The organism is Streptomyces sp. NPDC026659, assembly GCF_040638245.1.
Taxonomy (GTDB): Bacteria; Actinomycetota; Actinomycetes; order Streptomycetales; family Streptomycetaceae; genus Streptomyces.
Map to the genome: position 1 here is coordinate 1 of NZ_JBEZXY010000001.1, position 55,231 is coordinate 55,231.

At 72.2% G+C, this 55,231-nt stretch carries 57 protein-coding genes (1 of these 57 cut by a window edge); 30 read left to right on the forward strand and 27 right to left on the reverse strand.

Going from position 1 to position 55,231, the window contains the following annotated elements; genetic code table 11:
* Positions 1-453: 453 nt before the first annotated feature.
* Positions 454-1,182: a helix-turn-helix domain-containing protein gene (locus AB0E91_RS00005; protein ID WP_361772669.1), complete on the reverse strand. Its 729-nt coding sequence runs from the start codon at positions 1,180-1,182 to the stop codon at positions 454-456.
* 106 nt (positions 1,183-1,288) lie between these two features.
* Between AB0E91_RS00005 and AB0E91_RS00010 the strand changes: the two genes are divergently transcribed.
* From AB0E91_RS00010 to AB0E91_RS00030, 5 genes are all read left to right on the forward strand, one after another.
* Positions 1,289-1,852: an NAD(P)H-dependent oxidoreductase gene (locus AB0E91_RS00010; protein WP_161183641.1), complete on the forward strand. Its 564-nt coding sequence runs from the start codon at positions 1,289-1,291 to the stop codon at positions 1,850-1,852.
* A gap of 207 nt (positions 1,853-2,059) precedes the next feature.
* Positions 2,060-3,031: an alpha/beta hydrolase gene (locus AB0E91_RS00015; protein ID WP_361772672.1), complete on the forward strand. Its 972-nt coding sequence runs from the start codon at positions 2,060-2,062 to the stop codon at positions 3,029-3,031.
* A gap of 67 nt (positions 3,032-3,098) precedes the next feature.
* Complete coding sequence (locus AB0E91_RS00020) at positions 3,099-3,317, forward strand: hypothetical protein (protein WP_361772675.1); 219 nt, start codon at positions 3,099-3,101, stop codon at positions 3,315-3,317.
* 140 nt (positions 3,318-3,457) lie between these two features.
* A complete protein-coding gene (locus AB0E91_RS00025; RefSeq protein WP_361772678.1) occupies positions 3,458-4,939 on the forward strand; it encodes an SPFH domain-containing protein in 1,482 nt (493 codons plus the stop codon).
* An 83-nt stretch (positions 4,940-5,022) separates the two neighbouring features.
* The gene (locus tag AB0E91_RS00030) at positions 5,023-5,469 is read left to right on the forward strand and encodes a type II toxin-antitoxin system PemK/MazF family toxin (protein ID WP_361772681.1); all 447 of its coding nucleotides are present in this window, start codon (positions 5,023-5,025) and stop codon (positions 5,467-5,469) included.
* Here the strand turns inward: AB0E91_RS00030 and AB0E91_RS00035 are convergent.
* The gene (locus AB0E91_RS00035; protein WP_361772684.1) at positions 5,454-6,320 is read right to left on the reverse strand and encodes a TIGR02452 family protein; all 867 of its coding nucleotides are present in this window, start codon (positions 6,318-6,320) and stop codon (positions 5,454-5,456) included. The genes AB0E91_RS00030 and AB0E91_RS00035 overlap by 16 nt on opposite strands.
* A 290-nt stretch (positions 6,321-6,610) precedes the next feature.
* Here AB0E91_RS00035 and egtA point away from each other — a divergent pair, with 290 nt between their 5' ends.
* The 5 genes from egtA to AB0E91_RS00060 all read left to right on the forward strand — a co-directional run bounded on the left by egtA (position 6,611) and on the right by AB0E91_RS00060 (position 11,418).
* Positions 6,611-7,924: an ergothioneine biosynthesis glutamate--cysteine ligase EgtA gene (gene egtA, locus AB0E91_RS00040; RefSeq protein WP_361772687.1), complete on the forward strand. Its 1,314-nt coding sequence runs from the start codon at positions 6,611-6,613 to the stop codon at positions 7,922-7,924.
* A complete protein-coding gene (egtB, locus tag AB0E91_RS00045) occupies positions 7,921-9,255 on the forward strand; it encodes an ergothioneine biosynthesis protein EgtB (RefSeq protein ID WP_361772690.1) in 1,335 nt (444 codons plus the stop codon). The genes egtA and egtB overlap by 4 nt, the downstream gene beginning before the upstream one ends.
* Complete coding sequence (egtC, locus tag AB0E91_RS00050; RefSeq protein WP_361772693.1) at positions 9,255-10,073, forward strand: ergothioneine biosynthesis protein EgtC; 819 nt, start codon at positions 9,255-9,257, stop codon at positions 10,071-10,073. The genes egtB and egtC overlap by 1 nt, the downstream gene beginning before the upstream one ends.
* Entirely contained in the window at positions 10,070-11,029 is a 960-nt protein-coding gene (gene egtD, locus AB0E91_RS00055) for an L-histidine N(alpha)-methyltransferase (RefSeq protein ID WP_361772696.1), read from the forward strand. Before egtC ends, egtD begins: the two co-directional genes overlap by 4 nt.
* 173 nt (positions 11,030-11,202) lie before the next feature.
* The gene (locus AB0E91_RS00060; RefSeq protein ID WP_161178689.1) at positions 11,203-11,418 is read left to right on the forward strand and encodes a dodecin; all 216 of its coding nucleotides are present in this window, start codon (positions 11,203-11,205) and stop codon (positions 11,416-11,418) included.
* 48 nt (positions 11,419-11,466) lie between these two features.
* On the opposite strand, the gene AB0E91_RS00065 is transcribed toward AB0E91_RS00060, so the two are convergent.
* Positions 11,467-11,961, reverse strand: a complete 495-nt coding sequence (locus tag AB0E91_RS00065) for a hypothetical protein (RefSeq protein ID WP_361772700.1) — start codon at positions 11,959-11,961, stop codon at positions 11,467-11,469.
* 105 nt (positions 11,962-12,066) lie between these two features.
* Between AB0E91_RS00065 and AB0E91_RS00070 the strand changes: the two genes are divergently transcribed.
* From AB0E91_RS00070 to AB0E91_RS00080, 3 genes are all read left to right on the forward strand, one after another.
* The gene (locus tag AB0E91_RS00070) at positions 12,067-12,258 is read left to right on the forward strand and encodes an antitoxin (protein WP_361772703.1); all 192 of its coding nucleotides are present in this window, start codon (positions 12,067-12,069) and stop codon (positions 12,256-12,258) included.
* 127 nt (positions 12,259-12,385) lie between these two features.
* Positions 12,386-15,031: an excinuclease ABC subunit UvrA gene (locus AB0E91_RS00075; protein ID WP_361772706.1), complete on the forward strand. Its 2,646-nt coding sequence runs from the start codon at positions 12,386-12,388 to the stop codon at positions 15,029-15,031.
* Positions 15,032-15,158: 127 nt separating this feature from the next.
* The gene (locus AB0E91_RS00080) at positions 15,159-15,404 is read left to right on the forward strand and encodes a hypothetical protein (RefSeq protein WP_161178686.1); all 246 of its coding nucleotides are present in this window, start codon (positions 15,159-15,161) and stop codon (positions 15,402-15,404) included.
* A gap of 88 nt (positions 15,405-15,492) precedes the next feature.
* Here the strand turns inward: AB0E91_RS00080 and AB0E91_RS00085 are convergent, their stop codons facing one another.
* From AB0E91_RS00085 to AB0E91_RS00095, 3 genes are read right to left on the reverse strand one after another with little or no spacing between them, the layout of a single operon-like run.
* The gene (locus AB0E91_RS00085) at positions 15,493-16,239 is read right to left on the reverse strand and encodes a succinate dehydrogenase/fumarate reductase iron-sulfur subunit (RefSeq protein WP_361772710.1); all 747 of its coding nucleotides are present in this window, start codon (positions 16,237-16,239) and stop codon (positions 15,493-15,495) included.
* Positions 16,236-18,182, reverse strand: coding sequence for a fumarate reductase/succinate dehydrogenase flavoprotein subunit (locus AB0E91_RS00090; RefSeq protein ID WP_361772713.1), 1,947 nt, complete (start codon positions 18,180-18,182; stop codon positions 16,236-16,238). The genes AB0E91_RS00085 and AB0E91_RS00090 overlap by 4 nt, the downstream gene beginning before the upstream one ends.
* Before the next feature lie 2 nt (positions 18,183-18,184).
* Positions 18,185-18,856, reverse strand: a complete 672-nt coding sequence (locus tag AB0E91_RS00095) for a succinate dehydrogenase (RefSeq protein ID WP_361775041.1) — start codon at positions 18,854-18,856, stop codon at positions 18,185-18,187.
* A gap of 119 nt (positions 18,857-18,975) precedes the next feature.
* On the opposite strand from AB0E91_RS00095, the gene AB0E91_RS00100 reads away from it, so the two are divergent.
* A complete protein-coding gene (locus AB0E91_RS00100) occupies positions 18,976-19,860 on the forward strand; it encodes a LysR substrate-binding domain-containing protein (RefSeq protein ID WP_361775044.1) in 885 nt (294 codons plus the stop codon).
* Positions 19,861-20,000: 140 nt separating this feature from the next.
* Here AB0E91_RS00100 and AB0E91_RS00105 read toward each other — a convergent pair whose 3' ends face one another.
* The 4 genes from AB0E91_RS00105 to AB0E91_RS00120 form a co-directional block, all read right to left on the reverse strand.
* Positions 20,001-22,139 carry an EAL domain-containing protein gene (locus tag AB0E91_RS00105; RefSeq protein ID WP_361772716.1) on the reverse strand — a complete coding sequence of 713 codons (2,139 nt, stop codon included), beginning with the start codon at positions 22,137-22,139 and terminating at the stop codon, positions 20,001-20,003.
* Entirely contained in the window at positions 22,136-22,948 is an 813-nt protein-coding gene (locus AB0E91_RS00110) for an SAM-dependent methyltransferase (RefSeq protein ID WP_361772719.1), read from the reverse strand. Before AB0E91_RS00110 ends, AB0E91_RS00105 begins: the two co-directional genes overlap by 4 nt.
* A 250-nt stretch (positions 22,949-23,198) precedes the next feature.
* Complete coding sequence (locus AB0E91_RS00115) at positions 23,199-24,155, reverse strand: SCO0930 family lipoprotein (RefSeq protein WP_361772722.1); 957 nt, start codon at positions 24,153-24,155, stop codon at positions 23,199-23,201.
* A 414-nt stretch (positions 24,156-24,569) separates the two neighbouring features.
* Positions 24,570-24,953: a hypothetical protein gene (locus tag AB0E91_RS00120; RefSeq protein WP_361772725.1), complete on the reverse strand. Its 384-nt coding sequence runs from the start codon at positions 24,951-24,953 to the stop codon at positions 24,570-24,572.
* Positions 24,954-24,963: 10 nt separating this feature from the next.
* Between AB0E91_RS00120 and AB0E91_RS00125 the strand changes: the two genes are divergently transcribed.
* Both AB0E91_RS00125 and AB0E91_RS00130 read left to right on the forward strand, forming a co-directional pair.
* On the forward strand, positions 24,964-25,092 hold the full coding sequence (locus tag AB0E91_RS00125; RefSeq protein WP_272919015.1) for a hypothetical protein: 129 nt from the start codon (positions 24,964-24,966) through the stop codon (positions 25,090-25,092).
* Between the two features lie 31 nt (positions 25,093-25,123).
* The gene (locus AB0E91_RS00130) at positions 25,124-25,888 is read left to right on the forward strand and encodes a DUF4239 domain-containing protein (protein WP_361772728.1); all 765 of its coding nucleotides are present in this window, start codon (positions 25,124-25,126) and stop codon (positions 25,886-25,888) included.
* A 92-nt stretch (positions 25,889-25,980) separates the two neighbouring features.
* Here the strand turns inward: AB0E91_RS00130 and AB0E91_RS00135 are convergent, their stop codons facing one another.
* Entirely contained in the window at positions 25,981-26,799 is an 819-nt protein-coding gene (locus AB0E91_RS00135; protein ID WP_361772731.1) for a hypothetical protein, read from the reverse strand.
* A 335-nt stretch (positions 26,800-27,134) separates the two neighbouring features.
* On the opposite strand from AB0E91_RS00135, the gene AB0E91_RS00140 reads away from it, so the two are divergent.
* A complete protein-coding gene (locus AB0E91_RS00140; protein WP_361772734.1) occupies positions 27,135-27,830 on the forward strand; it encodes a class F sortase in 696 nt (231 codons plus the stop codon).
* A gap of 31 nt (positions 27,831-27,861) precedes the next feature.
* Here the strand turns inward: AB0E91_RS00140 and AB0E91_RS00145 are convergent, their stop codons facing one another.
* Complete coding sequence (locus AB0E91_RS00145) at positions 27,862-28,695, reverse strand: polysaccharide deacetylase family protein (protein ID WP_361772737.1); 834 nt, start codon at positions 28,693-28,695, stop codon at positions 27,862-27,864.
* A 173-nt stretch (positions 28,696-28,868) separates the two neighbouring features.
* On the opposite strand from AB0E91_RS00145, the gene AB0E91_RS00150 reads away from it, so the two are divergent.
* Both AB0E91_RS00150 and AB0E91_RS00155 read left to right on the forward strand, forming a co-directional pair.
* Positions 28,869-29,339, forward strand: a complete 471-nt coding sequence (locus AB0E91_RS00150) for a universal stress protein (protein WP_361772740.1) — start codon at positions 28,869-28,871, stop codon at positions 29,337-29,339.
* Between the two features lie 139 nt (positions 29,340-29,478).
* Positions 29,479-30,912 (forward strand): amino acid permease, encoded by a 1,434-nt coding sequence (locus tag AB0E91_RS00155; protein WP_361772743.1) that lies wholly within the window; start codon positions 29,479-29,481, stop codon positions 30,910-30,912.
* 46 nt (positions 30,913-30,958) lie between these two features.
* On the opposite strand, the gene AB0E91_RS00160 is transcribed toward AB0E91_RS00155, so the two are convergent.
* Positions 30,959-32,131 carry a CapA family protein gene (locus AB0E91_RS00160; protein ID WP_361772746.1) on the reverse strand — a complete coding sequence of 391 codons (1,173 nt, stop codon included), beginning with the start codon at positions 32,129-32,131 and terminating at the stop codon, positions 30,959-30,961.
* Between the two features lie 236 nt (positions 32,132-32,367).
* Between AB0E91_RS00160 and AB0E91_RS00165 the strand changes: the two genes are divergently transcribed.
* The 4 genes from AB0E91_RS00165 to AB0E91_RS00180 all read left to right on the forward strand — a co-directional run bounded on the left by AB0E91_RS00165 (position 32,368) and on the right by AB0E91_RS00180 (position 34,284).
* Positions 32,368-32,916, forward strand: coding sequence for a sigma-70 family RNA polymerase sigma factor (locus AB0E91_RS00165; protein ID WP_361109733.1), 549 nt, complete (start codon positions 32,368-32,370; stop codon positions 32,914-32,916).
* A 138-nt stretch (positions 32,917-33,054) separates the two neighbouring features.
* Complete coding sequence (locus tag AB0E91_RS00170) at positions 33,055-33,561, forward strand: hypothetical protein (RefSeq protein WP_361772749.1); 507 nt, start codon at positions 33,055-33,057, stop codon at positions 33,559-33,561.
* An 81-nt stretch (positions 33,562-33,642) separates the two neighbouring features.
* Positions 33,643-33,924 carry a hypothetical protein gene (locus tag AB0E91_RS00175; RefSeq protein WP_361772752.1) on the forward strand — a complete coding sequence of 94 codons (282 nt, stop codon included), beginning with the start codon at positions 33,643-33,645 and terminating at the stop codon, positions 33,922-33,924.
* Positions 33,925-33,951: 27 nt separating this feature from the next.
* Complete coding sequence (locus AB0E91_RS00180) at positions 33,952-34,284, forward strand: hypothetical protein (protein ID WP_361772755.1); 333 nt, start codon at positions 33,952-33,954, stop codon at positions 34,282-34,284.
* A 530-nt stretch (positions 34,285-34,814) separates the two neighbouring features.
* Here the strand turns inward: AB0E91_RS00180 and AB0E91_RS00185 are convergent.
* The 5 genes from AB0E91_RS00185 to AB0E91_RS00205 all read right to left on the reverse strand — a co-directional run bounded on the left by AB0E91_RS00185 (position 34,815) and on the right by AB0E91_RS00205 (position 37,656).
* On the reverse strand, positions 34,815-35,369 hold the full coding sequence (locus AB0E91_RS00185; RefSeq protein ID WP_361772758.1) for a hypothetical protein: 555 nt from the start codon (positions 35,367-35,369) through the stop codon (positions 34,815-34,817).
* A gap of 185 nt (positions 35,370-35,554) precedes the next feature.
* Positions 35,555-35,746: a hypothetical protein gene (locus tag AB0E91_RS00190; RefSeq protein WP_361772761.1), complete on the reverse strand. Its 192-nt coding sequence runs from the start codon at positions 35,744-35,746 to the stop codon at positions 35,555-35,557.
* 70 nt (positions 35,747-35,816) lie between these two features.
* Positions 35,817-36,521, reverse strand: coding sequence for a 2'-5' RNA ligase family protein (locus AB0E91_RS00195; protein WP_361772764.1), 705 nt, complete (start codon positions 36,519-36,521; stop codon positions 35,817-35,819).
* A gap of 61 nt (positions 36,522-36,582) precedes the next feature.
* Positions 36,583-37,017: a hypothetical protein gene (locus AB0E91_RS00200; RefSeq protein ID WP_361772767.1), complete on the reverse strand. Its 435-nt coding sequence runs from the start codon at positions 37,015-37,017 to the stop codon at positions 36,583-36,585.
* A 42-nt stretch (positions 37,018-37,059) separates the two neighbouring features.
* On the reverse strand, positions 37,060-37,656 hold the full coding sequence (locus AB0E91_RS00205) for a TetR/AcrR family transcriptional regulator (RefSeq protein WP_361772770.1): 597 nt from the start codon (positions 37,654-37,656) through the stop codon (positions 37,060-37,062).
* 130 nt (positions 37,657-37,786) lie between these two features.
* On the opposite strand from AB0E91_RS00205, the gene AB0E91_RS00210 reads away from it, so the two are divergent.
* Entirely contained in the window at positions 37,787-38,746 is a 960-nt protein-coding gene (locus AB0E91_RS00210; RefSeq protein WP_361772773.1) for a chlorophyllase, read from the forward strand.
* Positions 38,747-38,856: 110 nt separating this feature from the next.
* Here the strand turns inward: AB0E91_RS00210 and AB0E91_RS00215 are convergent, their stop codons facing one another.
* Complete coding sequence (locus AB0E91_RS00215; RefSeq protein WP_361772776.1) at positions 38,857-39,567, reverse strand: hypothetical protein; 711 nt, start codon at positions 39,565-39,567, stop codon at positions 38,857-38,859.
* A gap of 115 nt (positions 39,568-39,682) precedes the next feature.
* Positions 39,683-40,621 carry a helix-turn-helix domain-containing protein gene (locus tag AB0E91_RS00220; protein WP_361772779.1) on the reverse strand — a complete coding sequence of 313 codons (939 nt, stop codon included), beginning with the start codon at positions 40,619-40,621 and terminating at the stop codon, positions 39,683-39,685.
* Positions 40,622-40,817: 196 nt separating this feature from the next.
* On the opposite strand from AB0E91_RS00220, the gene AB0E91_RS00225 reads away from it, so the two are divergent.
* The 4 genes from AB0E91_RS00225 (at position 40,818) to AB0E91_RS00240 (ending at position 43,234) form a co-directional block, all read left to right on the forward strand.
* Entirely contained in the window at positions 40,818-41,507 is a 690-nt protein-coding gene (locus AB0E91_RS00225) for a DJ-1/PfpI family protein (RefSeq protein WP_361772782.1), read from the forward strand.
* A gap of 83 nt (positions 41,508-41,590) precedes the next feature.
* Entirely contained in the window at positions 41,591-41,908 is a 318-nt protein-coding gene (locus AB0E91_RS00230) for a hypothetical protein (RefSeq protein ID WP_361772785.1), read from the forward strand.
* The gene (locus tag AB0E91_RS00235) at positions 41,905-42,375 is read left to right on the forward strand and encodes a hypothetical protein (protein WP_361772788.1); all 471 of its coding nucleotides are present in this window, start codon (positions 41,905-41,907) and stop codon (positions 42,373-42,375) included. The genes AB0E91_RS00230 and AB0E91_RS00235 overlap by 4 nt, the downstream gene beginning before the upstream one ends.
* A gap of 202 nt (positions 42,376-42,577) precedes the next feature.
* Positions 42,578-43,234, forward strand: coding sequence for a zf-HC2 domain-containing protein (locus tag AB0E91_RS00240; RefSeq protein ID WP_361772791.1), 657 nt, complete (start codon positions 42,578-42,580; stop codon positions 43,232-43,234).
* A 23-nt stretch (positions 43,235-43,257) separates the two neighbouring features.
* Here the strand turns inward: AB0E91_RS00240 and AB0E91_RS00245 are convergent, their stop codons facing one another.
* Both AB0E91_RS00245 and AB0E91_RS00250 read right to left on the reverse strand, forming a co-directional pair.
* On the reverse strand, positions 43,258-44,121 hold the full coding sequence (locus tag AB0E91_RS00245) for a DNA-formamidopyrimidine glycosylase family protein (RefSeq protein WP_361772794.1): 864 nt from the start codon (positions 44,119-44,121) through the stop codon (positions 43,258-43,260).
* Positions 44,122-44,191: 70 nt separating this feature from the next.
* Entirely contained in the window at positions 44,192-46,282 is a 2,091-nt protein-coding gene (locus AB0E91_RS00250; RefSeq protein WP_361772797.1) for a SpoIIE family protein phosphatase, read from the reverse strand.
* A 250-nt stretch (positions 46,283-46,532) separates the two neighbouring features.
* Between AB0E91_RS00250 and AB0E91_RS00255 the strand changes: the two genes are divergently transcribed.
* Together AB0E91_RS00255 and AB0E91_RS00260 are read left to right on the forward strand one after the other, a co-directional pair.
* Positions 46,533-47,945: a lipase maturation factor family protein gene (locus AB0E91_RS00255; RefSeq protein ID WP_361772800.1), complete on the forward strand. Its 1,413-nt coding sequence runs from the start codon at positions 46,533-46,535 to the stop codon at positions 47,943-47,945.
* 107 nt (positions 47,946-48,052) lie between these two features.
* Positions 48,053-49,399 carry an amidase family protein gene (locus AB0E91_RS00260; RefSeq protein ID WP_361772803.1) on the forward strand — a complete coding sequence of 449 codons (1,347 nt, stop codon included), beginning with the start codon at positions 48,053-48,055 and terminating at the stop codon, positions 49,397-49,399.
* 22 nt (positions 49,400-49,421) lie between these two features.
* Here AB0E91_RS00260 and AB0E91_RS00265 read toward each other — a convergent pair whose 3' ends face one another.
* From AB0E91_RS00265 to AB0E91_RS00285, 5 genes are all read right to left on the reverse strand, one after another.
* A complete protein-coding gene (locus AB0E91_RS00265) occupies positions 49,422-49,904 on the reverse strand; it encodes a GNAT family N-acetyltransferase (protein ID WP_361772806.1) in 483 nt (160 codons plus the stop codon).
* 52 nt (positions 49,905-49,956) lie between these two features.
* Positions 49,957-50,130, reverse strand: coding sequence for a hypothetical protein (locus AB0E91_RS00270; protein ID WP_018549338.1), 174 nt, complete (start codon positions 50,128-50,130; stop codon positions 49,957-49,959).
* Between the two features lie 218 nt (positions 50,131-50,348).
* The gene (locus AB0E91_RS00275; RefSeq protein WP_361772810.1) at positions 50,349-51,866 is read right to left on the reverse strand and encodes an SDR family NAD(P)-dependent oxidoreductase; all 1,518 of its coding nucleotides are present in this window, start codon (positions 51,864-51,866) and stop codon (positions 50,349-50,351) included.
* A 158-nt stretch (positions 51,867-52,024) separates the two neighbouring features.
* A complete protein-coding gene (locus AB0E91_RS00280; RefSeq protein WP_361772813.1) occupies positions 52,025-53,359 on the reverse strand; it encodes a wax ester/triacylglycerol synthase family O-acyltransferase in 1,335 nt (444 codons plus the stop codon).
* A 145-nt stretch (positions 53,360-53,504) separates the two neighbouring features.
* Positions 53,505-55,231, reverse strand: the 3' portion of a protein-coding gene (locus tag AB0E91_RS00285) for a GH92 family glycosyl hydrolase (protein WP_361772816.1). 655 nt of this gene lie beyond the right edge of the window; 1,727 of the gene's 2,382 nt are visible here — the last part of the coding sequence; its start codon lies beyond the right edge, outside the window; it ends in the stop codon at positions 53,505-53,507.

Consider the following 55,231-nt stretch of genomic DNA (forward strand, 5'->3'; position numbering starts at 1 on the left):
GGGAACCCCCCGCCCCGGGCCCCGCCCCCCCCCCCCCCCCTGCGCCGCCCCCGGCCCCGGCGCCGCCGACGGACCCGGCGGGCGCGCGGTGCCGGCGTCGGCGGCCGGGGGCAGCGGCCCGACCGGCGGCACCCCAGGGGACGGCGGCCGACCGGCGGCCGACCGGGAGCAGCAGCGGCCCCCGGACGGCGGCAGCCCCGCACGGCGGCCGGACCAGCGGCGAACCGGGGACAGCGGCCCGGCCGGCGGCGGCCCAGGGCAGCGACCCGACCAGCGGCGGCCCAGGGCAGCGACCCGACCAGCGGCGGCCCAGGGCAGCGGCCCGCCCGGTGGCAGCCCGAGCCGGCGGCCGACCAGCGGCGGCGCGGGACGGCGGCCGACGGCGGTGCCGTGAGGCAGCGGTCGGACGGTGTGCCGCCCGCGTCGACCAGGACCCCGCGTACGGTCCGGCAGTCAGGGCCGCCGTTCGCCCCGGCCGTCCGGACCCGCGCCGAGACCGCCGGAGGCAGAGGCACCCGTCAGCCGGTCCACCAGGTCCAGCCAGCCCGTCTCCAGCCGTTCCATCGGCATCCCGCACTGGCGGGTCAGATGGTGGATCAGGGCGGGGTCGAGGTAGGCGAGGAGCGGCTGGGCGAGCAGCTCGCAGTCGGCGTCGGGGACGAGCCGTCGCAGCAGCATCGTGACATGGGTGCGCAGCGCCTGCACGGAGGGGTGTTTGTAGCGGCGGCCCGGGTCCGGCTGGGCCGCCAGTTGCAGGTCCAGCTGCTCCGCCGAGCGGTGGAGGACGGCCACACCGAAGGCGCGCAGCCGTTCCAGGGGCGGTGCGCCGGGGCCGAGCGGGGGCGGACCGGCGAGGAAGTCCTCCTGGAGCGTGCGCGCGGAGTGGTCGAGCAGCGCGGTCAGCAGTCCGGTGCGGTCGCCGAAGCGGCGGAACACGGTGCCCTTGCCGACCTGGGCAGCGGCCGCCACCGCCTCCATGGTCACCCCCGCCGCCCCGTGCTCCGCTATCAGCCGGGAGGCCGCTTCCAGCAGCCGCGCCCGGTTGCGGGCCGCGTCGGCGCGCAGGCACGGCTCATAGGCGGCCGGGGCGGGACCCACCTCCAGCAACTGGGGCTCGTCGACGGGCTCCTCGGGTTGCGGACAGGGCGGCAGAGCGCTGGACATGAAGACAGCGTAAAGCATGGGGAACAAAACTGGACCCTGGTCCGGTTAGGGTGGTAGAAACTTAAACGGACCCCGGTCCGGATCGTTTCAAGCGTGTTTCAGCCACCCCCCTTGGAGTACTCCCATGTCCGTACGCATCCTCGCGCTCGTCGGCAGCCTCCGCGCCGGTTCGCACAACCGCCAGCTCGCCGAGGCGGCCGCCAAGCTCGCCCCCGAGGGCGCCGAGGTCGAGATCTTCGAGGGCCTCGCCGACGTCCCGTTCTACAACGAGGACCTGGACGTCGAGGGTCAGGTCCCGGCCGCCGCCGTCAAGCTGCGCGAGGCCGCCCAGGCCGCCGACGCGTTCCTGCTCTTCGCCCCCGAGTACAACGGCACCATCCCGGCCGTCCTGAAGAACGCCATCGACTGGCTGTCCCGCCCGTACGGCGCCGGCGCCTTCACCGGCAAGCCCGTCGCCGTCATCGGCACCGCCTTCGGCCAGTACGGCGGCGTGTGGGCCCAGGACGACGCCCGCAAGGCCGTGGGCATCGCCGGCGGCAAGGTCATCGAGGACATCAAGCTCTCGATCCCCGGCTCCGTGACCCGCTTCGCCGAGACCCACCCGGTCGACGACGCCGAGGTCGCCGCCCAGCTGTCCGAGGTCGTCACGCGCCTGCACGGCAGCGCGGGTGAGATCCTGGCCGCCTGAGCCGCGGCAGCCCCGTAGAGGGGGCCGGAGCCACGACGGCTCCGGCCCCCTTTCGCACTGTCCCGGGGCCGTACGCGCCACCCCTCCCCAGGCCGCACCCGGGCCGCCCCCGACGTCCGCGCCGTCCCGGAGTCGTCCGGCATGCGCGAAACGGCGGACCATGGGCAGACGGAGCCACATCCCGTCGCCCGAGCCCGAGGAGACCCCATGCGTCCGGAGCCGCCCCCGTTCGACCCGGAACTCGCCCCCGTGCTCGAGCCGTTCAAGGACGCCCCGCCCCTCACCCCGGACGGGATCGCCGCCGCGCGGCAGACCGCCGAGGCCGTACCCCCGGACCTGCTGGACGTCACGCTCGGCGGCGCCTTCGTCGCGGAGGACCGCACGGTGCCCGGACCCGAGGGGGCGCCGGACATCTCCCTGCTGATCTGCCGCCCCGCCGACGCCGCCCCCGGCGCCCGGCTGCCGGTGATCTACCACGTCCACGGCGGCGGCATGGTCCTCGGCACCAACCGGGCCGGGGTGGACGCCCCGCTGCACTGGGCCCGCGACCTCGGCGGTGCGGTGGTCGTCTCCGTGGAGTACCGGCTCGCACCCGAACACCCCTACCCGGCACCGGTGGAGGACGTGTACGCCGGGTTCCTGTGGACCGCGCGGAACTGCGAGGACCTCGGCGGCGACCCGGACCGGATCGTCCTCGCGGGCGCCAGCGCGGGCGGCGGTCTCACGGCGGCGCTCGCGCTGCTGCTCCGCGACCGTCAAGGCCCGACCGTGCTGGGCCAGTTGCTGATGTACCCGATGCTGGACGACCGCAACGACACCGGCTCCAGCCACCAGATGGCCGGGGTCGACGTGTGGGACCGCTCCGCCAACGAGACCGGCTGGTCGGCACTGCTCGGCGAGCGCCGGGGCGGCCCCGACGTCCCGCCGTACGCGGCACCGGCCCGCGCGACCGACCTCACCCGACTGCCCCCGGCCTTCCTGGACGTGGGCTCGGCGGAGACCTTCCGCGACGAGGTGGTGGCCTACGCCTCCCGCATCTGGGGCTGCGGCGGAGTGGCCGAACTCCACGTCTGGCCGGGCGGGTTCCACGGCTTCGACGGCCTCGCGCCGAAGACCGCGCTGTCCTGCGCGGCCCGCGCGGCCCGATTCGACTGGCTGCGGCGCCTGTTGAACCGGTAGGGACGAGCCGGGAGTTGGACCGGCAGGCACGGGCCGGACCGCGTCTTTCCGCGCTTACCCTGTGCGCATGGGCGATGCGTCGATGGTCGGGCTGATGGGACGGGTGACGGGAACGGTCGGCCCGGGGCTGGTCGGCGAGGTGATCGTCCGGGTGCGCGGCGGCGCCGAGCACTTCCTCGCGTACGCGGCCGACAGCGGCACCCGGATCGAGCCCGGCACCGTGGTCATGGTGGTGGAACACCTGCCGCCGCGCACGGTCTACGTCACGCCCGCGTACGACGGTTGAGCGCACCCCGCCCCAGGTGAGAGCCCTGTTCGTCAAGATTGTGACAAGGCTCGGCCGGGGCCTTCTCCCCGTACCCGCGCAGGTGCACACTCCCTTCGTCCGGTGCCGTCAAGGGCACCATGTCAAGGGGGCGTTTGCCGATGATCGTCGGCGTCGTTGCGGGGGCGGCGATTGCCGCCGTCCTCGTACTGATCGGTGTGTTCAAGATGATGTGGCGGGTCGCGGAACCCAACGAGGCCCTCATCATCTCGGGGTCCAGACACCGCACCGAGGGTGTCGAGGAGGGCATGGGCTTCCGCATCGTCACGGGGCGCGGCACGCTCGTGCTGCCCGGTGTGCAAGCGGTGCGCAAGCTCTCGCTGGACCTGAACGAGACCGAGCTGCACGTGGACTGCGTGACCCAGCAGGGAATTCCGCTGAAGGTGCGGGGCGTGGTCATCTTCAAGGTGGGCGACGACTATGTGTCGGTCGCCAACGCGGCCCGGCGTTTCCTGGACCAGCAGAAGCTGATGTCGGAGCGGGTGCACAACGTCTTCGCCGGTCATCTCCGTTCCATCGTGGGCGGGTTGACGGTCGAGGAGATGATCCGCGACCGGGAGAAGCTGACCGGCCAGACGCGGGCCGCCTGCGGTACGGAGATGGAGAAGCTGGGTCTGATCGTGGACTCGCTCCAGATCCACGAGATCGAGGACCCGACGGGGTACATCCAGAACCTGGCGATGCCGCACGCCGCCGCCGTACAGCGGGACGCGCGCATCGCCCAGGCCGAGGCCAACCGGCTCGCCACCGAGGCCGAGCAGCAGTCGTACGCGCGGATGGCCGAGGCCACCCGGGACAGCGAGATCCTCCAGGCCGGTTACCAGGCCGAGCGGGACAAGGCGGCGGCGAAGTCCCGGCAGGCCGGGCCGCTCGCGGACGCGGCCGCGCGGCAGGAGGTCGTGGTCCAGGAGACCCGGGTCGCGGAGCTGGAGGCCAACCGCCGCGAGCAGCAGCTCCAGGCGGACGTGCGCAAGCCGGCCGACGCCAAGGCGTACGAGAAGCGGACGCTGGCCGAGGCCGAGCGTGACGCGCGGATCTCGGCCGCCCAGGCCAAGGCGAAGGAGACGGAACTGGCGGCCGCCGCCGAGGCGACCCGGGTCAAGACCGCCGCCGGAGCCGAGGCCGAGGCCACCAAGAGCCGGGGTGCCGCCACCGCGTCGGCCACCCGCGCGACCGGTGAGGCGGAAGCCGCCGCCGCGCAGGCGAAGGGTCTCGCGGAGGCCGAGGCCGCCCGGGCCAAGGGTCTCGCGGAGGCGGAGGCCATCAAGGCGCGGGCCGCCGCCCTGGCCGAGAACCAGGAGGCGGTCGTCGCCCAGCAACTCGCCGAGAACTGGCCGGAGATCGTGCGGGCGGGCGCGGACGCGTTCGGCAACGTCGACAACATGGTGTTGCTCAACGGTGCCGACGGCATGGGCGAGTTGTTCGCCAAGGCGCTCACCATGGGCGGCACGGGGCTGGGACTCGCCCGTCAGCTGCTCTCCACGATGGACCACAAGAACCAGCAGCCGGGCGCCGGTTCACCCTCGGTCAACGGGGTGACGGCGACGCGGGTTCCGGTGGACGGAGACAAGGGGGACAACTGACCGACGGGCGGCGGCCGTAGTCCCGGGAACGGGCGAACGGCCGTCGCCCTTCGCGTTGTTGCAGTTCGGCTAGGGTGCGTGGCGTGAGCACGTTCAACGATGACAACGTTCCCGGCCGTCACGGCCCCCACGCCACCACCGAGGCCGACCCGCGCGAGATCGGCCGGGTGCGTACCGAGTACTCCCCCGCCCACGACGGCGACCCCGATCCCGGCGAGATCGTCTGGACCTGGGTGCCGTTCGAGGAGAACGACGGCCGGGGCAAGGACCGCCCCGTGCTGGTCGTCGCCCGGGAGGTGGCCGGCACCTTCCTCGCCGTGCAGCTCTCCAGCAAGCGGCACGACAGCCACCGCGACTGGGTGGCGATAGGCCAGGGCCCCTGGGACCGCACGGAACGCGACTCCTGGGTGGCCGTCGACCGGGTGCTGCGGCTGCACGAGAACGGGATGCGCCGCGAGGCGTGCGCGCTGGACCGGATGCGCTTCAACCTGGTCCGACAGCGGCTGTACGAGCGCTACGGCTGGACCTGAGCAACCGCCGGTGACGGTCCGGGGCGCACCTCGGCGGCGAAGACCCGCGCGAAGGCGCTCCGCACCGTCGCCCCGGCCGTGCGGTCCAGGACGCCGAAGACCACGTGGTCGAAGGTCCCGGCGAACCGGCCGCCGGACACGAGCAGGGTCCGGAAGGCGTTCGCCACCTGTTCCGGGTCGTTCTGGAAGACCCCGCAGCCCCACGCGCCGAGCACCAGGTACCGGTAGTCGTGGGCGGCGGCGGTCTCCAGGACCCGCTCGGCCCGCAGCGCCAGGGCGCCCGGGATCTCGCCGGTCCGCTCGGGGACCCGGCGGCGGATCACGCCCGCGTTCGGGGCGGGCGAGGTGAGGAAACCGGCCGTGTACGGCTCGGCCAGCAGCCGCGCCCGGTCGTCGCGGAAGACCGGCACCCCCGGGCTGTGGATCACCCGGTCGGAGTAGAAGGGGTCACGGTCCGCCCGGTGGTGGTCGTAGTAGCCGGGTGCCCGGAGCAGACAGGTGTACAGCGCGGAGGCGCGGCACAGGGCCTCCTCCTGGGCCTGGGCGCCGTTGAGATAGCCGCCGCCGGGATTGCGGGCGGAGGCGAAGTTGAGGACGGCCACCGGGGCTCCCGCACCGGTCAGCCGTCGGGCCGCCTCCAGGCTGCTCTCGCCCGTGACCTCGAAGAACGTGTCGGTCCGCGCCGCCCGTGACGGCACCTCGACCGGCTCCGGGCCGTGCAGCCGCGTACCGGCGCGGGCGGCCTCGATCAGGTCCGCGAGCGGCACCGTCCGGCCGTCCGGCAGTGTGTACTCCCCCTCGGCGACGATCCGCTCGGTCGCCGTCGCCACTCCGCGCAGGCGTGCGCTCACGGCGCCACCCCCGTAAGCGCCCTGAACGCCGCCCGCGCGGCCTCCCCCGTCGTGCTCATGCGGTCATCCTGGGCGATGCTGTTCTCGCGGCGCAACGGAGTTTCCGGGGCCCCGCGGCCCGAGAACCGGACGGGAGGAAACGCGCGAGGAACCGGAGATGACCGATCCCGAACGTCCCGAGGGGCACCCTTGTGCGATGCGGTCCGAGGGTCTTGGGTGGGACGAGGCCCGCCCGGCACACCGGAGGCCGGGCAGGCGACATGGTGGAATCCCAACAGGAGCATCCCGACATGTCTGACTCGCTGAGCGACTGCGGTGACTGTACGGATCACCGCACCGCGATAACCGAAGCCGAGGTCGACGCCCTGATCCGGGGCATCTGCTTCAAGACCGGTCCGCCCCGCACGCTCGGGGTGGAGGTGGAGTGGCTGGTCATGGACCCGCGCCGCCCCCGCCACCCGGTCCCGTCCGAACGTCTCGCGGCCCTCTACGCGACCTTGCGTCCCGTCCCCCTGCGCTCGGCGCTCACCGTCGAGCCCGGCGGCCAGCTGGAGCTGAGTTCGCCGCCCGCCGGCTCACTCATGGAGTGTGTCGGCACCGTGTCCGCCGATCTCGACACCGTCCGCGCGGTCCTCGCCGACGACGGTCTCGCCCTGGTCGGCATGGGCCATCACCCCTGGCACACCCCGTCCCGTTTCCTGCGCGAGGCGCGCTACGACGCCATGGAGGCGTGCCTGGACCGCACCGGCCCCGCCGGGCGGCACATGATGCGCGCCTCGGCGTCCGTGCAGGTCTGCGTGGACGCCGGGTACGAGGAGCCCGGCCCGCTGGGCCACGAGCAGCGCTGGTGGCTGGCGCACCGGCTCGGCCCGGTGCTGGTCGCCGCGTTCGCCAACTCCCCGCTGGTCGACGGGCGTCCGTCCGGCCGCCGGTCCGTCCGGCAGTCGTACTGGGCGCAGATCGGGCCCGGCCGCGCCGGTGCCCCGGCGACCGACGGCGAGCCGCGCGCCGACTGGGCCCGGCACGTACTGGACTCCCCCGTCATGTGCGTCCGCCGGGACGACGGGCCCTGGGAGGTGCCCGAGGAGCTGACCTTCCGCGAGTGGACCCGCTCGCGAACACCGCGTCCGCCCACCCGGGCAGACCTCGACTACCACCTGACCACCCTGTTCCCGCCGGTCAGACCGCGCGGTCATCTGGAGCTGCGCATGATCGACGCGCAGCCCGGGGACGACGGCTGGATCGTGCCGCTCGCGGTCACGGCGGCGCTCTTCGACGACCCGGAGGCCGCCGAGGCGGCGCACCGGGCCGTGAAGCCGCTGACCGAACGCGCCCACGACCTGCCCGCGCCGCACAACCCGCTGTGGGCGGACGCGGCCCGGCTGGGCATGGCCGATCCCGGGCTGTGCGAGGCGGCCGTCGCCTGCTTCACGGCGGCGCTGCGGGCGCTGCCCCGGCTCGGCGCCGAGCCGGAGGTCGTGGCCGCCGTCGCCGGGTACCTGGACCGCTATGTCGCCCGGGGCCGCTGCCCCGCCGACGACCTGCTGGACGGCTCGGACGGCATCGACCGCCCGGCCCGCGGGAGGAAGGACACGCGCACATGACCGCCCAGGAGACCGGGACGCCCGAGGCGGGACCGGAGACGCTGCGGGCCCGCGCGCTCGCCTCGCTGGTCACCGCCCGTACCCGGACCACGCTGCTGACCAGCTGTGTCGAGGACCCCGACCTGACCGCCCAGGTCTCGCCGCTGATGTCCCCGCTGGTGTGGGACCTCGCCCACATCGGCAACCAGGAGGAGCTGTGGCTACTGCGGGCGGTCGGCGGCCGGGAGGCGATGCGACCGGAGATCGACGGCCTGTACGACGCCTTCGAGCATCCGCGCTCCGAGCGTCCCTCGCTGCCGCTGCTGGCACCCGAGGAGGCACGCGCGTACGCGGCCGAGGTGCGCGGCCGGGTCCTCGACCTGCTGGAGGACGCGGACTTCGAGGGCGACCGGCTGACCGAGTCGGGCTTCGCCTTCGGGATGATCGCGCAGCACGAACAGCAGCACGACGAGACCATGCTGATCACCCATCAGCTCCGTACCGGACCCCAGGCCCTGACCGCCCCCGACCCCGACCCGTCGCCGCCCTTCACCGGTCCGGCCGAAGTCCTGGTCCCCGGCGGCCCGTTCACCATGGGGACCTCCACCGAGCCCTGGGCGCTGGACAACGAACGCCCGGCGCACGTACGCGAGGTGGACTCCTTCCGGATCGACACCACTCCGGTGACGAACGCGGCGTACCAGGCGTTCGTCGAGGACGGCGGCTACGACACCGAGCGCTGGTGGAGCCCGGAGGGCTGGGCGCACGTGCGGCAGCACTCGATCACCGCCCCGCTGTACTGGCACCGGGACGGCGGGCAGTGGCTCAGGCGCCGCTTCGGCGTCACCGAGCCGGTGCCGCCGGACGAGCCGGTGCTGCACGTGTCCTGGTACGAGGCGGACGCGTACGCCCGCTGGGCCGGGCGGCGGCTGCCCACCGAGGCCGAGTGGGAGAAGGCGGCCCGGCACGACCCGGCCGCCGGCCGCTCCCGGCGCTTCCCCTGGGGCGACGCCGACCCGACGGCCGCCCACGCCAACCTGGGCCAGCGGCATCTGCGGCCCGCGCCCGCCGGAAGCTACCCGGCCGGTGAATCACCTTACGGCGTACGGCAGTTGATCGGCGACGTGTGGGAGTGGACGTCGAGCGACTTCCTGCCGTACCCGGGCTTCACGGTGTTCCCGTACAAGGAGTACTCGGAGGTGTTCTTCGGCCCCGAGTACAAGGTGCTGCGCGGCGGTTCGTTCGCCGTGGGCCAGGTGGCCTGCCGGGGCACGTTCCGTAACTGGGACTATCCGATCCGCCGGCAGATCTTCTCCGGGTTCCGCACCGCCCGCGACGCGGAGTCCGCCTGATGTGCCGTCATCTTGCCTACCTGGGGCCCGAGTTGTCGCTCGGCGCACTCCTTGTGGAGCCCGCGCACAGTCTGTACCGGCAGGCGTGGGCTCCCCGGCGGCAGCGCAACGGGACGGTGAACGCCGACGGTTTCGGGGTGGGCTGGTACCCGGCGGACGATCCGGTGCCCGCGCGCTACCGGCGAGCCGGGCCCCTCTGGGCGGACCCGTCCTTCGCCGACCTCGCGCGGGTGATCCGCGCGGGGGCGGTACTGGCGGCCGTGCGGGACGCGACCCTCGCGGGCGCGGACGGCGAGGCCGCGGCGGCGCCGTTCGCGTCCGGGCGGTGGCTGTTCAGCCACAACGGCGCGGTGCCGGGCTGGCCCGACTCGGCCGCCCCGCTGGTGCCGACGCTGCCCCCGGTGGACCTGCTGTCGATGGAGGCGCGCACCGACTCGGCGTTCGTCTGGGCGCTGGTGCTGCACCGGCTGCGCGGGGGCGCCGAGCCGGGAGCCGCCCTCGGCGAAACGGTTCGCCAGGTCGCGGAGGCCGCCCCCGCCGCCCGGCTCAACCTGCTGCTGACCGACGGCACCACGATCGCGGCCACCGCGTGGGGCGACAGCCTCTGGTACCGCGCGGGACCCGGCGACTCGGTGACCGTCGCCTCCGAACCGTACGACGACGACCCCCACTGGCGGGAAGTCCCCGACCGCACCGTGCTCACCGCGAGCCGGGCCACCGGAGTGCGACTCGCTCCGGCCGGGAACCCCGCGTCCTCCCCCACCCTCGACTCCGCTCGAGCGGGAGGACCCCCCTCACCGAAGGAGCCCTGTACGTGAGCCTGCACGTCACCCGCACCCTCCCCGAGGACGCCACCGGCGCCGCGCTGCGCGCCGACGTCGTGGACGGCCTGACCCGGACCCCCAAGTCGCTGCCGCCGAAGTGGTTCTACGACACGCGTGGCAGCGAACTCTTCGAGCAGATCACCGACTTGCCGGAGTACTACCCGACGCGGGCCGAGCGGGAGATCCTGCGCGACCGCTCCGGGGAGATCGCGGCCGCGAGCGGCGCGCGGACCCTGGTCGAACTCGGCTCGGGCTCCTCGGAGAAGACCCGGCTCCTGATCGACGCGCTCACCTCCCTGGAGGCGTACGTGCCGGTCGACGTGAGCGAGTCCGCGCTCCTCGGGGCCGGTCGGGCGCTCGCCGCGGAGCGCCCGGACCTCGCGGTGCACGCGCTGCTCGCGGACTTCACCGCCCCGCTGGAGCTGCCGGACACGCCCGGCCCGCGCCTGGTCGCGTTCCTCGGCGGCACGATCGGCAATCTGCTGCCCGAGGAGCGGGCGGAGTTCCTGGCCGCCGTGCGCGGGCTGCTCGCACCCGGCGACGCCCTGCTGCTCGGCACCGACCTGGTCAAGGACGAGCGCGTGCTGCGGCTCGCCTACGACGACGTCGCCGGGATCACGGCGGCGTTCAACAAGAACGTGCTGGCCGTGCTCGACCGGGAGCTGGGCGCCGACTTCGACCTCGACGCCTTCGACCACGTCGCCGTGTGGGACCCGCAGCACGAGTGGATCGAGATGCGGCTGCGCTCGCGCACGGCGCAGACGGTCAAGCTCCCCGGGGTCAACATGGTCGTGGACTTCGCGGCCGGTGAGGACCTGCGCACCGAGGTCTCGGCCAAGTTCCGTCCCGAGGGCGTCACCGCGGAGCTGGCCGCCGCGCGGCTGGAGCTGACCCACTGGTGGACGGACGGCAAGGGCCGCTTCGCGCTGTCGCTCAGCGTGGCCCGCTGACGGACCTTGGGCCGCGACCCCCTGCGGCCCTCCCGTGCCCGGCGGGCGACGCCTCGCGCGCCGGGCACGGATACGGCACGGTGGATACGGCGTGACGGACCGGTCGCGCCGGACGTGAGGCACCGATGTGAGGCGCGCCCCCACGGCCTCATGGCGGAGAGGAGCACCCGCGCATGACGAACCACACCTACCGGGTCACCGAGATCGTCGGCACCTCGCACGAGAGCGTCGACCAGGCCATCCGCAACGGCATCGCCCGCGCCGACCAGACCCTGCGCAACCTCGACTGGTTCGAGGTAACCCAGGTACGCGGCCGGCTGGACAACGGGCGGATCGAGGACTACCAGGTGTGCATGAAGGTCGGCTTCCGCCTGGAGGAGACGACCTGAGCCGACGGGTGGCCGGGGCGCCGGACCGCACCCGGACCGGCGGCGCGCTCAGGTGCGTCCCTCGCGCTCCTGCGCCGCCTCCAGGGTGGCCGAGTGCTCGGCCCAGCGGGCCCGCAGGACGGTGAATCCGGCCCGCTCGGCGTCGTCGCAGACCAGTTCGTCGTCGTCCACGAGGACGCGTACGGTCCTGCTCCGGGCGAGACGGCGCAGGATCTCCAGTTTGGTGACCCGGGCGGGTCTGCGGTCGCCGTCGCGCCGCATGTGCACGGTGCCCTCGGGCAGCCCATGGGCGGCGAGCCAGTCCGCCGTGTCCGCCCGGCAGCGCTCGGGCCGTCCGGTCAGATAGACGATCTCGCAGTCGCGGGCCGACCGCAGCACCAGCGCGACCCCCTCGGCCAGCGGCGGGTCGGCGGGGGCGGCGGCGAAGAAGCCGTCCCAGTCGCGCGGGCTCCGCTCCAGGAAGCGCTGGCGGTGCGCCGTCGCGGCCAGGGTGTTGTCGAGGTCGAACACGGCCACGGGCCGCCCGCTGCTGGTCTCTGCCACGCGTCAACCCTAGCCAAGGAGCATCCGGCACGGTTCTCGAGATGCGAGGGCGGCCCGGGCCGGTGACCCTGGGAGTGGAAGCCTCAAACGACGAGGAGGGCTGCCATGTCCTTCATGGACAAGATCAAGGGAATGCTCAAGGGCCATGAGGACATGGCCGACAAGGGCATCGACAAGGGCGGGGACTACATCGACCAGCGGACCGGCGACAAGCACAAGTCCCAGGTGGACTCCGCGCAGGACCGGCTGAAGGACCAGTACGGCACCCAGCACCGCGACAACCCGCCGCAGCACTGACGGCGCGGCCCGCCACGCGCACCATTCTCCTGGAGGCCCCGCTGCCCGCGCACGGGCGGTGGGGCCTCCTCGCGGCCGTACCACCCGATCACTCCCCACCCCGTGGGGCGGGGCTAGGTTGGTGACCATGGCACCACGGACCCGACAGACGTCCGCAGCGTCGCACGGCGCACCGTCGCACGACGACCCCCCGGACGCCGGTCACGACGGGCTCATCAAGGTCCGGGGCGCGACCGAGCACAATCTGCGCCACGTCAACGTCGACGTGCCCCGCGACCAGGTGGTGGCCTTCACGGGCGTGTCGGGGTCCGGCAAGTCCTCGCTCGCGTTCGCGACGATCTACGCCGAGGCCCAGCAGCGCTACCTCGAGTCCGTCGCGCCGTACGCCCGCAGGCTGATCGACCAGGGCTCGGCGCCCCGGGTCGGCGAGATCACCGGACTGCCGCCCGCCGTCGCGCTCCGCCAGCAGCACAGCGGCGGCAGCACCCGCTCGACGGTGGGCACGGTGAGCCGGGTCTCGAACGTGCTGCGCATGCTGTACTCCCGCGCCGGTACGTACCCGGCCGGGCAGACCCCCGAGGACCTCGCCGGGACGTTCCCCCGGGACGCCGCCCCGCTGGACTCGGACAGCTTCTCGCCGAACACGGCAGTGGGCGCGTGCCGAACCTGTTCCGGCCTGGGGCGCCTGCACACCGTCGACGACGGCAAGCTGGTCGGCGACGACTCCCTGAGCATCCGGGACGGCGCGATCGCCGCGTGGCCGGGCGCCTGGCAGGGCAAGAACTACCGCGACATCCTCGCGGAGCTGGGCATCGACATCGACATACCCTTCCGTACCCTGCCCGCCGCCCGCCGCGAGTGGCTGCTGACCACCAACGAGCAGCCGACCGTCACCGTGCACCCGATCCGTGACGCCCACCGGGTCGCCCGCTCCTACCAGGGCACCTACATGAGCCCCCGCCGGTGGGTGCTGCACACCTTCGCCACCTCCAAGGCGGCGCATCTGCGGGCGAAGGCCGCCTCGTTCATGACCGAGGAGCTCTGCCCGACCTGCCACGGCAAGCGGCTCAACCCGGAGGCGCTGGCGGTGACCGTCGCCGGGCAGGACATCTCGGTCGCCACCGCCATGCCCCTGACCCAGCTCTCCGCCTTCCTGGAGACGGCTCGCGAGCACCCCGACACCCTGGCCCTGCCCGCCGAGCGGCGGCAGGCCGCGCACGCCCTGATCTCCGGCCTCCAGGAGCAGTTGGGCACGCTGATCGACCTGGGCCTGGGCTATCTCGCGACGGCCCGTGCGACCTCCACCCTCTCCAGCGGCGAACTCCAGCGCCTGCACATGGCGACGCAGCTGCGCAGCGGCCTGTTCGGCGTGCTGTACGTCCTGGACGAGCCGTCGGCGGGACTGCACGCCGCCGACACGGAGCTGCTGCTGACCGCCCTGCGACGGCTCAAGGGGGCCGGGAACAGCGTCTTCGTGGTGGAGCACAACGCACAGGTGCTCGCGTCGGCGGACTGGATCGTCGACATGGGCCCGGGCGCGGGCCGCCACGGCGGGCAGGTCCTCTACGACGGTCCGGCCGGGCGGCTCGAGCAGTCGGAGGAGTCGGTGACCGCCCGGTACCTCGCCGCGAGCGCGCCCGCCGTGCCCGGGCCCGAGAAGCCCCGCCAACCGGAGGGCTGGCTGCGCCTGTTCGGGGTCACCGGCCACAACCTCCGTGATCTGGACGCGAGTTTCCCGCTCGGCACGCTGACGGCGGTGACGGGCGTCTCCGGGTCCGGGAAGTCGACCCTCGTACGGCGCGCCCTCGCGGACACGGTGCGCGACCATCTGCACGCCGACGAGACCGCGCAGGGCATCGCCCGCAACCCCGCCTCGGTGGAGACCGCCGACGAGGAGGAGGACGGGGTGCCGCCGTGGGCCCTCACGGAGGACCGTGTGACGGTGCGCTCCGCCGAGGGGCTCGGGAACATCGACCGGCTGGTGGTCGTGGACCAGAAGCCCATCGGACGCACCCCGCGCTCCAACCTCGCGACCTACACGGGCCTGTTCGACAGTGTCCGCAAGCTGTTCGCCGCCCAGCCCGCCGCGAAGGAACTCGGTTACACCGCCAGCCGGTTCTCCTTCAACGTGACGCAGGGGCGCTGTCCGCACTGCCTGGGCGACGGAGTCGTCAGCATCGAACTGCTCTTCCTCCCCACGGAGACCTCACCGTGCCCGGTCTGCGAGGGCGCGCGCTACAACCCCGGGACGCTCATGGTGCGTTACCGCGACAAGACCATCGCCGACGTGCTGGCGATGAGCGTGGAGGAGGCGCTGGAGTTCCTCCACGACGTCCAACCAGCGGCCCGCATCCTCCAGTTGCTCTCCGACATCGGCCTCGGCTATCTGTCGCTGGGCCAGAGCGCCACGACGCTGTCCGGCGGGGAGGCCCAGCGGATCAAGCTGGTGAGCGAGCTGCACCGCGCCCCTCGTGGCCACAGCCTGTACCTCCTGGACGAGCCCACCAGCGGGCTGCACCCCGCCGACATCGATCTCCTCGTCGGGCAGTTGCAGCGTCTGGTGGACGCCGGGAACTCGGTCGTCGTGGTGGAGCACGACCTGCGTACGGTCGCCGCCGCGGACTGGGTCGTCGACCTCGGCCCGGGCGCGGGCGACGACGGCGGCCGCATCGTCGCCGAGGGCCGCCCCGAGGACGTGGCGCGGGAGGGCGGCACCCCGACCGCCGACCACCTGGGCCGGCATCTCACGTTGCGCGAACCCCAAAGCGCCTGATTTGTCGGCATATCGGATGAATCTCGGTAGCATGGAGATGGCCGTATCCCCGTCCCACTCGGAGCGTGTACGGCCGCTGACCGAGGGGTGCGGGCACGACGCTCCCCGACACAGAAGGTGAGCGATCATGACGGGCAAGATGGACGCATCAGAGGCCGCACGCATCATGGCCGACCCGAACGCCACACCGGAAGAGCGCTCCGTGGCCGCCAGTGCCCTGTCCGACGCGGAACGTGGCCACCACACGAGCAAGCGGGTCGCCTCCGAGGCCGGCCAGCTGCTGGACGACAAGAACATCTCGGAGGACGACCGCTCCGTAGCCGGCAGCGACCTGTCCCAGGACCGCAGGCGTGGCCGCAAGGGCGACCACTGAGGGGACGGAAGGAAGCCAGACGGGGCCGGGATGAGCACCTTTCCCGGCCCCGCCCGTTCGCGCTGTCGGCGAACGTGTGTGACGGCGGCTAGCGCCGTGCCTTGCGGGTGGCGCGGAGCCACTCCTTGTTCATGCGGGTGATCGAGAACAGGGGGATGCCCTTGGGGCAGGCGGTGGCGCACTCGCCCGCGAGGGTGCAGCCGCCGAAGCCCTCCTCGTCCATCTGCGTGACCATGTCCAACACCCGGGTCTCGCGCTCGGGGGCGCCCTGCGGGAGCACGTTGAGGTGGTTGACCTTGGCGGAGGTGAAGAGCATCGCCGCGCCGTTGGGGCAGGCGGCCACGCAGGCGCCGCAGCCGATGCACTCGGCGTGCTCGAAGGCGAAGTCGGCGTCCGGCTTGGGCACGGGCGTGGAGTGGGCCTCGGGCGCGGCACCGGTGGGCGCGGTGATGTAGCCGCCGGCCTGGATGATCCGGTCGAAGGCCGAGCGGTCCACCACCAGGTCCTTGATCACCGGGAAGGCGGCGGCCCGCCACGGCTCGACGTCGATGGTGTCGCCGTCGCGGAAGGACCGCATGTGCAGCTGGCAGGTGGTGGTGCGCTCCGGGCCGTGCGCGTCGCCGTTGATGACGAGGCTGCACGCACCGCAGATGCCCTCGCGGCAGTCGTGGTCGAAGGCGACGGGGTCCTCGCCCTCCAGGATGAGCCGCTCGTTGAGCTGGTCCAGCATCTCCAGGAAGGACATGTCGGGCGAGATGCCGTCCACCTCGTAGGTGGACATGGCGCCTTCGGCGGCGGCGTCGCGCTGCCGCCAGACGCGCAGGGTGAGCCTCATGCGTAGCTCCGCTGGGTGGGGTGGACGTACTCGAAGACCAGGTCTTCCTTGTGCAGGACGGGCGCCTCGCCGGTGGCGGTGAACTCCCAGGCGGCCGCGTAGCCGAACTCCTCGTCCCGGCGGGCCGCTTCGCCGTCCGGGGTCTGGGACTCCTCGCGGAAGTGGCCGCCGCAGGACTCGGCGCGGTGCAGCGCGTCCAGGCACATCAGCTCGGCGAGTTCGAGGTAGTCGACGACGCGATTGGCCTTCTCCAGCGACTGGTTGAACTCCTCGCCGGTGCCGGGGACCTTGATCCGGCGCCAGAACTCCTCGCGGATGCGCGGGATTTCCCGAAGCGCCTTGCGCAGCCCGGCGTCCGTGCGGGCCATGCCGCAGAACTCCCACATCAGCTCGCCGAGTTCACGGTGGAAGGAGTCGGGGGTGCGGTCGCCGTCCACGGCGAGGAGCAGGTTGACCCGGTCCTCGGTCTCGGCCAACACCTCCTGGACGGCGGGGTGTTCGTCGGTGACCTCGTCCTGGCGCGGGTTGCGGGCGAGGTAGTCGTTGATGGTGGCGGGCAGGACGAAGTAGCCGTCGGCCAGGCCCTGCATCAGCGCGGAGGCGCCGAGCCGGTTGGCGCCGTGGTCGGAGAAGTTGGCCTCACCGATCGCGAACAGGCCCGGGATCGTGGTCTGGAGGTCGTAGTCGACCCACAGTCCGCCCATCGTGTAGTGCACGGCGGGGTAGATCCGCATCGGCACCTCGTACGGGTCCTCGTCGGTGATCCGCTGGTACATGTCGAAGAGGTTGCCGTACTTGGCCTCGACCGCCTTACGGCCCATGCGCTTGATGGCGTCGGCGAAGTCGAGGTAGACGCCCTGGCCGCCTGGACCGACACCCCGGCCCTCGTCGCAGACGTTCTTCGCGGCGCGGGAGGCGATGTCGCGCGGGACCAGGTTGCCGAAGGAGGGGTAGATGCGCTCCAGGTAGTAGTCGCGCTCGTCCTCGGGGATCTCGTTCGGCGGCCGGGTGTCGCCCTCGGCCTTCGGTACCCAGATCCGGCCGTCGTTGCGCAGCGACTCGCTCATCAGGGTCAGCTTGGACTGGTGGTCGCCGGTGCGCGGGATGCAGGTGGGATGGATCTGGGTGAAGCAGGGGTTGGCGAACAGCGCGCCGCGCCGGTGCGCCCGCCAGATCGCGGTCGCGTTGGAGTTCATGGCGTTGGTCGACAGATAGAAGACGTTGCCGTAGCCGCCGCTCGCCAGCACCACCGCGTCCGCGAAGTAGGTGTCGATCTTCCCGGTGATCAGATCGCGGGCCACGATCCCGCGCGCCCGGCCGTCGACCACGATCAGGTCGAGCATCTCGGTGCGCGGGTGCAGCTCCACGTTCCCGGCGGCGATCTGCCGGGACAGCGCCTGGTAGGCGCCGAGGAGGAGCTGCTGACCCGTCTGGCCACGGGCGTAGAAGGTGCGGGAGACCTGGACGCCGCCGAAGGAGCGGGTGTCGAGCAGTCCGCCGTACTCACGGGCGAACGGCACGCCCTGGGCCACGCACTGGTCGATGATCTCGACGGAGATCTGCGCGAGCCGGTGGACGTTGGACTCGCGGGCGCGGAAGTCGCCGCCCTTGACGGTGTCGTAGAAGAGCCGGTGCACCGAGTCGCCGTCGTTGCGGTAGTTCTTCGCCGCGTTGATGCCGCCCTGCGCGGCGATGGAGTGGGCGCGGCGCGGGGAGTCCTGGTAGCAGAACTGGACGACGTGGTAGCCCTGTTCGGCGAGCGTGGCCCCGGCGGAGCCGCCCGCGAGCCCGGTGCCGACGACGATGACGGTGTGCTTGCGCCGGTTGGCCGGGTTGACGAGCCTGGCCTCGAAGCGGCGGGTGTCCCAGCGCTCCTGGATCGGCCCGGTCGGGGCCTTGGCGTCGGCGACCGGGGCGCCGGTCGTGTAGTCGGTGTACGTCATGGTCAGCTCACCACTCCGGTCATGACACCCACGGGTACGGCGATGAACCCGGCCGTGAGCAGCAGTGCGAGGACGTTCGCGACGGCCTTCAGGGCGCGCTCGCGGGTACGGCCGCCCGCACCGAGGGTCTGGGCGGCGCTCCAGAAGCCGTGCCGGATGTGCAGTCCGAGCGCGAGCATCGCGACGATGTAGATGACGTTGCCGTACCAGGTGGAGAAGGTGTCCACCACGTTCTGGTACGGGTGGCCCGCCTGGAAGCCGCCGGAGTGCACGGTGCCGGTGGTCAGGTCCAGGAGGTGCCAGACGATGAAGAGGCCGAGGATGATCCCGCCCCAGCGCATGGTGCGCGTCGCATAGCTCGAACGCGCCTTCTTGTGCAGGTACTTGACGGGGCGTGCCTTGATGTCGCGCCGACTGAGCCGATAGGCGGCGGTCGCGTGGGCGACCACGGCGACGACCAGGACGATCCGGACGAGCCAGAGGGTCCACTCGTAGTGCATGAAGGGTTCGCCGACGGTGCGCAGCCAGTGGGCGTAGTGGTTGTACTCGGCGGCCCCGAAGTAGATCTTCAGGTTTCCGATCATGTGCACGATCAGGTAGAGCAGCATGATCAGCCCGCTGACGGCCATCACCGTCTTCTTGCCGACGGAGCTGTCCCACATCGCGCGCGCCATGGACGGACGACGGTCCGTCCGCGTTGCCAGAGCCATGAACAGGACGCTAGGCCCGGTGACACCGATCGGTCCAAGACATGGTTGAGCTGATCTCGATAGGCCGTGGCTATGCTGAAGAGGTGCAGTTCCAGCAGCTCCAGTACTTCGTGGCCGTCGCCGAGACCCGGCACTTCACCCGGGCCGCCGAGCGGGTCCATGTCGCCCAGCCCTCGCTGTCCCAGCAGATCCGCGCACTGGAGCGGGAGCTGGGGGCCGACCTGTTCGTCCGGGCGCGCGGCAACATCGCGCTCACCGACGCGGGCGAGGCCCTGTTCCCACTGGCCCGGCGCATCCTCGCGGACGCGGACACCGCCCGGCAGGAGGTCCAGGAACTGGTGCAGCTGCGACGCGGCCGGGTACGGCTCGGCGCCACCCCCAGCCTCTGCACCGGCCTCCTCCCGGACGTGCTCCGCGCCTTCCACGACCGCTACCCCGGCATCCAGCTCCTCATCGAGGAGGGCGGCTCCCGCGACCTGGTCCGCGAACTGGCCCGCGGCGCCCTCGACCTCGCCCTGATCGTCCTGCCCCTCCCCGCGCCCGCGCCCGCGCTGACCACGGTCGAGCTGCTGCGGGAGGACCTGGTGGTGGTCTCCTCCCCGGAGGAACCGGCCCCCGGCGGGGGGCGGCGGAGCGTGGAGATCGCCGACCTCGCCGACGAGCGCCTGGTGATGTTCCGGCACGGGTACGACCTGCGCGAACTGACCGTCGCGGCGTGTCGCTCCGCCGGGTTCGAGCCGGAGTTCGCCGTCGAGGGGGGCGAGATGGACGCGGTGTTGGGGTTCGTACGGGCGGGGCTCGGGGTTGCTGTCGTGCCGCGGATGGTCGCCACCAGGGCGGGGCGGGGGCTCCGGGTCACTCCCTTGGCCCGGCCGGGGTTGCAGCGGACCATCGCCTTGGCGCATCGGAGTGACGTGGCGCCGCCTCGGGGGGCCCGGGAGCTGCAGCGGATGTTGCTTGAGCGGTGAAGTGTGCCTGCGGCGCCTTTTCGTCTGCCTTGTGCGGTGTTCTTGCGGGTGCGGGTTCGTCTGGGCTTGTCGCGCAGTTCCCCGCGCCCCTCTGGGGGTGGGGGCGAGTGGCTTCGCCACCTCCCCCACCCCCAGATCCCTCAGCTCGTCGCGTTCGCCAAGTGCAGGGTGTGCAGGTTTTCCGGCGGGCCCGGTCTCGCGTAGTACCAGCCCTGGGCCGTGTCGCAGCCCAGGAGGCGGAGTTGTTCGGCCTGGGCGCTGGTTTCGACGCCTTCCACGGTGACGGCCAGGTCGAGGCTGTGGGCCAGGGAGACGATGCCCTCCACGATTTTCAGGTCGACCGGGTCGGCGGGGAACTGCTGCATTCCCCGGGTGAAGGAACGATCCAGCTTGAGGATGCTCACCGGGAGGCGGCGGAGGTTGGCGAGGTTGGAGTAGCCGGTGCCGAAGTCGTCCAGGGCTATGTCGACGCCCATCTCCGCCAGGCGGCGCAGGGGTTTGAGGAGGCCGTCGTCGGCGCCGATCAGGGCCGACTCGGTGACCTCCAGGCAGAGCGCGTCCGGGGTGACACCGGTGCGCTCCAGGATGTCGACGGTGTCCTGGACCAGGCCGGGGTGGGTGAGCTGGCAGGGCGAGAGGTTGACGTTGATGCGCAGCGGCAGGGCGTTGTCGCCTTCGGCCTCCTGCCAGGCGCGGGCCTGCCGTACGGACTCCTCCAGGACCCAGCGGCCGAGCGGGACGATGAGCCCGGTGTGTTCGGCGAGCGGGATGAACCGGTCCGGGCCGAGCACCCCGTGCTGCGGATGCAGCCAGCGCACGAGTGCCTCGGCGCCCCGGACGGTGCCGTCGCCGAGGTGCACCAGGGGCTGGTACTCGATGAAGAACTCGCCGCGCTCCAGGGCGGTGGGCAGCGCGGTGGTCAAGCCGTGCCGGGTGATGGCGCGGGCGTCGGCCTCGGGGTCCGCGAGTTCGGCGCGGTTGCCGCCCGCCGACTTGGCCCGGTACATGGTGATGTCCGCGCTGCGCAGCACCTCGGCCGCCGTACGCTCGCCCGCCGGGCCCTCCACGATGCCCAGGCTGCCGCGCACCAGCAGATCGCGGCCGTCGATGCTCACCGGGGTGACCAGCGCGTTCATGATCCGGTCGGCCAGCTCGTCCACGCCCTGCTCGGTGCCGGGGCCGGTGGTGAGGGCCACGAACTCGTCGCCGCCGAGCCGGGCCACCATCTCGCCGGGCGCGGCCGTACAGGACTGCAGCCGGTCGGCGACCTCCACCAGGAGCCGGTCGCCCGCCGCGTGGCCGAGGCTGTCGTTGATGGCCTTGAAGCCGTCGAGGTCGAGGTAGCACAGCCCGAAGCGCTGGCCCTTCCCCGCCGCGAGGGCCTTCTCCAGGCGCTCGAAGAACAGGGTGCGGTTGGGCAGTCCGGTGAGGGCGTCGTGGGTGGCCTCGTAGCGCAGCCGGAGGTGGAGCAGCCGGCGCTCGGTGGTGTCCTCCATGAGGGCCAGCTGGTACTGCGGGGAGCCGTCGGCGTCGCGCAGCAGCGAGACCGTGAGGTTGGTCCACAGCACCGTGCCGTCGGGGCGGTTGAACGCCTTCTCGACATGGAAGTGCTCGCGCTCGCCGCTCACGAGTTCGTCGTAGAGCCGCCAGGTCTGGGGAGCGTCCTCGGGGTGCTTCCAGTCCCGTACCCGGCGGCCGCGCATGGCCTGCTCGGTGACGCCGAACATGCGCAGCAGGGCGCCGTTGACCTGGAGCACATTGCCCTCCAGGTCCGCGATGCCGATGCCGATGGCGGCGCCCTCGAAGACGGCGCGGAAGCGGGCCTCGCTGGCGTGCAGCGCCTCGGCGACCACGCCCTGGGCGCGCAGCGCGGCCTGGGCGACGGCCTCCTGCTCGGCGAGGGTGCGATCGCGCAGCGCCTGCGCGTATCCGGCGGCCATCGCGTGCTGCAACCGCGAGGAGCGCAGCCGCAGTTCGTCCTGCGGGCCGTCCTCGCCGCAGTACAGGACGAGGTAGGCGTCCACGCAGTCCAGGGTGCGGGTGAGGACCTCGGGGTCGGTGCCGTGCGCCTCCACGAGCGCGGCGCCGACCGCCCGGGCCTCCCCGGGGTCGAAGCTGCGGGCGCGCAGGGCCCGGCTCAGCCGGCCCGCCAGCGGCAGCAGCCGCGCCTCGAACTCGGCGCGGGTCAGCGAGGTCGCGGTGACCGGGTAGACCGCGCGGCTCCAGATCGTCGTCAGGCGGCGGAGTCTGCCCTCCGGCCCGTCCGGCGCCGCGCTCAACGCTTGCGCCCCACGCCCGCGAACCCGGAGAACGCGTACGCGTCCTCGTCCTCCGGCGCCGATTCCGGGCGCCACTCGGGCATCGGGACCAGTCCGGGCTCCACCATGTCGTACCCCTCGAAGAACCGCGCGATCTCGTCGCGCGAGCGCATGATCAGCGGACTGCGGATGTCCTTGTACACGCCCACCGCGCCCTCGGCCCGTTCGGGGGTCACGGGTATGCCCTCGAAGGCGGCGTGGGTGAGGATCAGCAGGCTGCCGGGGGCGAGCGCCGCGTGCAGCTCGGCCAGCGCGGTGTGCGGGTCGTCGGAGTCCTCCACGAAGTGCAGGACGGCCACGAGCAGCAGGGCGACGGGGCGTTCGAGGTCGAGCAGCCGCTCCACCTGGGAACTGGCCAGGATCTCCTGGGGCTTGCGCAGATCACCGGCGACCACCTCGGCGTCCGGGTTGCCCGCGAGGACGGCCTCGCTGTGCGCGACGGCCACCGGGTCGTGGTCCACGTAGACGACACGGGCGCCGGGTACGGCGGACTGGGCGATCTCGTGGACGTTGCCGTAGGTGGGGATGCCGGAGCCGATGTCCAGGAACTGGGTCAGGCCCTGGTCGGTGGCGAAGCGCACCGCCCTGCGCAGGAAGGCCCGGTTGGCCTGCATGATCTTCGGCAGTCCCGGGATGAACTCCATCGCGCTGCGGGCCGCTTCCCGGTCGACCTCGAAGTTGTGCGAACCGCCCAGGTAGTAGTCGTACATGCGCGAGACGCTCGGCACCGAGATGTCGATGCTCCGGGGGGCCCAGGCGGGGCGCTCCATGTATCACTCCGTGGCGTAGGGGACGGGGGCAGACGATCCGGTGTTCGAGCTGAGGCTACTGATCGCTTGCCAATGGAGCGACCCGAACCGGAAATTGACCATCCGTTCCCGGTCACTGCCTGCGGGAAGTACGCGTCCGACCCCGCTGAGTGACGTGTCCCGGGCATGACGACGGCCCGCCTCCCTTCCGTCGGTGCGGAGGAAGACGGGCGCCGGTGGGGGGAGTTCGGGCCGCCGAGGGCCGCCGGGGCTAGGCGGCGGGGGCGCCGATCGGCTTGCCCTCGGGCGAGACGGCGTACCAGGTGCCGCCCACGCCCTGGCCGTTGGTGTCGCCGGGGGCGGTGTCACCGGAGAAGGTGTAGATGGGCCAGCAGTTGACCGTCATCTGCTTCACACCGTCGGGGCGGGTGAACGGCATCAGGCCCTTCTTCAGGATGCCCTTGGTGTCGCTCTCCTCGACGGGGGCGACGGCCGGCCACTTCTCCAGGCACGCGCCGGTGCAGGCGGAGACGGACTTCGGCCACGCCTTGTCCTTGAGGAAGCGGTAGACCGTGTGGCCGTTCTTGTCGACGATGATGTCGCCGAGCTTCGCGTCCTTGTGCACGGAGAGGCCGGGCAGGGAGGCCAGGGAGGCCTTCTTGCCGTTGGGCGCGAGCGCGAACCAGGTCTTGCCGACGCCCTGGCCCTTGGTGTCGCCGGGCTGGGTGTCCTTGGCGAAGCGGTAGGCGGGCCAGCCGTCGATGGTCAGCTGCTTGGTGCCGTCGGAGCGGGTGACCTCGCCGAGGGCCGACTTGTCGACACCGGCACCGGCCGAGGCGTCGTCGGCGGGGACCGGCGGCCAGGCGGTGGCGCAGGCGCCGTCGCACTTGGACTCCGGCGGCTTGGCGGTGTCGTTGTCGAACCGGTACAGCGTCATGCCCGCCTCGTCGGTGAGCACGTTGCCGAGCTTGGCGTCCGCGGCAACGGTCAGCGCGCCCGCCGGGACGGCGGCGGCCGGGGAGGCGGAGGCGTTGCTGCCGTCGGCGCCGTAGCCGTTGCCCGCGCCGGGATTGCCGTAACCACCGGCCGAGGGCGAGGCCGCCGCGCCCGCCGCGCCGACGTTCTGGGCCGCCGGTGTGGTGGCGTTTTCCTGACCGCACGCCGTGGTCAGCACCAGCACCGAGGCTGCCGTGGCCATCAGTGAGGCGGTCCGCCAGGAGGTCTTCATCCTCAACTCCCCATTTTCTGCCTGGATATCGCTATCGGAGCGCCTGCCGCGCCGCCGCACGGCCATGGGTACGGGGGGCGTCGCGCGGGCGTTCAACGGCGCGGCGAAAAACTTTCGGCGGGCTGTGGACGGGGCGGGTACGCGGTCGGGGCGCGCAGGTCGGATGCCGTACGGGTGTGCCCATGCGGGCCGTTGAGGGCGACCGCGCGTCAAACCGCGGATGGGGCGATGTCCCTCCTTCGGATCATTCCGCTCAAGTCGGGGCGTGGGCGCGGCTCACGCGCCTCATGATCTTGTCGTGCAAGGACCCGAAGGAACCCGAGTCACGGCCGCCGCAAGGGTGCTGGCCGTGCTGGCGGTGGCCTGGGCCGTGGTGGGGTGTCCGGCAGGCACCGCGTCGGCGGACGTCTGTGCCTACGCCTCGACGGGGCCGGACGGCACGGTGGCGATCGCGGTGGTCGGCGACGGCCCCTGGCCACCGCCGTGCCAGGAGCCCCCGCCGCCCTGCCCGCCGACACCGACGCCCACGCCCGCGCCCACTCCGACACCGCCTCCTCCACCGCCACCGCAACCGAAGCCGACCCCCAGCCCCACCCCGCGCCCCGTCCCGCCGCCGAAACCGGCTCCCGAGCCGAGGCCGCCCGCCCGGCCCGCACCACCGCCCCCGCCGCCCGTGCCCGCTCCGCCTCCGGCCCCGCCGCCGCCCCCACCGGCACCGGCGCCGAAGCCCGCGCCCCGGCCCGCCCCACCGCCGAAGCCCACCCCGCCACCGAAGCCGAAGCCCACTCCGCGCCCCACCGCGACCCCGGTGAGCTACCCGGCGTACCACCCCAAGCCCGCCCGGCGGACCGCGACCTCCACCACCTCGCCGGTCACCTACGTGCTGCTCATCACCGTCCCCCCGATCGTCGCCGTCGCCGCCCTGCGCCCGCGCTGACGCGGCCGTACCTCACCCCTGGAGGAACCACTTGTCCGATTGGCTTGTCCTGCTCCTGGCGATGCTGGGCGCGTGCGCGGTGGTGGTCGTCATCACCCTCGTACGGCACAAGCGGGCCCCGGAGGACGAGGACCCCAACGAGACCCCGGACGTCATCGAGTACATGACGATGTGGATCGGTGTCGTCTACGCCATCGTCCTCGGCCTCGCGATCGCGGGCGTGTGGGAGGCCCGCAGCGCCGCGCAGGACCAGGTGCAGAGCGAGGCCCAGGCGCTGCACGAGATCTACGAACGCGTCCGCGTCTACCCGCCGGACGTGCGCGACCGCATCCGCGGCGACATCGACGCCTACGTCTCCCACGTCGTCACCACCGAGTGGACGTCGATGACCGACAAGGGCGAAGTGACCGACAAGGGCGCGGAGTTGCTCGCCCAGGTCCGGCACGACGTCACGGACTACCGGCCGAAGAACGACTTCGAGGCCCAGGCGTACCAGCCGATCCTGGACCAGCTGGCCGCCGCCGACCAGGCGCGCAACGCGCGTGCCGACTCCACCGGGGACACCATGCCGCCGGTGGTGTGGTGGGGGCTGCTCGCCGGTGCGGTGATCACCGTCGGCATGGTCTTCGCGCTCCAGATCCGGCGCACCGCACGGGAGTTGATCCTCGCCGGGCTCTTCTCCGCGACCATCGCCTTCATGCTCTTCCTGATCTGGGACTTCGACGCCCCGTTCAGCCGGGGCATCGCGGCGACGGCGGAGCCCTTCCTCAGCCTGTTCCCGGGCGCCAAGAGCTAGCACCCCCGCGCGTCACGGGTACACGAGGATGCCGCCGCGTCCCGCGACGGTCGGCGGCGGCATCCGGGGAGAGGGACGGTGGCGTACGGCCGTCAGATCCGCCTCTCGCCCCGACGGCGCAGCCAGAACACGCCGCCGCCGAGGAAGGCCGAGGCGACGAGTCCGCTGCCGATGGCCATGTCGGCTGGGGCGGGCCCGCTCGAACTGCTGCCGCCGAAGCCGCCGTTGACCCCGCCGAGCACGGTGAAGGCGTTCGGGCTGGTCACGGTGCGGCCGCCGCAGTCGACGGTGATGTCGTAACGGCCCGGCCGGGCATGGCGGAAGATCGTGGCCACGCCGCGCGCGCTGTTGTCGCGGAACGAGTTGAGCTGGGTGGTGCGGAAGACCTCGGAGTACACGCTGCCGCCCCGGCAGCCCTCCACGGTCACCGTGAGACGGCCACCGGCCGGGAGCACGTTGGGGGACACGTGGATGTTGCGGATGCCGCCCTCGCCGTGACCGCCGCCACCACCGAAGTTGTCGTTGTCCCGGCCACCGCCGAAGTCGTCATTGCCCCGGCCGCCCCCGAAGTTGTCGTTGCCCCGGTTGTTTCCGTTGCCGTTGTTGTTGCCGTTGAAATTCCCGTTGCCGTTGCCGTTGAAGTTGTTGTTCCCGTTGCCGTGCCCGTTCCCGTTGTTGTTGAAGTTGTTGTTGCCGTTGCCGTGCCCGTTGTTGAAGTTGTTGTTCCCGTTGAAGTTGCCGTTCCCGTTGAAGTTCCCGTTGCCGGGCACCGGGACCGGAACCGGGACGACGCCCGAGGTTCCCGCCACGCCGTTCCCGTTGCCCATGCCGTCCGCGACGGCCACGGGCGCCGTCACCGAGAGCACGGCGATGGCGGCGCACACCGCCGCCAAGGCACCATGGTTTCGCATCTGAATCCTCCGCGGGAGGCACCCCGGGTCCGGTTCCCGGGTCGATCGGCGAGAAAGCACCTCCCGACAGCACCATCGGGCGCGCGGAACACGCCCGCATGTCGAGAATGCTCCGTCCTGGTGAGCGAGGACTCCGTACGACAAGCACACAATCGGATGTTGTCGCAGGTCACGTGCCGTCAGAAATTTCCTGTGAACCGCAACTCGGATGGCGCACCGAGCGGCTGACGGGCCACCCGTTCGCTCCTCGCCCGTCGCCGCTCCCCGCGCGAGGGACTTAATTTCTTCCCATGCGCTGTGGACGTGGCCGCGACCACGTGACGAAGGGATGGCGAATGTCTGCCTCCGAGCTTGCGGAGTGGGAGGAGCGGCCGCGGAGGCGCGCGCCCTGGGGCGTCATAGCGCTCGTCCTGCTGACCGGTCTGGCCCTCATCCGCAACGGTTCGGGCGAGTTCGACGTGGGCCCGCCCCAGCCGGCCGCCGCGGCGGCCCTGGACACCGGCGCCCCCGCGACCGCCCCCGACGCGGCCCTTCCCGCCGGGCCGGGCTCCACGGCCCCGGCGGCCGCCGCGCTCGCGTTCTCCGCGCCGGACCGGGTGCGCATCCCCGCCATCCGGGTCGACGCCCCCGTCACCGCGGTCGGTCTGGACGCGGACGGCGCGGTGGGCGCGCCGCCGCCGGAGGACACCAATCTGGCGGGCTGGTTCACCGGCGCGGTCTCCCCCGGCGAACAGGGCACCGCCGTGGTCGTCGGCCATGTCGACAACCAGCGCGGCCCCGCCGTGTTCTACGGGCTCGGCGCGCTAAAGAAGGGCGACCGGGTCGAGGTGGACCGCCAGGACGGACGGACGGCGGTCTTCGAGATCTACGGCGTCGAGGTCTTCGAGAAGAGCAAGTTCCCCGGCGACCGGGTCTACGGCTCGAAGGGCACGCCGGAGCTGCGGGTGATCACCTGCGGCGGTGGCTTCACCAAGCAGAACGGCTACGACGGCAACGTGGTCGTCTTCGCCCGCCTGGCCACGGCCGGCTGAACCGGCGGCGGCCGGGCGGGCGCGGTTCCGCTCAGGTCCTGCGGCGGGGCGGGACGGTGAGGTGGTAGCCCTGGTCGAGCAGATAGGGCAGGTACTCGCGGATCGCCTGGACGCTCTGGGTCCGGTCGCCCCCGGCGTCGTGGGAGAGGATCACGACACCGGGGGCGGCGTTCTTCTCCACCCGGTCGATCACGGTGCGGGTGCCGGGGGTCATCCAGTCGGTGGTGTCGTGGGTCCAGGCCATGGGCTCCATGCCCAGTTCGGCGCCGAGTTGGAAGGTGGCGCGGTTCCAGGCGCCGTAGGGGGCGCGGAACCACTGCGGGCGGTCACCGTAGGCGTCCTGGATCACGTCGCAGGTGCGCGCCATCTCGTCGCGGATGTCCGCACGGCGGAGCTGGGTGAGGAGCGGATGGGTCCAGGTGTGGTTGCCGACCACGTGTCCCGCCTCGGCCATGCGGGCGAGGAGTTCCTTGTTCTGGACGGCCATCTCGCCGCACACGAAGAACATGGCGCGCACGTCGTACTTGGCGAGGGTGTCCAGGATGTGCGGGGTGTAGTCCGGGTGCGGCCCGTCGTCGAAGGTCAGCATCATCTGCCGGCCCCGGGTGGAGATGCGCACGATGGGCGCGTGGCGGACCCTCAGCTTGGCGGGGGCGGAGTGCGGGGTGCCGTAGCCGGCGAGGGGCTGGAGCCGGAAGGCGGAGGGCTTGAGGGCCTGGCGCGCCTGCGGTCCGGCGAGGGGGGCGGTGGCGGCGGGCTTCTCGCCGCCACGCCCCAGAAGGAGACCCCCGGTCCCGGCGGCACCGAGCGCGGCGGCCGAACCGAGCAGCAGCCGACGCCGTGTGAACAACCGATACTTCTGCATGAACCATCAGTCGCCCCGCCCGACGCGTGGCCGCCCCATCGACACCGCGAGACCCGGCGATTCCACCCGCTCGGCCGAGAGAATCGCGTCCAGCGGTATGACGAATACGACGAGCCGAACATGGCGCGGACGTGCCGCTTGTACTCGGGAGTGGTTTCGATAGCCTCGCCCGCGTGAGGGAACAGCACGCGGAGAACGCGCATCAGTTCGAGCGGGGTACCGACGGACCCAAGGTCATCCTGGTCGGGGTGGACGGCTCCGACTCCTCGCTGCGGGCCGCGGCGTACGCGGGCGGCCTCGCGCGGCGCCAGGGCGCGCTCCTCGCGGTCGTGTACGTACAGCCGGTGCTCGCGGCCGGGGCCGCGCTCGGGGCGCCCGTGGCGGACACGACCGACGAGATCGCCGAGGACCTGATCGCGCAGATCAGGGCGGCGGCCGAGCGCGTGAAGGGGATATTCGAGGTGCGCTGGGAGTTCCACACCTTCCGCGGCGACCCGTACAACGGCCTGGTGCGCGCCGCCGACGAGCTGAAGGCGGACGCGGTGGTGGTGGGCGCCTCCGAGCAGGCGGGGCACCGCATCGTCGGCTCGGTGGCGGTACGGCTGGTCAAGGCGGGGCGCTGGCCGGTGACGGTGGTCCCGTAACCAACGGTCCCCCAGGGCCGTGGCGGGCGCCCCCGCGGACCCGGTCCGGTGGCCCGTGCGTGGCGTCTTCCCTCCCCGGCGGGGCTGAGTCATCATGATCCGCCGTCAGCCGTTTGCCGTCGGGGAAGAGGTGAGGCGTGTGGCCAAGATCCGTGCGGGTGAGGGGATTCTCCGTCGCAAACCCATTGAGCACATCGACGAGTCGGAGGCGGCCGAGAGCGGCGGCCTCGAACGCTCGCTCGGGCTGTGGCAGCTCACCGCGATCGGCGTGGGCGGCATCATCGGCGCGGGCATCTTCACACTGGCCGGGACGGTGGCCAACGGCACGGCCGGTCCCGCCGTCCTCGTCTCCTTCCTGATCGCCGGTGTGGCGAGCGCCTGCGCGGCGCTGTCGTACGCCGAGTTCGCCGGGATGATCCCGAAGGCGGGCTCGGCCTACACCTACGGCTACGCGGTGCTCGGCGAGTTCGCGGGCTGGTTCATCGGCTGGGACCTGCTCCTGGAGTACACCGCGATCGTGGCGGTGGTCGCCATCGGCATCTCCGGCTACTTCGGCTTCCTGGTGGAGCAGCTGGGCGCCGACCTGCCCACGTGGATGCTGGGCGCGCCCGGCACGGGAGCCGGACACCGGGTGGACCTGTTCGCCGCGCTGCTCTGTCTGCTGATCGCCTGGCTGCTCACGCTCGGCATCCGCAGCGCGGCCCGGTTCGAGACGATCGTGGTCGTGCTGAAGGTGCTGGTGGTGCTGCTGGTGATCGGGGTGGGCGTGTTCCACATCAACACCGCGAACTACCACCCGTTCTTCCCGTTCGGCATCAGCGGCGCGTTCACGGGTGCCGCAACCGTCTTCTTCGCGGTGTTCGGCTACGACGCGATGTCCACGGCCGCCGAGGAGTCCAAGGACGCGCAGCGACACATGCCGAGGGCGATCATCTACTCGCTGGTCATCTCCATGGTGCTGTACGTGGCCGCGTGCCTGGTCCTGACGGGGATGCAGAACTACAAGGAGATCGACCCGGAGAGCGGCTTCTCCTCGGCGTTCGAGTCCGTCGGGCTGAGCGGGCTCGCGGACGTGATCGCGGTGGGCGCGATCATCGGCATCCTCACGGTGATGTTCACGTTCATGCTCGGCGTGACCCGGGTGTGGTTCTCGATGTCCCGCGACGGACTGCTCCCCCGCTGGTTCGCCAAGACCCACCCGACCCGGCACGTACCGACCCGGGTGACCTGGATCGTCGGCTTCGGCTCCGCGGCCATCGCCGGGTTCGTGCCGATCGGCGAGGCCGCCGAGCTGACCAACATCGGCATCCTGCTCGCGTTCGTGGTGGTGTGCGTGGCGGTGATCGTGCTGCGCTACAAGCGCCCGGACCTGCCGCGCGCCTTCCGCACGCCGTGGATGCCGTTCGTGCCCGCGCTGGGCGTGATCTTCTCCATCTGGCTGATCACGTTCCTGGCGTGGCAGACCTGGGTGCGGTTCGCCATCTGGTTCCTCATCGGCTGCGTGATCTACTTCGGCTACTCCTACCGCCGCTCGACGCTGGCGGGCGAGCCTGCGCCGGAGCGGCGGGAGTGAGAGCGACGGCAGTGAGTCCGTACCCGGGCGTCCTGGTGAGTCCGGCTCAGGGCGCCATGGTCAGCCCCGCCTTGGCGCCCCCGCCGCCGAGCGCCGCGTCCCTGATCCGGTCGCGCACTCCGGCGAGGTCGGCGCCGTGGGCGATCGCGGCGTTGACGTCCTGGAGACGGCCGGAGTCCTGGTCGTAGAACTGGGGCAGGAACTCGGCCCGGCTGACCTCCCAGCGGCCGCCGCGCTCGGCGGGCGGTACGAAGGTGAAGCGGGCCGTGGTGGACTCGCCGCCGCGCCAGTCCCGCACGCCCTGGGCGCCGGTCGTGCCGGGGCCGATCTGGTCACCGCTGCCGTAGACCACCCAGGTTCCGTTGACCTTGCCGTACGCCTGCGGGAGGTGGCCGTCGGAGCCGAGGATCAGGTCGACGTCCGGGCGGCCGCCGGTCTTGGAGGCGGTCAGCCGCTTCGCGAGCGCGGTCACCGCGTCGTTGGGCGCGTCCTGCCAGCCGTCGCCCCAGTCCAGGGACAGTACGACCACGTCGGCGCCGGCCTTCCGCGCGGCGCGCGCCCCGGCGATCACCCGCTGCTCGTTGAGCGCGGCGACGGTCCACTCGGGGCTGTCGCCGGCCCGCTGCCCGGGGTCGTAGGTGTACGACAGCTGCGCGACCTTGGCCGGGCCCGCCTGGAGCAGCGGCGTCGTACCCGCCTCGGCCTGGGTCCGCGCGGTACCGGCGTGCCGGAGCCCGGCGGCGTCCAGGGCGTTCAGGGTGCGCGGGACGCCTGAGGGGTCGACGAGGGCGTCGGCGGCGGCGGTCGCGCAGCTGTCGTAGCCGGTGGCCGCGAGCGCGCGGGCGAGCTGTGGCAGGGACGCGGCGGCGGGGTCGGTGTCGTCGCCGGGCACGGGGTCGAGGCGGCAGAGCGCCAGGTCCGCGTCGGAGACGGCGGGTTCCACGGCGGCAAGCATGGGGCCGAAGTCGTAGCCGCCGTTGTTGCCGTTGTTTCCATCGCCGTTGTTGCCGTTGCCGTTGCCGCTCGCGTCGAAGCCCGCCCGGTCCGCGACGGTGGCGTGCGGCACGATGCTGCCCGAGGCGACGAGGGTGAAGCCCTTGCCCGCGGACGGTGCCTGCTGTCCGGCGGCCGGGGCGCCCCGCTCCTGGTTCTGACAGGCGGCCGCCGCCGCGAGGACGGCGGTGAGCGCCAGGGCCACCTGGTGCTTGCGTCGGATCATCGACTCACCCCTGCGTGGTCACGTAGCCGGAATTGTCGTATTGACAGATGAAGCCACGAGGGGTGGGCGAGGACGAAGGGGACTCCCCGGGCGCGTGGGCCGGGAGCCCCGATCGGCCCACGCGGGGCCGGGCGGGGCGACCGCTCGTCCGACCGTTCACCGACGGAATCGACCGCCCGTCGCACAACCCTGCGCGCACCCTGTCCCCCACACGCGCCCTGCGCTGCCATACGGCCATGACGGCCGTGACCTCCACCGCACCCGGGACGACGACCGCCGAGCACGAACTGGCCGCGCTCCAGCGCGAGCACGGCCGCCCCCTGTTCGCCCTGCTCCTCCGGCTGAGCGACGGGGACCGCCAGCGCGCCGAGGATCTCGTGCAGGAGACGCTGGTACGGGCGTGGCAGCATCCCGAGGCACTGCGCGCGGCCGAGTTCGAGTCCGTACGACCCTGGCTGCTGACGGTCGCGCGGCGGCTCGCCATAGACGCCCGGCGGGCCCGCCGTGCCCGGCCGCCGGAGATCGTGGACGAGGTCCCGGAGACCGCGCGCGTCACCGCCGACCACGCGGAGCGCGCCGCCGCGGCACTGGACGTACGGCAGGCCGTGAAGACTCTCACACCGGAGCACCGTGACGTCCTGATACTGGTGTACTTCCGCGGTGCGAGCGTGGCGGAAGCCGCCGAGATCCTGGGGATACCGGCCGGTACGGTGAAGTCCCGCGCCTACTACGCGCTCCGCGCCCTGCGCCGCGTGCTGCCCGGATACGCGACCGATCCGCACTGAAACCGGATGCCGGGTCAAGTCTCGGCAAAGCGCCTTGCCGTGACCGGTGCCGGGGCCATGAGCTGTCCTCATCCGTGTTCCGGGCGGGGGCCGGGTTCGGGCGACACGTACGCACGCACCGGAGGAAGGCAGGCAGGGATGCTGCACAGAGGTCACGAGCACACGGGCGACACCGGCGGCGGCGAACTCACCGTCCCCATGGCCTGGTTGTACGCCGAGTACATCGCCGACGAGCTGCTGCGCACCGGCGATCTGATGCCACCCACGTCCTTCGAGTTCCGCGCGGGCCGCGACGCCCTCGCCCTCACCGTCTTCCTCTCCGACACCGACGGCGAACTCTCCTGCGTCCGCGTGGTCTCCCACCTGGAGCACTGGCTCTCCCTCACGGCCTACGACCACCTCTGGCGGGACTGGGTCCACGACCGCCTGACCACCCTGGCAGCGGAGTCCACCGGCCCCTCCCCCGACCTCGCCCTCGCCACCTCGGCCTGGCGCTGGCTGGAAGAAACGGAACTTCTCGCACCGGACCTGGACGCGGTCCCGGGCCGCACGGCGCCCTTCGGGGAGGACGACGGCCCGAAGGTGTGGACACCGGCATGGCGACTGGGACTGCCGCTGGGGCACCTGGCGATCCATCTGTTCTGAGCGGCCGCGTCTGCCGACGAGTCGGCCGTTTCAGGCACCCCAGACTGGCCAGGGAACGGCAGGCGAGACGATCATGCCGGGATGGATCACGCGCCCTCATCCGCAGCGGGGTCGGCAGTCCGCCTCCCGCACTACACGCCGGCCGACCAGTCGGAAATCCTCGGCGACGACCCCGACCCCTTCTGCCGTCCCCCGCTGGTCCCCCTCTACGAACGCCTCGGCTGGCACGCCCTGACCGCGGACGTCACCGTCGAACAACCCGAGGGCGCCGCCCTCATGCCACTCCGCACGATGTGGACACCCCTGCGTGACGGGGCGGAGTGGCCCGACGGAGCGGTGCGACTGCTGTCGTATCCGATGTGAGCCACCCTCAAGGCACAGGGGAAGACCATGGGAATCGAACTGGAACTGCACTCGGGCCGACCCCGACGAAAAGGCTCGTCCCGCGACACCTTGCTCCGGGGCTCATACCGTCACGGCGAAGCCCTGGCGACAGCCCTCAGCCCCCTCGACCGCCACGGCTCGGGCAAGCTCGGCTGGGTGGACCCGTACGGCGACACCCTGTTCAACGAACAGGAGGCCCGGATCGCCCACGAGGAAGCCACCGCACTGGCCCAGCGGTGCGCCGACGAGCGCCAGAAGGCGGCCCTGCTCGACCTTGCGGAACTCCTGGAGGCGTGCGCGGCGACACCGGGGAGCTACTTGTGGTTCATGGGCGACTAGGGTGCGTATCGAGTCGTGACCAATCTTTGGGTGCGCCCTCGCTCCGAGTCCTGATCCGGTAGATCGATTTACGTGACGCGAGTGCAACTGACGGACGAGGAGCGGGAGTTCATCGGGGCGTACCTGTCGATCGGGCTTGATCGCGGAGGCCGCGAAGCGGCGCGAGGTGGACCTGTCCCTGGTCGGCGTCGCCACCGGTAGGACAGGACCCCGGAGAGCTACCTCGCCGGACTCCACCTGCGCGCATCGATGATCTGGAGCAAAGACCTCACCAGGGGCGCCCCGTTGATCAGGACTCGCTCCGTACCCTAGGGCCTGTCTTCCGGATCTTGCCGGGGTCGCGGGGTCCGGCACGCACATCTGCGGCGTTGTCGTCGGTCGCCGACTCCCCCACGCTCGGCTTCGCTCGCGCGGGGGCACCCCCATCGCGTCGACTCCCTCCTCCGCCTTGCAGCTGCACGCACCAGACCCCGCTCGGGTCGGCCACAAGGCGCCGTCGGCCCGAGTCGGCCTGATCCGGAAGAAAGGCCCTAGCGCCGTCGTCCGCGTCCGCCCTGCCGTCTGCCCTTGTCCCTGCTGGGCCGTCTGCCCTTCGCGTTGCCCCTGTGTCTGCCCGGAGCCTGCACGGGGCGCCCCTGCCAGTCGATGCTGTCGTCCTCCGACAGGCTCGCCGCATACGAGAGGGCATGCTGGATCTGCAGCGACAACAGGCGCTTGGACTCCGCCGAAGGAAGCTCGCTCTGCCAGGGACAGAGCGAGTACCAACCCTGGCCCGGATCTGTCAGGGGTGGGCAGGGCTCTGCGGGCTCCAGGGGCTCGGCCGGCACTTCGGGAAGGCGCACCAGCAGTATGCCCATGCCCCAGGCGACGACCGCGGCAATGCCCTTGGCCGCAAGCACCGGCACCCCGAACGCCGCCAGGACGGGCCACTGGGGAGCAAGGTCCTCAAGTCTCTCGACCAGATCGGGGTGGGTATGCAGCTCCCACCCCTCGTAGACGTAGGCACCGCGCTCTTGCGGAATGCCCTGCTGCCGCAGCAAGTCGAGCAGTGCCGTGTTCTGAGGCAGGTCCGGCAGCAGCGTCATGCCCCGACAGGCTACGCGCCGTTCAGCAATGGGGGCAGTGGTGGTGCTCCTCTCCAGCAGGCTCACCGGGCCTGCACCATTCGGCAGCACGGGTACGGCCGGTGGTCTCAGGGCCGCTCCCATCCTCCAGCCGCCACAGGGGCGAATCCGCAGAATGATCACGACGCGATACGCGCCCTAACCGGTCAATTCAGAATGAGGTTCTGGTGCAGCCAGGCGAAGGCGCGCTCGACCACCCGACGAACCTTGCCCGGTCCGGCCATCACCCTGGAACAGCCCACCGGCTCCGCCGGGACATCACGCCGGGCGACACCCGTCCGCAGCACGATCAGGACGCCGGCGAGCCCTGCGTGTCTGTGGGCGGCGTCCTGGGTCACCGTCCTTCCCTGCACACCCCTGTCCTCGCGGTCACGCTCCTCATCCTCTGCTCGTCGCCGAAGGCCGCTGTCATGGATGCGGTAGTGGCAGTTCGAAGAGGGTGTCCCAGCGGTAAGCGCCAGTCTCTCGGCGCATGAGCACCAGGTCGACCTTGGTCACGTGCAGGGTGGAGGGGGGCAGGATTCGCAGCGGCTCGAGAACCGTTCGTACCTCCGTGGCCGGCCAACTGCGGGAGGAGTAGGCGACGCCGATGTGTGGTCGCAAGTGGCTGCTGGGCTTCATCGGGCCGAGGCCGGCGGCCGCGGTTGCCTGGGCGAGATGTGCGTGCAGGGCAAGGAGCGGGGTCCAGGGGGCGACGCTGTAGCGGATCGCACCCTTGGACGCGGTGACCGGAATGGCAGTCAGATCGAAGGCGGTCGGCAGGCCGATACCCGCGTCGCCCAGCAGCCCCCGCACCGCGCGAAGGGAGGTGTTCTCGGCGTCGCCGATTCGGCCCAGGGTGAGGTGCATGCCGTCGTCGGGTATCGGGTCGTAGGGCAAGCGGCCGATGGCGGTCCGGAGCCGGAAAACCTGGTCGCCGAACTCGGTGGTGGGCATGGTCAGCAACCAGTAGTACGCGCGGCTGCCGGGCCGCCAACCAGGCCGCCGCCAGTGATCGGTGATCTCGCTGAGCTGCTCGAACGCGATCCAGTCGTGGGCCGCCACGATGGCTGGATCGTCGGGGTCCGCCGGAGGGTCGACGGGAAAGGCGTCGGGGTGTGGTTCGAGCCGCACGGACACGTCCTCCTCAGGTCGGGGACGACATCCTGGCACTCAAGAGCTGTTCGAACCCCGCCTACGCGACCCAGCAGTAGACACCATGACCTCGGCGCCGGGCGCGTCTCGCGAGAGCCGCCAGATCGCCCACGATCGCATCGGCGATCTCCGCCCCGATGACCTCGCCGTCCTCGGCGCGCAGCGCGACCCACGATGCCGCGATGTCGCGCGACCCGGAGTGCCCGGTATCGGCGAGTGCGGCGGACAGGCGAGGTGAGAGCGCGAAGATGACGCATCCGTCACCGTCCTGATCGGCGACGATGCGCGGCTCACCGGCGTCGGCGAGTTCTTCGAAGCTGCCGCCGGTGAGCAGGCATTCCCACTCGACGACGGCTTCATCGGGGTCGAAGTTGCCGAAGGAGAGCGACTCGAAGGCGCGTCCCGGCCCGGTCCGGAGCGCCGAAGCGGCCGACGTGTCGTCCGGCGCCGCGAAGAACTTGACGATGTTGCTCACCAGGACATCGTGCCGGAGTCGACGCGTGACCGGGTGCCGCCGTCAGGCCGGACGAGACCGCTGAAGCCCCTGGAGGAGGAGGGCGATCAGGCGCCGGGGGTCGTAGCGGGGGTCGTTCTCGCGCCCCACGCAGAGGTTGCCGATGCCGCGCAGCAGTTCGTACGGCTGGGTGCCGGGGCTGATCTCACCGGATTCGGCCGCGGCGTCGAGGAGGTGGGCGCAGACGGGCAGGAGGCGGTCGAGGAAGTAGGTGTGGAGGGCGGCGAAGCGGTCGCTGTCGGACTGGAGGGCGTCGGCGAGTCCGTGCTTGGTGACGAGGAAGTCGACGAAGAGGTCGACCCACTGGCACAGGGCGTCGAACGGGGAGTCGGCGGCGGCGAGCAGGGTCGGGCCCGCTTCCGCGCACGCCTCGATCTGGTGCCGGTAGACGGCGGTGACGAGGTCCGCCCGCGTCGGGAAGTGGCGGTAGATCGTGGCCATTCCGACGCCCGCTCGGGCCGCGATCCGGCGGATCGGCGCGTCGACACCGGAGCTGACGAACACCTCGGCGGCGGCGGTGAGCACCGCCTGCCGGTTGCGCTGGGCGTCGGCCCGCCTGCCTCGGGACGGCGGCTCCTCCGCAGGGCTCCCGGTGACCATCACGTAGTCCTTCCACACCGATTGACAAAACGGAGCAACGCTCCGGATAGTAAATGGAGCGTCGTTCCGTTTCAGCTTAGCCGGTACGGGACGGCCTCCACCGGCATGCCCGTCGAAAGGAATCCCCACCGTGAGCACATCCTCCGCAACCGGCGCCGACGCCCCGGGTACGCCGGTCCTGTCCTTCAGCCCCGTGATCCTCCCGGTACCCGGACGCCCCGTGGACCTCCAGGTGCGCGTCTCCCTACCCGCGACCGGAACCGGCCTTCCCGTCCTCCTCCTCTCCCACGGCCACGGCCCCTCGAACAACCTCTCCTCGCTCAACGGCTACGCGCCGCTCGCCAACTTCTGGGCCGCTCACGGATTCGTCGTCGTACAGCCCACCCACCTCACGTCCCGGACGCTGACCCACCTGGTCGCCGACGCACCCGGCGCCCCCGACTTCTGGCGTTCCCGCGCCGAGGACATGACCCACGTCCTCGACCGGCTCGACGTGATCGAGCGCACCGTGCCCCGGCTCGCGGGACGGATCGACCACGCCAAGGTCGCCGTAGCCGGACACTCGCTCGGCGGCTTCACCGCCGCCCTCCTGTTGGGAGCCGGGATCACCGACCCGGACACCGGGGACGTGGTGCACCTCGCCGAGCCCCGGATCAAGGCGGGCGTACTGCTCGCCGCGCCGGGCCGGGGCGGCGAGGTGTTCAACGGCCCCATGGCGAAGCAGTGGCCGATCATCGGGGCCGTCGACTTCTCGACCATGACCACGCCCGCGCTGGTCGTCGCGGGCGACAAGGACGACTCCCGGCACTTCACGGACATGGGACCGGACTGGCACGCCGACCCCTACGCCCTCGCCCCCGGCCCCAAGACCCTGCTCACCCTGTTCGGCGCGGAGCACGGACTCGGCGGGATCGCCGGATACGACGCCGCCGAGACCACGGACGAGAACCCCGCCCGGGTCACCGCCCTCGCAGGACTCGTCGCGGCCTACCTTCGCGGCCGACTCACCCCGGGCGACGGCTCCTGGACGACCGCGTGCCAGGCGCTGGCGACCGCCGCCGCCCCGGTCGGACGGGTCGAGTCCAAGTAGGGAACCCAAGTAGGGACTCCCACCAGGGAACCCAAGTAGGCCATGCACGCCCCGCGGGGGTGACGGCCGGCAGGGGCGTCCGTCCGCCGGGCAGGCGGGCGACGCCGGGGTCAGTTCTGGTTCACCGGCCAGACCGCGGCCGGGTCGCAGTGGGCCGGGCAGGCCAGCAGATAGATCTCGTTGCCGAGGAAGAGCCCGTAGGTGTCGGCACCGACGCTGTAGGGCTGCTCCGGCAGGCCCGGGTGGACGGCGAATTCCATGCCCTCCGGCACCTGGCAGAGGTACTCCAGATCGGCGCCGCACGCGCACCGGTAGAACTCGGGGTCCTGCGCCCAGGACGGCGTACCGCCCACCTTGAACACCTGGGCCCCCAGCCCTCGCGCGGTGGGGGTGTCCACGAAGGGGCGCAGGGTCAACGGCAGGGCGCGCAGGGAAGGTTCGGGCTCCGCCGTCGGCAGCGTCGCGTGGCGCTGGAGCAGCACGCGCCAGAACGGAGCCGGAAAGGGCGGCTGTGGAGCGTCCCAGTACCGGGGCACGAGCCGGCCGTCGGCCAGCTGCGCGTCCGACGCGTCGTTGTGCGCGCGGCAGTGGAAGACCAACAGGTGGTCTCCGCCGAAAGGTTCGAGGTCAAGGGGGATGTCCAGCTGGAAGAACAGCGCCATCCGCTCGCCGCAGAAGCACTCCGGCCACTCCTGGCCCTCGTCGAGGAAGGGCCGGCCGCCCACCGAGTTCCGCGCCGGCCCGGCCAGCGGCTCGGTTCCGACCTCGATCGCGTGCGCCGGCAGCGCAGCCCGCACATCCCGCTCATCCTGTTCGATCATCCGCTCACTCTAGGGGGTGTCTCGGGCGAGCCCGGCTTGACCGACGAGACACCCCCTAGGGGCCGACCGGCCGGTGCTGCGGCGACGGATGATGCGAGGGCGCCGACGCGCAGGGTCAGGCGAACGTGCGGCGATAGCTCTGCGGGCTGACGCCCGTGGTGCGTTTGAAGCGGTCGCGGAAGGTGGTCGGGGAGGTGAAGCCGACCTGGTGGCCGATGCGTTCGACGGAGTGGGACGTGGTTTCCAGCAGGTGCTGGGCCTGGCGGATGCGGGCGCGGTGGAGCCATTGCAGCGGGGTGGTGCCGGTCTGGTCGCGGAAGCGGCGGATCAGGGTGCGGGTGCTGGTACCGGCGCGCTCGGCGATGTCGGCGAGGGTGAGATCGCGGGCCAGGTTCTCCCGCAGCCAGACGAGCAGCGCCTCCAGCTCGGAGCCCTGCGGTGTGGGCGCGTGGTCGTGGACGATGAACTGGGCCTGCCCGCCCTCCCGTTCGAGGGGCATCACCGACAAGCGGGCGGAATCTGCGGCGACGGCCGAGCCGTAGTCGCGGCGGATCATGTGCAGGCACAGGTCCAGGCCCGCGGCCGCGCCTGCCGAGGTGAGGAACTGGCCGTTGTCGACGTAGAGGACGTCCGGGTCGACGTCGACGGCCGGGTGGGTGGCGGCCAGGAGCCCGGCCGCGCGCCAGTGGGTCGTGACGCGCAGCCCGTCGAGGAGCCCGGTGGCGGCCAGCGGGAAGGTGCCCACGCAGATGGAGGCGATCCGGGTGCCCTCGGCGGCGGCCGACCGCAGCGCGTCCCGTACGGCGGACGGGAGCGGGGCGGTGGGTTCGGCGATGCCCGGCACGATGATCGTGTCCGCGCCGCGGAGGCCCTCCAGACCCCAGGGGGCGCGCAGGGAGAAGGCCCCGGCGTCGGTCTCGGTGCGCTCGGCGCACACCCGTACCTGGTAGCCGGGGCGCCCGTCGGGCAGCCGGGTCCGGGAGAAGACCTCGATCGGGGTGGACAGGTCGAACGGGATCACCTGGTCGAGTGCGAGAACGGCGACGGTGTGCATGGCGAGAACGTACCTCTCCACCGGCTCGGCGGACTCCGGTCGTGCACCGGAGATCTCAGGATCACCGCGGCTCGGGGCCTTCCGGAAGCCCTTGGCACTATCCCGTTGAAACCTGGCACCAGTGCCACTGGGCGATCACGACGACAGCCGGTTGACTTCCAGACGTCCGTGGGAAATCGACCCCGAAGGAACCTCCATGCACGTTCAGGTTGTGCTGTTCGACGGCTTCGATCCGCTCGATGTCATCGCCCCCTACGAAGTGCTGTACGCGGGCGGCTCGGCCTCGGACGGCGCGGTGACCGTCGAACTGGTCTCCGCGGAGGGCCCCCGTGAGGTGATCGGCGGCACCGGAGGACTGGCACTGCGCGCGACCGGCGCCCTCGACCTCGAACGCGCGGACGTGATCCTGGTGCCCGGCGCCTCCGGCCGCGTGGGCGAACCCGGCGAGGTCCCGGAGGAGGAGGTGGGCGCCGCCGAGCGGGAACAGGACGGATTCGTCCCGGTGCTACTGGGCCGCACCCTGACCACCGGGCTCCCCGCGCTCCTCAAGGAGGCCATGGACGACCCGGACATCACCGTCGCCAGCGTCTGCGGCGGCTCGCTCGTCCTGGCCATGGCGGGCCTGCTGGAGGGACGTCACGCCACCACCCATCACCTGGGCTTCGACCTGCTGGACGCCACCGGTGCCCACGCGGTCCGCGCCCGCGTCGTGGACGACGGCGACCTGATCACCGGCGCCGGTGTCACCTCCGGGCTCGACCTGGGTCTGTATCTGCTGGAGCGCGAGGTGGGCCCCCGGGTCGCGCACGCCGTCGAAGAGCTCTTCGCCCACGAGCGGCGCGGCACCGTCTGGCGGCCCCAGGGCCCGACGCCCACCACGCTCTGAACGCCCACCGTCCTCCGAACGCCCGGCCCCGCGCGGGCCGTTCGCCCACCACCCACCCCCGCACCATCAGAAGGAACACCGGCATGTCCGTCGAAGGCACCTGGCGCCTGACCATCTCCACCCCCATCGGCAGGATCGAGGCCGTGGTCGAACTCCGTGAGCGGGACGGCGTCCTGACCGGCGTCGCCCACGGAACCGGCGAGGAGGTACCGCTCGACGACATCACCGTCGACGGCGACCGGCTCACCTGGAAGCAGGCCGTCACCAAGCCCCTGCGGCTGAACCTGGCGTTCGACGTGACGGTCGAAGGCGACACCCTCCGGGGCGTCTCCCGCGCAGGCCGCCTTCCGTCCTCGAAGGTCACCGGCGAGCGTCGGCCCGAACCGGAGTACCAGGCGTGACCAAGCTCCTTCTCTCCCTGCATGTCCTGGCGGCCCTCGTCGCCGTCGGCCCGGTCACCGTCGCCGCGAGCATGTTCCCCGCGACGCTGCGCCGCACCCTCGGCGACGGCGACGGCACCGAGGCCCGGACGACCCTGCGGACACTGCACCGCATCTGCCGCGTCTACGCGGGCATCGGCATCGCCGTTCCCCTGTTCGGATTCGCCACGGCCGGCAGCCTCGGCGTCATGGGCGACGCCTGGGTGATCGTCTCGATCGTGCTGACCGTCGCGGCCGCCGGTGTCCTGGTCCTGCTGATCCTGCCCGCCCAGGAGGATGCGCTGGGCGAAGAGCCGGGTGCCACCCCGCTCTCGTCAACTCCCTTGGCGCCAGGCCGTCTTGCCATGTTCACCGGCATCTTCAACCTGCTGTGGGCCACGGTCACCGTACTGATGATCATCCGCCCCGGCTCCACCACGGGGGCGTGACGGTGACCCGTTTCCCCGCCCTGACCAGGCCCTTTCGCCTGCCTTCGAAACGGACCGGAAATCGCACCAATCCGAACGCCCACCCGCTCCGAATCTCTTCGCCGTGATTCTGGGTGTGGCTTGAGTGATTCGGCCGTGCTCTGCGTACGGATGGGTGCAACGAGTAACCCCCCACCCGCACCCACCGGCACGAGGTTTCGGCATGAGGTCCCTGGAAAGGCATCGCGACGTCGGCGCTTATGCGCTCGGCGTGCTGGACGAGGCGGATGCCTTCCGCTTCGAGGACCATCTCGTGGAGTGTCCCCAGTGCACGGCACGGGCGACCGAATTCGGGCCCACCGCACGGCAGTTGATGCTGTTCCGGCAGGCTACACCGCAGTTCGTGCCGCCGCTCGCCGAGCCCGGTCCCCGACTGCTGGAGCGGCTGCTCGGCGAGATCGGCGTACGGCGCCGGGCGAACCGGCGTCGGTTCCTGTACGGCCTCGCCGCCTCCGTCGTGCTGGCGGTCGCCGGATCGGCGCTGGCGCTCCAGCTGGGGTCAAGTGCCGCGCCCGAGGCGAGAGTTACGGCGGCCACCGATCCCAGCACCGGTGTGTGGGCGCAGGTCACGGCCGAAGGCGCCGACTGGGGCAGCGGGTTGAGCGTGCAGGTGCGCGACTCCTCCGGGCCGCACTCGTGCCGTCTCTTCGTGGTCGGGCGGGACGGTTCGGAGCAGGCGGTGGGCGGCTGGAGCGTCGGGGCGCACGAGAGCGGTACGACCTCCACGACCGCCGGGTCCTCGATGAGCCCCGACGACATCGACCACTACGACGTGCGTACCTCGGACGGGCAGCGTCTGGTGACGCTTCCGGCGCGCTGAACCGCCTTACGTCAAAGGTCCGTTCACTTCAGCAGCCGTGACAACCTCCGGTCGGCCAGCGGCTTTCCGCCCGTCTGGCACGTCGGGCAGTACTGGAGCGAGGAGTCGCTGAAGGAGACCTCGCGGATCGTGTCCCCGCACACCGGGCACGGTTCGCCGGTCCGGCCGTGCACGCGCAGCCCGCTCTTCTTCTCCGCCTTCAGCCGCCCGGCGGCAACCCCCCGCGACCGCTCCACCGCCTCGGTGAGGGTCGTGCGCAGCGCCTCGTACAGCCGGGACGTCTCCTCGGGCGTCAGGGACGCGGCCAGCTTGAACGGGGACATCTTCGCGGCGTGCAGGATCTCGTCGCTGTAGGCGTTGCCGACCCCGGCGATCAGGGACTGGTCCCGCAGCGCGCCCTTGAGCTGCCGCCGCTCGCCCTTGAGCAGTGCGGACAGGCGCTCCTCGTCGAAGCCGTCGGCCAGCGGATCGGGGCCCAGCCGGGCGATGCCGGGCACCTCGGACGGGTCGCGGACGACGTACACCGCGAGCCGCTTCTGCGTCCCCGCCTCGGTCAGGTCGAAGCCCTCCCCCGTGTCCAGGGCCACGCGCAGCGCCAGCGGCCCTTTGCCCGGGCGCGGCGGCCCGTCCGGCAGCCGGTCGCGCCACTGGAGCCAGCCCGCGCGGGCCAGATGGGTGATCAGATGGAGGCCGCCGTCCGTCTCCAGGTCCAGGAACTTGCCGTACCGGCGTACGGCGGTGATCTCCGCGCCCTCCACGGCGGCGGGGGGCGGGTCGTACGTCTTCAGGACGCTGATGGCCACCGGCAGGACGCGCACCACCCGGCGTCCCGCCAGGTGTTCGGCGAGGAAGTCCCTGAGCGCTTCCACCTCGGGCAGTTCCGGCATACGTCCAGGGTGCCATCCGGCGCCGACAGCGCCAGGCGGACACGTACGAGGGACGACATGCGGGCGTACGTCAGCCCGCGCCGCCGTCCCCTTCCTCTCGCACCTCGAACTCGCACCACACCGCCTTGCCCCCGCCCCGCGCCTCCACTCCCCATCGGTCGGCCAGCAGTTCCACCAGCAGCAGCCCGCGTCCGGACACGCCCTCCGCGCCCGCCTCGCGCCGCCGGGGCAGGGCGCTGGAGGAGTCCTCGACCTCGACGCGGAGCTTGCGTTCCGGGCCGTCGAGGACCCGGAGGGTCACGGCTGCCGAGCCCTCCGTGTGCATGAGGACGTTGGTGACCAGTTCGTCGGTGACGAGCTCGATGTCGTCGGCGCGCTCGCGGGCGCCCCAGGCGCGGACGGCGGTGCGGATCATGTGGCGGGCGCGGGAGAGGGCCTCGGGGTCGCCGGGGGCGACATGGCGGCGGAGCCGGCCGCCCGCGAGGGGTGTCTCGGGGACGCGGCGCCGGAGGAGGAGCAGGGCCACGTCGTCCTCGCCGCCGCGCTCCTCGGCCATGCCGATCAGCCGCGCGGCGAGTTCGCGGACGTCCTGGGGCCCGGCGGCGACGGCGGAGGCGAGGGCGCGCATCCCGTCATCGAGGTCGACGCCGGGCTGTTCGACCAGGCCGTCCGTGCACAGGACCAGGGTGCGGCCGGGGTCGAGTTCCAGGGTGGTGATCGGGTACTCCAGACGGCCGAACTCGGCGGACAGACCGAGCGGCAGCCCGCCCTCGACGGGGACGCGGCGGCAGGTGCCGTCGGAGTAGCGCAGGAGCGGGTCGAGGTGGCCCGCGCGGACCATCTGGACGACGCCGGTGGAGAGGTCGGCCTGGGCGTAGAGGCAGGTCGCGAACCGGTCGGTGTCGAGTTCGTGCAGGAAGACGGAGGCGCGGGCCATCACCGCGGCCGGGGTGTGTCCCTCGGCGGCGTAGGCGCGCAGCACGATCCGCAGCTGGCCCATGACGGCGGCGGCGTGGGTGTCGTGGCCCTGGACGTCGCCGATGACCGCGCCGACCCGGCCGCCGGGCAGCGGGATCAGGTCGTACCAGTCGCCGCCGATGTCGCGGCCGAGGGCCGCCGAGCGGTAGCGGACGGCGACCTCGGCGCCGCGCACGCTGGGGATGGTGCGGGGCAGCATCGCCTGCTGGAGGTTCTGGGCGAGGTCCTTGTCCTGCTCGTAGAGCATGGCGCGCTGCAGGCTCTGCGCGATGCTGCTGCCGAGCGCGACGAGGACGGCGCGTTCCTCTGCGGAGAAGCCGCGCCGGTCGCTGTAGAGCAGGCCGAGGGCGCCGATGGGGCGGCCCTGGGCGATGAGCGGGAGGTAGGCGGCGGAGGTGATGTGCAGTCCGGTGAGGTGCGGCCAGAGGATGGGGTAGCCGTCGGCGAACTCCTCCGGGGACTCGATGAAGCGCGGGGCGAGCGTGCGGACGACCTCGCTCATCGGGTACGGCTCGTCGATCCGGGTGATCCGGGTGCCGGGCACGAAGCTCCCGGCGAGGCCCTCGGCGACCAGCCGGATGCGCCCGGCCTCCACCAGGCCCATCACCACGCTGGCCACGCCGAGGTGTCGGATGCCGTGGGTGTCCTTGAGCACGTCGATCACGTCGTGGACGCTGCGCGCGTGGGCGAGGGCGGCGGTGATGACCTGGACGACGTTGGTCTGGCGGCGGAACGCCTCGTCGCGCAGGGTGCGCGGCCCGTGCACCGGGCTCTCGGCGAGTTCCCGGGTGGCGTCGCGGACGATGCCGACGACCCGGTACGGGCGCCCGGTGGGGTCGCGGCGGATGGCGCCCTGGCTGTGGGTCCAGCGGTAGCCGCCGTCGCGGCGGCGGATGCGGAAGTAGGTGCCGTAGTGCTCGCTGCCGTCCTTGATGGCGCGGGCCACCACGGCGTCGAGATGGGCGGCCTCGGGCGGCGGCATCCGCGCGGCCAGGGACTCCAGGCGGCCGTCGTACTCCTCGGGGAGCAGGTCGAAGACCTCGTGGGCGCGGGCGTCCATGTGGAAGAGACCCGCGTCCAGGTCCCAGTCGAAGGTGCCCATGCCGTTGAGCGCCAGGATCGTGTCCGGGTGGGCGGGCGAGTCCTCCGGGAGTGACAGGGCACTCGCTCCCCGTTCAGCCATGGAGCCACCTTGCCAGCAATCGGCGGATTCTTCGAGTGCTGCACACGCGTACGTACGACTCCTGCACAACCCCGCGCACGCGGGCGCGCGAAGGGGTGCGCCCGACGGTCGTGCGAGGTCGCAGGGGGTCGTACGGCGGTCGTACGGCCGTCCCGCCCGGCCGGGGTTAGGCGGGCGCGGGCGCGCGGTACATGGAGTGGCGGGCGTCGAGCGGCCGTGTCCGGAGCGGCCGCGCGGAGGCAGGAGCGTCGTGGACTGGTTCACCGCACCCGGGTACTGGCTGAGCCGGCTGGTGTTCCAGCGGGGGCTGGCCGGGCTGTACCTCGTGGCGTTCCTGACGGCGGCCCTCCAGTTCCGGGCGCTGCTCGGCGAGCGCGGGATGACGCCGATTCCCCGGTATCTGGCACGGACGCGCTTCCGCCGGGCACCGAGCCTGTTCCACTGGCACTACTCGGACCGCTTCTTCGCCGCGTGCGCGTGGGCGGGCTGCGCGGTGTCGGCGGCGCTGATCGCCGGAGTGGACTCGCTGCTGCCGCTGTGGGCCGGGGTGCTGCTGTGGCTGGTGCCGTGGGCGCTGTATCTGTCGATCGTGAACGTCGGCCAGACCTGGTACGCGTTCGGCTGGGAGTCGCTGCTCCTTGAGGTCGGCTTCCTCGCGGCCTTCCTCGGCAACGACGACGTGGCGCCCCCGGTCGTGGTGCTGTTCCTGCTGCGCTGGGTGCTGTTCCGGGTGGAGTTCGGGGCCGGGCTGATCAAAATCCGCGGCGACAAGTGCTGGCGGGACCTGACCTGCCTCTACTACCACCACGAGACCCAGCCGATGCCGGGCCCGCTGAGCTGGTTCTTCCACCATCTGCCGAAACCACTGCACCGGGTGGAGGTGGCGGCCAACCACTTCACCCAACTCGTCGTCCCCTTCCTGCTGTTCACCCCGCAGCCGATCGCCTCGGCCGCCGCCGCGCTGATGATCGTGACCCAGCTGTGGCTGGTGCTGTCCGGCAACTTCGCCTGGCTGAACTGGATCACCATCGTGCTCGGGTTCTCCGCGCTGCTCGTCCCCACGGACGCGCCCTCGGTCCCCCAGGCGCCGCTCTGGTACGAGGTCCTGGTGCTGGCGGTCGGCGCGGGCCTGCTCTTCCTGAGCCACCGCCCGGTGCTGAACATGGTCTCCCGCCGCCAGGTCATGAACCGCTCCTACGACCCGCTGCACCTGGTGAACACCTACGGCGCGTTCGGCAGCGTGGGCCGGGTGCGGTACGAGGTGGTGGTCGAGGGCACCTACGACGATCCGCCCCGGGAGGACTCCGACTGGCGGGCGTACGAGTTCCGGGGCAAGCCGGGCGACCTGCGCCACTGGCCGCGCCAGTTCGCGCCGTACCATCTGCGCCTGGACTGGCTGATGTGGTTCGCCGCGCTGTCGCCGGGCTACGCCGGGGAGTGGTTCGGCGGCCTGGTGGAACGGCTCCTGGAGGGCGACCGGGCCACCCTGCGCCTGCTGCGCCGCTCCCCCTTCCCGCCCGAGGCCCCGCCCCGCCACATCCGCGCCCGGCTCTTCCGCTACCGGTACACCGACTGGCGCGAGCTACGGGAGACGGGTGCGTGCTGGGAGCGGGCGTACGTGCGGGACTATCTGCCGCCGACGCGGCTCACGGGGAACAGGTGATTCCGCGCCTGTGCAGCCCCGCCGGGCTCTCGACGCGGGGCACCCGAGCGCGCAAAGTGACCCTGCGTGCCCGGCGTCGGGTGCGCGGGACATGACGAGGAGCGTCCGTGAACGACTGGGCCGGCCGGAGCGCCGCCGAGATCGCCGCCGCCGTGCGCGAGAAGCGCGCCACACCGCGTGAGGTGGTGGCCGACCATCTCGCGCGGATCGAACGGCTCGACGGGCGGGTGGGTGCCTTCCGCGCGGTGCGGGCCGAGGCCGCGCTCGCGGAGGCGGACGAGGTCGCGGCCCGGCCGGATCTGGACCGGCTGCCGCTCGCGGGCGTTCCGGTGGCGATCAAGGACAACCTGTCCGTGCGCGGCGAGTCGGTCCGCAACGGCTCCGCCGCGACCCCGGACACCCCGGCCGCCGAGGACCACGTGACGGTGGCCCGGCTGCGCGCGGCGGGCGCGGTGGTCGTGGGTCTGACGAACGTGCCGGAGCTGTGCGTCTTCGGCACCTCCGACAGTGTGTACGGCATCGCCCGCAACCCCTGGGACCCGGCCCGTACGGCGGGCGGCTCCTCCGGGGGCAGCGCGGCGGCGGTCGCGGCGGCCATGGTGCCGCTGGCGGTGGGCAACGACGGCATGGGCTCGCTGCGCATCCCGGCCGCGCACTGCGGTCTGGTCACACTGAAGCCGGGGCACGGGGTCGTCCCGGCCGGGATCGGCAACGGCGACTGGTTCGGGATGTCCGAGAACGGTCCCCTGGCCACCTCGGTCGAGGATCTGCGGCTGATGCTGTCGGTCCTCGCGGACACGGAGTTCACCGGCCCGGCCGAGCCCGCGCCGCGCCGGATCGCGGTGGGACTGCGCAGCCCCCTGGCCGGAATCCCCGTGAACGGCGCGTACACGGCCGCGGTACGGCGGGCGGCCGAGCTGCTGGCCGGGGCGGGCCACACGGTGGAGAGCGCCGATCCGCCCTATCCGCTCGACCTCGGCGTGACCGCGCTGCGCACCTGGACGGCGGGTACGGCGGTGGACGCGGCGGAGCTGGACAAGACGCTGCTCGCCCCGCGGACCCGGACGCATGCCGCCGTAGGCCGCCGCTTCGTCGACTCGGCGCGCGGCGGGGACGCCCGGGAGCGGCTGCGGGCCCGCCTGGAGCCGTTCTTCGCGCAGCACGACGTGCTGCTGACCCCGGCGCTGGCGCGGCGCGGTCCGAGGGCCGAGCCCTGGCACGAGCGCGGCTGGGCGGCCAACCTCCTGGTGAACAGCGCCTGTTCGCCCTTCACCCCGGCCTGGAACCTGACCGGCTGGCCCGCGATGTCGGTGCCCTTCGGCAGGCTGTCCTCGGGTGCCCCCTGCGCGGTGCAGCTCGTGGGCCGTCCGGGCAGCGAGCCCGTACTGCTCGCGGTGGCCGAGGAGTTGGAGCGGCTGCTGCCGTGGCCGCGCACGGCGCCGCTGGAGCCGTAGACGTCAAAGGGCCCGGTACGCCTCAGAGCGCCCGGTACATGACATGCAGGCCGACCCGGCCGTGCCGGGGGTGTTCGAAGGCGTCCGGGACCGTGCCGAGGACGGTGAAGCCGAGGGCGGTCCAGAGGCGGACGGCGGGGTTGGTCTCCACGACGGCGTTGAAGACCATCGCGCGGAAGCCCTGCGCCCGGGCCTCGGCGAGGACGTGTTCGGCGAGGGCGCGGCCGACGCCGCGGCCGGTGTGGTCGGGGTCGACCATGAAGGCGGCGTTGGCGATGCCCGCGGCGGGGCCGCCGTAGTTCGGGGTGAGGTAGGCGGAGCCGGTGAGGGTTCCGTCCGCGTCCTCGGCGACGTAGACCCGACGGGGCGGGGCGGTCCACAGTCGCCGGGCCGCTTCCTCGGTGGTGCCGGGGTCCCAGGTGTAGGTCTCCCCGGCGGCGACGATCCGGTGCCAGAACGGCCAGATCCGTGGCCAGTCGGCGGCCACGGCTTCTCTGATCTGCATGGGCGCGAGTGTGCCACGCCCACGCGAGGCGGTTACGACGGTCTGCCCGGGGTCAGTCCACGCTGGGCAGGATGTGCGGCTCGGCGAGGTCGTCCTCGTAGCCGGCCAAGCGGATCGGGGCGGAGCGGGCCCACACGTCGAGGCTGCCGAGCTCTCCTGGCCGGCGGCGGGTCCGCTCCGGGCGTTCGTCGGGGCCCTGTTCGCGATTCGTCTTCTCCGGTGTCACCGCGCACTCCCTCATGTGTCGGGTCGCCCCTCTCCATTCAGGTTAACCAAATGAGCGGGGCTGCGCTCGACAGTGAGTGCAAACAAGACGTAAGCATTGTGGGTCGCCCGGACCTCAATACCCCACGATGTGTTGCGATTTCATGACACGGGCACCGCGTGACCGTCCGCCGGGTTCACCCACTCGGCCTACGGACCGTCACGCGGTGCCGGTGCGGTTCACCACTTGCCGGGCGCGTAGTCCTTCATGAAGACGCCGTACAGGTCGTCGCCGTGCTCGCCGCGCACGATCGGGTCGTATACACGGGCGGCGCCGTCGATCAGGTCGAGCGGGGCGTGGAAGCCCTCCTCGGCGAGGCGGAGCTTGTCGAAGTGCGGGCGCTCGTCGGTGATCCAGCCGGTGTCGACCGAGGTCATCAGGATGCGGTCGGCGTCGAACATCTCCTGGCCGCTGGTGCGCGTCACCATGTTCATCGCGGCCTTGGCGGCGTTGGTGTTCGGGTGGCCCGCGCCCTTGTAGCCACGGGCGAAGACGCCCTCCATGGCGGAGACGTTCACGACGTACGCGCGTCCGCTCGCCGCCTTCTTCGCGGCCTCGGCCATGCTCGGGCGGAGCTTGCTGATCAGGATGAACGGCGCCGTGTAGTTGCACAGCTGGGTCTCAAGGAGCTCCACCGGGGAGATCTGCTCGATGGTCTGCACCCAGGTGTTGGTGTCGACCACGTCGGGAAGCAGGCCGCCCGCGTCGATGGCGGTGCCGTCCAGGTGCCGGGCGATGCTCGCGTTGCCCGCGACCAGGGCGAGGTCGGCGACCTTCTGGGCCTCGATGCCGCTGGTGCCGATGGGCAGCGCGGCCAGCCCGTCCACCGCGCCGGAGTTGAAGGCTCCGATGACATGGTGGGCGGGGAGTTCACCGGCGGGCAGCGGGGCGCTCTCGCCGTCGACCAGGGCGGCGTAGGCGGAGGGCAGCCGGCGCACGGTCTGCGTCGCGTTGTTGACGAGGATGTCGAGCGGGCCCGCGTCGGCGACCTGGTCGGCGAGGGCCACGGCCTGGGCGGGGTCGCGCAGGTCGATGCCGACGACCTCCAGGCGGTGCATCCAGTCCGCCGAGTCCTCCATCGCCTTGAAGCGGCGGATGGCGTCCTTGGGGAAGCGCGTGGTGATCGTGGTGTGGGCGCCGTCGCGCAGCAGCCTGAGCGCGATGTACATGCCGATCTTGGCGCGGCCGCCGGTGAGCAGGGCGCGCTTGCCGGTGAGGTCGGCGCGGGCGTCGCGCTTGTCGCGGTTCAGCCGGGCGCAGTCGGGACAGAGCTGGTGGTAGAAGTAGTCGACCTCGACGTAGCGGGTCTTGCAGGTGTAGCAGGAGCGCGGGCGCTGGAGTATGCCCGCGATACGGCCCGCCTCGACCTTGGAGGTGGGCAGGATGCCCTCGGTCTCGTCGTCGATGCGCTCGGCGGAGCCGGTGGCGGTGGCCTCGGTCACGGCGCGGTCGTGCGCGGTCTTGGCGGCGCGGCGCTCCTGGCGGCGGCGCTGCTTGACCGTGCGGTAGATCGCCGAGGTGGCCCGGCGCACCGTGATCGCGTCGGGGTGGTCCACGTCGATCCGGTCCAGCTCCTCCAGCACGCTCAGGCAGACGGCCAGGCGCTCCGGGTCGATCCCCGGTCCGTGGACCACCTCGTCGACGGCCTCCGTGGACACCGAGCCCATGGACGCCGCGCCGTCCTCTGTCACCGTCATCGCGCTGCCGCTTCCCTGATCACCCGAGCGGCGCCCGGAATGGCGCACGCTGTCGAACGGGGAATTTTACGGAGCGCCCGGCCCCGGAACCAAACCCGAGGCCGGGGCCGGTGACTCATATCTCCCGGGCGATGATCAGCAGTCCTCGCGGACCACGATCAGCAGTCCTCGCAGGCCGTGATCAGCGCGGCCGTCTCGGCGGTGAGCGCGCGGGCCAGTACGTCCAGGTCGGGGACCGCGCGGGCGTCCGCGACGAGGCCGTAGTGGACGCGTCCCCGGTAGGTCGAGATGGCGACCGCGAGGGACTGGCCGGGGGCGAGCGGGGCGAGCGGGTAGACCTCCGTGAGCTGGTGGCCGCCGAGCTTCAGACCGATGCCGGGCAGGGGCACGCTGGTGACGAGGATGTCGAACCAGAGCCGGGCCGCCTGGCCGACCAGCGGACCGCCGAGCCGGTGTCCGAGCGCGGGCACGTGGTCCGCGAGCAGGGCGACGGCACCGGCGCCCCGGTGGGGGCCCGCGTCCTTGTTGCGCAGCATCGCGGTGCGCACCGAGTCCAGGCGGCCCAGCGGATCGGGGTCGCCGACCGGAAGCCGTATCAAGTATCCGGAGAGCCGGTTGCCCTGTGGGTGGGCGGTACGCGGGCGGCGCCGGGAGACGGGGATGAGCGCGCGCGGCGAGACGCCCTCGCTGCCGTCGCCGCGCTCGTCCAGCCAGCGGCGCAGGGCGCCCGCGACCACGGCGATCAGTACGTCGTTGACGGTGCCGCCGACGCTCTTGCGGATGCGGTGCACGTCGTCGATGTCGAGGACGGCCCCGGCGATCCGGCGGGTGCCGCTGGGCGCGGAGGTCAGCGCGGGCGTGGGCCGCATCCCGAGGGTGGAGCGGGCCAGCGAGGCGCCGATGTCCAGGGCCCGGCCCACGTCGGAGAAGGTGTCCTTGACCAGCCCCGGGACGCGGCCGGGCAGCGCGCGCACCTCGGAGAGCAGCCCGCGCGGCGGCTCGGCGGCACGCGGGGCGCGCTCGGGCAGCTCGACGGGGTCGAGGAGACCGGCCGCGAGCTTCAGCGCGCGCAGGCCGTCGGCGAGGGCGTGGTGGAACTTGAACAGCACGGCGAAGGAGACGCCGTCCTCGCCGGGCAGCACATGCGCCTCCCACGGCGGCCGGCCGCGCCCGAGCGGGCGCTGCATGAGCCGTCCGGCCATGGCGTGGAAGTCGGCGGTCGGGGCGTGCAGCCGTACATGGTCGAGGGGGTCGAAGTCCGGGACCTCCTCGCGGGCGGCGCCGCCGAAGGCGAGCGGCCGCCACACGTCGCGGATGCGCATGCGCAGGCCCGGTACGGCGGCGGCGCGCGCGGCGAGCAGGTCGGCGGCGTGCGCGCCCGCGGTCGGCGAGTGCGTGGCGAAGATCCCGAGGGCGCCCAGGTGCATCGGGTGCCGGTCGGACTCCATGTTCCAGAAGGCGAGGTCGAGTGGAGCGAGCGGGTCGGAAGTCAAGGGCGTCCCTCGCGGCGTCGACGGGTGGTTGTGTGCAGTCAATCCCCGAACCCTGATTACGGTCAAGTGCGATCACGTTACGCTCAGTTAACAGCAGATAAAGTCTCGCCACCGGAGACGGGGCGGAACTCGTCAGACCGTGAGGTCACCTCAGTGCCGGGGGCGCGGCACCGGGTGCCGTGCCCCACTCGGACGGGCGCGGGCCGACCGTGAACGCGAGCGTGCGCAGGGAACGCAGGGCGCCCGTGGTGAGCCAGGTCCGCGCGTGCGTGGTGCCGTCCGTGCGGACGCCCTGGATGTACCGGGCATCGGCCGAGGTGCCGGGCGCGGTGACGGTCAGCGTGCCCGTCGGCCAGTAGCGGCGGTCCAGGGTGAGGTCGACCCGGTCGAAGACGGGAGTGGACAGGCCCCAGGTGTCGTAGCCGGGCTGGACCGGGAAGATCCCGATCGAGGAGAGCACCATCCAGGCGGACATCGTGCCGAGGTCGTCGTTGCCGGTCATGCCGGTCGGTGTGTCGGTGAAGAGGGTGAGCGCGGCGTGCACCACGTCGGTGGTCTTCCAGGGCTGCCCGGTGGAGAGATAGGTGTAGGGGGCGATCAGGTCGGTCTCGTTCTGCGGGTTGTACGTGGTGGCGTTGTAGTAGTCGTACGGATCGCCGTGCACCCACACCCGGCGGGCGGTGCCCTCGGGGTCGGCGAGGAGCTGGTCGTAGGCGAAGAAGGAGTCCAGACGCTTTCCGGCCGCCTCCGGGCCGCCGATCAGGTCGATCATGCCGGGCAGGTCCTGCGGGACGAGCCACTGGTACTGCCAGGCGGTGCCCTCGTGGAAGCCGGTGCCCCGGGCCGGGTCGGCCGGTCCGGTGAAGGCGCCGGAGGCGTCGCGGGCACGGAAGAAGCCGGTCGACGGGTCGAGGACGTTGCGGTAGTTGCGGGCGCGGGCGGCGTAGCGGGCCGCGTCCTCCGGGTGGCCGAGACCGCGTGCCATCTGGGCCAGCATGGCGTCGGAGAGGGCGTACTCCAGGGTCGCGGAGGCACCGAAGTGGTAGTCGGAGTCGCCCATCTTGGCGTAGGGGCGCCCCTTGACGTACGGCGCGAAGCCCTGCGCCAGATACTCCTTGTTGGCCTCGCGGCCGACGCCCGGATAGGCGGCCGGGGGCACTCCGTCGGCGTTCTTCCGCAGCGCGCGGTACGCCCGCTCCTCGAAGCCCTTCAACAGGCCCATGTGGTAGGCGGTGGTGAGGAACGGGGTGACCGGGTCGCCGGTCATGATGTTCGTCTCGACCGTGCCGTAGCCCCACTTGGGCAGCCAGCCGCCGTCCTCGTCGATCCGCACCACCGAGCGCGCCATGTCACGGGCCTCGCGCGGGGCGAGCAGGGCGAGGAGCTGGGCCTGGGTGCGGTACGTGTCCCAGAGGGACCAGTTCTGGTAGTAGGTGAAGCCCTTGGCGTGGTGGGGCTTCCGGTCCCAGCCGGTGTAGCGGCCGTCGGCGTCGTTCCCGATGTTCGGCGCGAGGAACGAACGGTAGAGGGAGGAGTAGAAGGTGCGGCGCAGGGTGTCCGCGCCGCCGCCGACATGGACGGTGCCGAGCCGCCGCTCCCAGTCCGCGCGGGCCCGCTGCCGCACCGTGTCGAACGAACGGCCGCCCTCCGCACGGAGGTTGACGGCCGCGCCGCGCGCGTCCACGTACGACAGGGCGGTGGTCGCCTCCACGGTGCGGTCCCGCGTGGTGTCGAACCGTACGTACGCCCCGCCCGTCCCCGTCTTCGCGCCGTCGGTCACGGTGGAGCCGGTCCAGGTGCCGTGGGCGGTGAAGGGGCGGCTGAAGCGGGTGATCGTGTAGACGGTGTACGGCCCGGTGTCGCGGCAGAAGC

Excerpts from the sequence above, each read along its gene's own strand:
- AB0E91_RS00240 (WP_361772791.1), top strand. The coding sequence starts at position 42,578 with ATGAGGTCCCTGGAAAGGCATCGCGACGTCGGCGCTTATGCGCTCGGC.
- AB0E91_RS00185 (WP_361772758.1), bottom strand. The coding sequence starts at position 35,369 with ATGACGCTGCTGCCGGACCTGCCTCAGAACACGGCACTGCTCGACTTG.
- AB0E91_RS00225 (WP_361772782.1), top strand. The coding sequence starts at position 40,818 with ATGCACGTTCAGGTTGTGCTGTTCGACGGCTTCGATCCGCTCGATGTC.
- AB0E91_RS00060 (WP_161178689.1), top strand. The coding sequence starts at position 11,203 with ATGACGAACCACACCTACCGGGTCACCGAGATCGTCGGCACCTCGCAC.
- AB0E91_RS00250 (WP_361772797.1), bottom strand. The coding sequence starts at position 46,282 with ATGGCTGAACGGGGAGCGAGTGCCCTGTCACTCCCGGAGGACTCGCCC.
- AB0E91_RS00015 (WP_361772672.1), top strand. The coding sequence starts at position 2,060 with ATGCGTCCGGAGCCGCCCCCGTTCGACCCGGAACTCGCCCCCGTGCTC.
- AB0E91_RS00080 (WP_161178686.1), top strand. The coding sequence starts at position 15,159 with ATGACGGGCAAGATGGACGCATCAGAGGCCGCACGCATCATGGCCGAC.
- AB0E91_RS00095 (WP_361775041.1), bottom strand. The coding sequence starts at position 18,856 with ATGGCGCGCGCGATGTGGGACAGCTCCGTCGGCAAGAAGACGGTGATG.
- AB0E91_RS00110 (WP_361772719.1), bottom strand. The coding sequence starts at position 22,948 with ATGGAGCGCCCCGCCTGGGCCCCCCGGAGCATCGACATCTCGGTGCCG.
- egtA (WP_361772687.1), top strand. The coding sequence starts at position 6,611 with ATGTCTGACTCGCTGAGCGACTGCGGTGACTGTACGGATCACCGCACC.
- AB0E91_RS00025 (WP_361772678.1), top strand. The coding sequence starts at position 3,458 with ATGATCGTCGGCGTCGTTGCGGGGGCGGCGATTGCCGCCGTCCTCGTA.
- AB0E91_RS00170 (WP_361772749.1), top strand. The coding sequence starts at position 33,055 with ATGCTGCACAGAGGTCACGAGCACACGGGCGACACCGGCGGCGGCGAA.
- AB0E91_RS00165 (WP_361109733.1), top strand. The coding sequence starts at position 32,368 with ATGACGGCCGTGACCTCCACCGCACCCGGGACGACGACCGCCGAGCAC.
- AB0E91_RS00075 (WP_361772706.1), top strand. The coding sequence starts at position 12,386 with ATGGCACCACGGACCCGACAGACGTCCGCAGCGTCGCACGGCGCACCG.
- AB0E91_RS00180 (WP_361772755.1), top strand. The coding sequence starts at position 33,952 with ATGGGAATCGAACTGGAACTGCACTCGGGCCGACCCCGACGAAAAGGC.
- AB0E91_RS00090 (WP_361772713.1), bottom strand. The coding sequence starts at position 18,182 with ATGACGTACACCGACTACACGACCGGCGCCCCGGTCGCCGACGCCAAG.
- AB0E91_RS00020 (WP_361772675.1), top strand. The coding sequence starts at position 3,099 with ATGGGCGATGCGTCGATGGTCGGGCTGATGGGACGGGTGACGGGAACG.
- egtC (WP_361772693.1), top strand. The coding sequence starts at position 9,255 with ATGTGCCGTCATCTTGCCTACCTGGGGCCCGAGTTGTCGCTCGGCGCA.
- AB0E91_RS00245 (WP_361772794.1), bottom strand. The coding sequence starts at position 44,121 with ATGCCGGAACTGCCCGAGGTGGAAGCGCTCAGGGACTTCCTCGCCGAA.
- AB0E91_RS00220 (WP_361772779.1), bottom strand. The coding sequence starts at position 40,621 with ATGCACACCGTCGCCGTTCTCGCACTCGACCAGGTGATCCCGTTCGAC.
- AB0E91_RS00160 (WP_361772746.1), bottom strand. The coding sequence starts at position 32,131 with ATGATCCGACGCAAGCACCAGGTGGCCCTGGCGCTCACCGCCGTCCTC.
- AB0E91_RS00265 (WP_361772806.1), bottom strand. The coding sequence starts at position 49,904 with ATGCAGATCAGAGAAGCCGTGGCCGCCGACTGGCCACGGATCTGGCCG.
- AB0E91_RS00230 (WP_361772785.1), top strand. The coding sequence starts at position 41,591 with ATGTCCGTCGAAGGCACCTGGCGCCTGACCATCTCCACCCCCATCGGC.
- AB0E91_RS00010 (WP_161183641.1), top strand. The coding sequence starts at position 1,289 with ATGTCCGTACGCATCCTCGCGCTCGTCGGCAGCCTCCGCGCCGGTTCG.
- egtB (WP_361772690.1), top strand. The coding sequence starts at position 7,921 with ATGACCGCCCAGGAGACCGGGACGCCCGAGGCGGGACCGGAGACGCTG.
- AB0E91_RS00145 (WP_361772737.1), bottom strand. The coding sequence starts at position 28,695 with ATGCAGAAGTATCGGTTGTTCACACGGCGTCGGCTGCTGCTCGGTTCG.
- AB0E91_RS00140 (WP_361772734.1), top strand. The coding sequence starts at position 27,135 with ATGTCTGCCTCCGAGCTTGCGGAGTGGGAGGAGCGGCCGCGGAGGCGC.
- AB0E91_RS00115 (WP_361772722.1), bottom strand. The coding sequence starts at position 24,155 with ATGAAGACCTCCTGGCGGACCGCCTCACTGATGGCCACGGCAGCCTCG.
- AB0E91_RS00175 (WP_361772752.1), top strand. The coding sequence starts at position 33,643 with ATGGATCACGCGCCCTCATCCGCAGCGGGGTCGGCAGTCCGCCTCCCG.
- AB0E91_RS00070 (WP_361772703.1), top strand. The coding sequence starts at position 12,067 with ATGTCCTTCATGGACAAGATCAAGGGAATGCTCAAGGGCCATGAGGAC.
- AB0E91_RS00215 (WP_361772776.1), bottom strand. The coding sequence starts at position 39,567 with ATGATCGAACAGGATGAGCGGGATGTGCGGGCTGCGCTGCCGGCGCAC.
- AB0E91_RS00085 (WP_361772710.1), bottom strand. The coding sequence starts at position 16,239 with ATGAGGCTCACCCTGCGCGTCTGGCGGCAGCGCGACGCCGCCGCCGAA.
- AB0E91_RS00275 (WP_361772810.1), bottom strand. The coding sequence starts at position 51,866 with ATGACGGTGACAGAGGACGGCGCGGCGTCCATGGGCTCGGTGTCCACG.
- AB0E91_RS00135 (WP_361772731.1), bottom strand. The coding sequence starts at position 26,799 with ATGCGAAACCATGGTGCCTTGGCGGCGGTGTGCGCCGCCATCGCCGTG.
- AB0E91_RS00005 (WP_361772669.1), bottom strand. The coding sequence starts at position 1,182 with ATGCTTTACGCTGTCTTCATGTCCAGCGCTCTGCCGCCCTGTCCGCAA.
- AB0E91_RS00205 (WP_361772770.1), bottom strand. The coding sequence starts at position 37,656 with ATGGTCACCGGGAGCCCTGCGGAGGAGCCGCCGTCCCGAGGCAGGCGG.